The organism is Tessaracoccus rhinocerotis, assembly GCF_007197885.1.
Lineage (GTDB): Bacteria > Actinomycetota > Actinomycetes > Propionibacteriales > Propionibacteriaceae > Arachnia > Arachnia rhinocerotis.
The window spans coordinates 230023-287693 of record NZ_VKKG01000004.1; the positions used below are offsets into that span (position 1 = coordinate 230023).

48 protein-coding genes, 4 tRNA genes and 1 riboswitch (2 of these 53 only partly in view) are annotated in these 57671 nt (G+C 67.3%); of the genes, 29 read left to right on the plus strand and 23 right to left on the minus strand.

All coding sequences use genetic code 11. The features are described from left to right. The 4 genes from FOJ82_RS10975 to argG all read right to left on the minus strand — a co-directional run. A protein-coding gene (locus FOJ82_RS10975) for a glycosyltransferase family protein (RefSeq protein WP_143938528.1) crosses the window boundary here: on the minus strand, positions 1 to 1152 show its 5' portion. 564 nt of this gene lie to the left of the window's left edge; 1152 of the gene's 1716 nt are visible here — the first part of the coding sequence; its start codon is at positions 1150 to 1152; its stop codon lies off the left edge, out of view. Then, entirely contained in the window at positions 1149 to 2327 is a 1179-nt protein-coding gene (locus FOJ82_RS10980) for a glycosyltransferase family 4 protein (RefSeq protein WP_143938529.1), read from the minus strand. The genes FOJ82_RS10975 and FOJ82_RS10980 overlap by 4 nt, the downstream gene beginning before the upstream one ends. Then, positions 2327 to 2689 (minus strand): hypothetical protein, encoded by a 363-nt coding sequence (locus tag FOJ82_RS10985; protein ID WP_143938530.1) that lies wholly within the window; start codon positions 2687 to 2689, stop codon positions 2327 to 2329. The genes FOJ82_RS10980 and FOJ82_RS10985 overlap by 1 nt, the downstream gene beginning before the upstream one ends. A gap of 73 nt (positions 2690 to 2762) precedes the next feature. Next, a complete protein-coding gene (argG, locus tag FOJ82_RS10990; RefSeq protein ID WP_185975743.1) occupies positions 2763 to 4196 on the minus strand; it encodes an argininosuccinate synthase in 1434 nt (477 codons plus the stop codon). Between the two features lie 143 nt (positions 4197 to 4339). On the opposite strand from argG, the gene FOJ82_RS10995 reads away from it, so the two are divergent. The 5 genes from FOJ82_RS10995 to FOJ82_RS11015 are packed head-to-tail and all read left to right on the plus strand — an operon-like array spanning position 4340 to position 10856. Continuing rightward, a complete protein-coding gene (locus tag FOJ82_RS10995; protein WP_143938532.1) occupies positions 4340 to 6835 on the plus strand; it encodes a glycosyltransferase family 4 protein in 2496 nt (831 codons plus the stop codon). Positions 6836 to 6852: 17 nt separating this feature from the next. After that, a complete protein-coding gene (locus FOJ82_RS11000; RefSeq protein ID WP_221933130.1) occupies positions 6853 to 8028 on the plus strand; it encodes a glycosyltransferase in 1176 nt (391 codons plus the stop codon). Beyond that, positions 8025 to 8924: an ABC transporter permease gene (locus FOJ82_RS11005; protein WP_246099847.1), complete on the plus strand. Its 900-nt coding sequence runs from the start codon at positions 8025 to 8027 to the stop codon at positions 8922 to 8924. The genes FOJ82_RS11000 and FOJ82_RS11005 overlap by 4 nt, the downstream gene beginning before the upstream one ends. Next, a complete protein-coding gene (locus FOJ82_RS11010) occupies positions 8902 to 9771 on the plus strand; it encodes an ABC transporter ATP-binding protein (protein ID WP_246099848.1) in 870 nt (289 codons plus the stop codon). Before FOJ82_RS11005 ends, FOJ82_RS11010 begins: the two co-directional genes overlap by 23 nt. Before the next feature lie 35 nt (positions 9772 to 9806). Continuing rightward, the gene (locus FOJ82_RS11015) at positions 9807 to 10856 is read left to right on the plus strand and encodes a glycosyltransferase (protein WP_221933131.1); all 1050 of its coding nucleotides are present in this window, start codon (positions 9807 to 9809) and stop codon (positions 10854 to 10856) included. A gap of 34 nt (positions 10857 to 10890) precedes the next feature. On the opposite strand, the gene FOJ82_RS11020 is transcribed toward FOJ82_RS11015, so the two are convergent. Both FOJ82_RS11020 and FOJ82_RS11025 read right to left on the minus strand, forming a co-directional pair. After that, a complete protein-coding gene (locus FOJ82_RS11020) occupies positions 10891 to 12000 on the minus strand; it encodes an acyltransferase family protein (protein WP_143938534.1) in 1110 nt (369 codons plus the stop codon). Positions 12001 to 12055: 55 nt separating this feature from the next. Then, on the minus strand, positions 12056 to 14341 hold the full coding sequence (locus FOJ82_RS11025) for a D-glucuronyl C5-epimerase family protein (protein WP_185975744.1): 2286 nt from the start codon (positions 14339 to 14341) through the stop codon (positions 12056 to 12058). A 219-nt stretch (positions 14342 to 14560) separates the two neighbouring features. Between FOJ82_RS11025 and FOJ82_RS11030 the strand changes: the two genes are divergently transcribed. The 6 genes from FOJ82_RS11030 to FOJ82_RS11055 all read left to right on the plus strand — a co-directional run bounded on the left by FOJ82_RS11030 (position 14561) and on the right by FOJ82_RS11055 (position 20837). Beyond that, a complete protein-coding gene (locus FOJ82_RS11030) occupies positions 14561 to 15157 on the plus strand; it encodes an acyltransferase (RefSeq protein ID WP_143938536.1) in 597 nt (198 codons plus the stop codon). Continuing rightward, positions 15154 to 16242: a DegT/DnrJ/EryC1/StrS family aminotransferase gene (locus FOJ82_RS11035; RefSeq protein ID WP_143938537.1), complete on the plus strand. Its 1089-nt coding sequence runs from the start codon at positions 15154 to 15156 to the stop codon at positions 16240 to 16242. The genes FOJ82_RS11030 and FOJ82_RS11035 overlap by 4 nt, the downstream gene beginning before the upstream one ends. Position 16243: 1 nt before the next feature. After that, entirely contained in the window at positions 16244 to 17236 is a 993-nt protein-coding gene (locus FOJ82_RS11040) for a Gfo/Idh/MocA family protein (protein ID WP_143938538.1), read from the plus strand. A gap of 29 nt (positions 17237 to 17265) precedes the next feature. Continuing rightward, positions 17266 to 18000, plus strand: coding sequence for a DUF6270 domain-containing protein (locus tag FOJ82_RS11045; protein WP_143938539.1), 735 nt, complete (start codon positions 17266 to 17268; stop codon positions 17998 to 18000). Between the two features lie 61 nt (positions 18001 to 18061). Further along, a complete protein-coding gene (locus tag FOJ82_RS11050; RefSeq protein WP_143938540.1) occupies positions 18062 to 19366 on the plus strand; it encodes a nucleotide sugar dehydrogenase in 1305 nt (434 codons plus the stop codon). Next, positions 19359 to 20837 carry a glycosyltransferase gene (locus tag FOJ82_RS11055; RefSeq protein WP_143938541.1) on the plus strand — a complete coding sequence of 493 codons (1479 nt, stop codon included), beginning with the start codon at positions 19359 to 19361 and terminating at the stop codon, positions 20835 to 20837. The genes FOJ82_RS11050 and FOJ82_RS11055 overlap by 8 nt, the downstream gene beginning before the upstream one ends. Before the next feature lie 18 nt (positions 20838 to 20855). Here FOJ82_RS11055 and wecB read toward each other — a convergent pair whose 3' ends face one another. From wecB to FOJ82_RS11080, 5 genes are all read right to left on the minus strand, one after another. After that, on the minus strand, positions 20856 to 21920 hold the full coding sequence (gene wecB / locus FOJ82_RS11060; protein ID WP_143938542.1) for a non-hydrolyzing UDP-N-acetylglucosamine 2-epimerase: 1065 nt from the start codon (positions 21918 to 21920) through the stop codon (positions 20856 to 20858). 76 nt (positions 21921 to 21996) lie between these two features. Continuing rightward, positions 21997 to 22587: a MarC family protein gene (locus tag FOJ82_RS11065; RefSeq protein WP_143938543.1), complete on the minus strand. Its 591-nt coding sequence runs from the start codon at positions 22585 to 22587 to the stop codon at positions 21997 to 21999. Positions 22588 to 22607: 20 nt separating this feature from the next. Then, positions 22608 to 24782, minus strand: a complete 2175-nt coding sequence (locus tag FOJ82_RS11070; protein WP_143938544.1) for a M15 family metallopeptidase — start codon at positions 24780 to 24782, stop codon at positions 22608 to 22610. Further along, positions 24779 to 25753, minus strand: a complete 975-nt coding sequence (locus FOJ82_RS11075; protein WP_143938545.1) for an NAD(P)H-quinone oxidoreductase — start codon at positions 25751 to 25753, stop codon at positions 24779 to 24781. Before FOJ82_RS11075 ends, FOJ82_RS11070 begins: the two co-directional genes overlap by 4 nt. An 18-nt stretch (positions 25754 to 25771) precedes the next feature. Beyond that, positions 25772 to 26584, minus strand: coding sequence for a pseudouridine synthase (locus tag FOJ82_RS11080; RefSeq protein WP_221933139.1), 813 nt, complete (start codon positions 26582 to 26584; stop codon positions 25772 to 25774). 273 nt (positions 26585 to 26857) lie between these two features. Between FOJ82_RS11080 and FOJ82_RS11085 the strand changes: the two genes are divergently transcribed. The 3 genes from FOJ82_RS11085 to FOJ82_RS11095 all read left to right on the plus strand — a co-directional run bounded on the left by FOJ82_RS11085 (position 26858) and on the right by FOJ82_RS11095 (position 29913). Then, positions 26858 to 29236 (plus strand): sodium-translocating pyrophosphatase, encoded by a 2379-nt coding sequence (locus FOJ82_RS11085; protein ID WP_143938546.1) that lies wholly within the window; start codon positions 26858 to 26860, stop codon positions 29234 to 29236. A gap of 88 nt (positions 29237 to 29324) precedes the next feature. Further along, positions 29325 to 29409 (plus strand) — tRNA-Ser (locus tag FOJ82_RS11090). 51 nt (positions 29410 to 29460) lie between these two features. After that, complete coding sequence (locus FOJ82_RS11095; protein ID WP_143938547.1) at positions 29461 to 29913, plus strand: hypothetical protein; 453 nt, start codon at positions 29461 to 29463, stop codon at positions 29911 to 29913. 52 nt (positions 29914 to 29965) lie between these two features. Here the strand turns inward: FOJ82_RS11095 and FOJ82_RS11100 are convergent, their stop codons facing one another. Continuing rightward, on the minus strand, positions 29966 to 31711 hold the full coding sequence (locus FOJ82_RS11100; RefSeq protein WP_143938548.1) for an LCP family protein: 1746 nt from the start codon (positions 31709 to 31711) through the stop codon (positions 29966 to 29968). A 105-nt stretch (positions 31712 to 31816) separates the two neighbouring features. On the opposite strand from FOJ82_RS11100, the gene FOJ82_RS11105 reads away from it, so the two are divergent. The 6 genes from FOJ82_RS11105 (at position 31817) to FOJ82_RS11130 (ending at position 36171) form a co-directional block, all read left to right on the plus strand. Then, positions 31817 to 31905, plus strand: a tRNA-Ser gene (locus tag FOJ82_RS11105). A gap of 132 nt (positions 31906 to 32037) precedes the next feature. Next, positions 32038 to 32110 (plus strand) — tRNA-Arg (locus FOJ82_RS11110). A 209-nt stretch (positions 32111 to 32319) separates the two neighbouring features. Next, the gene (locus tag FOJ82_RS11115) at positions 32320 to 33471 is read left to right on the plus strand and encodes a tyrosine-type recombinase/integrase (protein WP_143938549.1); all 1152 of its coding nucleotides are present in this window, start codon (positions 32320 to 32322) and stop codon (positions 33469 to 33471) included. 325 nt (positions 33472 to 33796) lie between these two features. Next, complete coding sequence (locus tag FOJ82_RS11120; protein ID WP_143938550.1) at positions 33797 to 33976, plus strand: helix-turn-helix domain-containing protein; 180 nt, start codon at positions 33797 to 33799, stop codon at positions 33974 to 33976. A 78-nt stretch (positions 33977 to 34054) separates the two neighbouring features. Next, positions 34055 to 35359, plus strand: coding sequence for a hypothetical protein (locus FOJ82_RS11125; protein ID WP_143938551.1), 1305 nt, complete (start codon positions 34055 to 34057; stop codon positions 35357 to 35359). Between the two features lie 407 nt (positions 35360 to 35766). Then, on the plus strand, positions 35767 to 36171 hold the full coding sequence (locus tag FOJ82_RS11130) for a hypothetical protein (RefSeq protein ID WP_143938552.1): 405 nt from the start codon (positions 35767 to 35769) through the stop codon (positions 36169 to 36171). Between the two features lie 397 nt (positions 36172 to 36568). Here FOJ82_RS11130 and FOJ82_RS11135 read toward each other — a convergent pair whose 3' ends face one another. From FOJ82_RS11135 to FOJ82_RS11150, 4 genes are all read right to left on the minus strand, one after another. Continuing rightward, the gene (locus FOJ82_RS11135) at positions 36569 to 39919 is read right to left on the minus strand and encodes a DEAD/DEAH box helicase family protein (protein ID WP_143938553.1); all 3351 of its coding nucleotides are present in this window, start codon (positions 39917 to 39919) and stop codon (positions 36569 to 36571) included. 114 nt (positions 39920 to 40033) lie between these two features. Continuing rightward, entirely contained in the window at positions 40034 to 40945 is a 912-nt protein-coding gene (locus tag FOJ82_RS11140; protein WP_143938554.1) for a restriction endonuclease, read from the minus strand. Beyond that, on the minus strand, positions 40945 to 42075 hold the full coding sequence (locus FOJ82_RS11145; RefSeq protein ID WP_246099858.1) for a restriction endonuclease subunit S: 1131 nt from the start codon (positions 42073 to 42075) through the stop codon (positions 40945 to 40947). The genes FOJ82_RS11140 and FOJ82_RS11145 overlap by 1 nt, the downstream gene beginning before the upstream one ends. 2 nt (positions 42076 to 42077) lie before the next feature. Continuing rightward, positions 42078 to 43544 carry a type I restriction-modification system subunit M gene (locus FOJ82_RS11150; RefSeq protein ID WP_143938556.1) on the minus strand — a complete coding sequence of 489 codons (1467 nt, stop codon included), beginning with the start codon at positions 43542 to 43544 and terminating at the stop codon, positions 42078 to 42080. Between the two features lie 959 nt (positions 43545 to 44503). Between FOJ82_RS11150 and FOJ82_RS11155 the strand changes: the two genes are divergently transcribed. Both FOJ82_RS11155 and FOJ82_RS11160 read left to right on the plus strand, forming a co-directional pair. Next, complete coding sequence (locus FOJ82_RS11155) at positions 44504 to 47236, plus strand: hypothetical protein (protein ID WP_143938557.1); 2733 nt, start codon at positions 44504 to 44506, stop codon at positions 47234 to 47236. A gap of 180 nt (positions 47237 to 47416) precedes the next feature. Beyond that, positions 47417 to 47788, plus strand: coding sequence for a hypothetical protein (locus FOJ82_RS11160; protein ID WP_143938558.1), 372 nt, complete (start codon positions 47417 to 47419; stop codon positions 47786 to 47788). Between the two features lie 121 nt (positions 47789 to 47909). On the opposite strand, the gene FOJ82_RS11165 is transcribed toward FOJ82_RS11160, so the two are convergent. The 3 genes from FOJ82_RS11165 to FOJ82_RS11175 form a co-directional block, all read right to left on the minus strand. Next, complete coding sequence (locus FOJ82_RS11165) at positions 47910 to 48194, minus strand: hypothetical protein (protein WP_143938559.1); 285 nt, start codon at positions 48192 to 48194, stop codon at positions 47910 to 47912. 113 nt (positions 48195 to 48307) lie between these two features. Beyond that, positions 48308 to 48661 carry a hypothetical protein gene (locus tag FOJ82_RS11170; RefSeq protein ID WP_143938560.1) on the minus strand — a complete coding sequence of 118 codons (354 nt, stop codon included), beginning with the start codon at positions 48659 to 48661 and terminating at the stop codon, positions 48308 to 48310. Between the two features lie 201 nt (positions 48662 to 48862). Next, complete coding sequence (locus FOJ82_RS11175) at positions 48863 to 49708, minus strand: DUF3293 domain-containing protein (RefSeq protein WP_143938561.1); 846 nt, start codon at positions 49706 to 49708, stop codon at positions 48863 to 48865. 37 nt (positions 49709 to 49745) lie between these two features. Further along, positions 49746 to 49858, minus strand: a riboswitch (SAM riboswitch). A gap of 663 nt (positions 49859 to 50521) precedes the next feature. Here FOJ82_RS11175 and FOJ82_RS11180 point away from each other — a divergent pair. From FOJ82_RS11180 to FOJ82_RS11190, 3 genes are all read left to right on the plus strand, one after another. Then, positions 50522 to 51250 carry a glycerophosphodiester phosphodiesterase gene (locus FOJ82_RS11180; protein WP_143938562.1) on the plus strand — a complete coding sequence of 243 codons (729 nt, stop codon included), beginning with the start codon at positions 50522 to 50524 and terminating at the stop codon, positions 51248 to 51250. A 9-nt stretch (positions 51251 to 51259) separates the two neighbouring features. Beyond that, entirely contained in the window at positions 51260 to 52156 is an 897-nt protein-coding gene (locus tag FOJ82_RS11185) for a 1,4-dihydroxy-2-naphthoyl-CoA synthase (RefSeq protein ID WP_143938563.1), read from the plus strand. A 72-nt stretch (positions 52157 to 52228) separates the two neighbouring features. Then, complete coding sequence (locus FOJ82_RS11190) at positions 52229 to 52699, plus strand: GyrI-like domain-containing protein (RefSeq protein ID WP_143938564.1); 471 nt, start codon at positions 52229 to 52231, stop codon at positions 52697 to 52699. Between the two features lies 1 nt (position 52700). Here FOJ82_RS11190 and upp read toward each other — a convergent pair whose 3' ends face one another. Beyond that, a complete protein-coding gene (upp, locus tag FOJ82_RS11195) occupies positions 52701 to 53327 on the minus strand; it encodes a uracil phosphoribosyltransferase (protein WP_185975760.1) in 627 nt (208 codons plus the stop codon). A gap of 133 nt (positions 53328 to 53460) precedes the next feature. On the opposite strand from upp, the gene FOJ82_RS11200 reads away from it, so the two are divergent. The 3 genes from FOJ82_RS11200 (at position 53461) to FOJ82_RS11210 (ending at position 54630) form a co-directional block, all read left to right on the plus strand. Further along, positions 53461 to 54042, plus strand: coding sequence for a tRNA adenosine deaminase-associated protein (locus tag FOJ82_RS11200; protein ID WP_185975746.1), 582 nt, complete (start codon positions 53461 to 53463; stop codon positions 54040 to 54042). A 25-nt stretch (positions 54043 to 54067) separates the two neighbouring features. Beyond that, positions 54068 to 54499, plus strand: a complete 432-nt coding sequence (tadA, locus tag FOJ82_RS11205; RefSeq protein WP_143938567.1) for a tRNA adenosine(34) deaminase TadA — start codon at positions 54068 to 54070, stop codon at positions 54497 to 54499. A 43-nt stretch (positions 54500 to 54542) separates the two neighbouring features. Further along, positions 54543 to 54630, plus strand: a tRNA-Ser gene (locus FOJ82_RS11210). 251 nt (positions 54631 to 54881) lie between these two features. Here FOJ82_RS11210 and gndA read toward each other — a convergent pair. The 3 genes from gndA to FOJ82_RS11225 are packed head-to-tail and all read right to left on the minus strand — an operon-like array spanning position 54882 to position 57287. Then, a complete protein-coding gene (gndA, locus tag FOJ82_RS11215) occupies positions 54882 to 56342 on the minus strand; it encodes an NADP-dependent phosphogluconate dehydrogenase (protein ID WP_143938568.1) in 1461 nt (486 codons plus the stop codon). A gap of 54 nt (positions 56343 to 56396) precedes the next feature. Further along, positions 56397 to 56942, minus strand: coding sequence for a LytR C-terminal domain-containing protein (locus tag FOJ82_RS11220; protein ID WP_143938569.1), 546 nt, complete (start codon positions 56940 to 56942; stop codon positions 56397 to 56399). Between the two features lie 48 nt (positions 56943 to 56990). After that, on the minus strand, positions 56991 to 57287 hold the full coding sequence (locus FOJ82_RS11225; protein WP_143938570.1) for a type II toxin-antitoxin system VapB family antitoxin: 297 nt from the start codon (positions 57285 to 57287) through the stop codon (positions 56991 to 56993). A 68-nt stretch (positions 57288 to 57355) separates the two neighbouring features. On the opposite strand from FOJ82_RS11225, the gene FOJ82_RS11230 reads away from it, so the two are divergent. Beyond that, positions 57356 to 57671 carry the 5' portion of a helicase HerA-like domain-containing protein gene (locus FOJ82_RS11230; protein WP_246099849.1) on the plus strand. Its footprint extends 1277 nt past the window's final position, so the window shows 316 of its 1593 coding nt (coding positions 1-316); its start codon is at positions 57356 to 57358; its stop codon lies beyond the right edge, outside the window.

The following is a 57671-nucleotide window of genomic DNA, read 5'->3' on the forward strand; positions in this document are numbered from 1 at the left end:
GCGCTCGTCGAACCCGTTCGGGATCACCACGACGTTGGGGTCCTGCTCGCCCGGGACCGCCAGCGCGACGCAGGCATCGTTCACGACGGTGACCACGTCGGCGGACATGTTCCAGCCCGCCTCGATGTAGGTGGCGCCGGCTCGGGACTCAGGTGTGAAGGCCACCCGCGGGGACATCGCGAACGGGTCGCGGTAGTCGAGAATCGTGCGCGCGTACCAGTGCCGCGTGGCGAAGTGCGCGAACTCGAACGGCGGGAACGGGTTGCCCGTGATGATCACGACGTCGTACTCGTCCTCGCGATTCCGGAAGTAGTCGATGAGGCGCCAGTGCCAGGTGCCGGCCACCTGCCGGCTTGCCGGGTAGCTCTGGGAGGCGGCCTCGTCCATTACCCCGCGTGCGAAGTAGGCCAGACCACCTGTGCTGCCCACGAGGTTGGCGGGTCCCAGGTCACGGACTTGGTGCACCCGCGCAGGCGCTTCCGGCCACGGGGTGGCCAGTGCCACGTCCGCGGTGACGCGGCCGTTCGAGAGTGTCTCGAGTTGTTCGAACCAGTAGTTGATGCGCTGCGAACCAACCGTGGGGGACGGTCCGCCGTAGTATCCGACGAGCAGCACACGGGTGGTGCCCGGGGTGCGACGGGTGGCGGGGACGGGCGGGATCGGTTCGTTCGGAACCAGTGGCTGGTCCGGGAGCAACCGCACGAGCGCTGGCCAGGCAGCCGTGAACTTGGCTGACAGGTTCTCGTCCGGGATGAAGAAGCCGTCGGCTGCGGTGAACAGGGCGACTGCCTGCTGGGTGTTGGCTGGGATGCGTCCGGCGACGAGGGCGCCCATCGGCCAGTCCCGGGTCCTCGAGGCCCACAGTGCCAGTTCGGTAGCGTAGCTGTTGGCCTCTACCACCGGCATCGGCTTGTGTACGAACCGGGCGAGCCAGTTCAGGACGTAGGTCCACACTGGCAGCGACGCCTCCCCCAGGGAGTCGTCCGTGATGGACATGGCGGCCTGCGGCATGGAGCAGAGGGTGTCCACGCCGGGCAGCCGCAGGACCTGTGGGTTATCCGGGTGGCGCTCCACGTAGCGCCAGTGCCGCGAGCGGGCCATGGCCTGGATCTCGGGGTCGTCGGTGAACACGACGGGCGTGTGCAGGCTCATGCGGCAAGACTCCTGATGATGGTGATCTCGCGATCCACTGTGGCAGCCCGTCCGCACTGCTCCTCGACGCGGGCGGCGGCATTGCGGGACATCACGGGCATCAGTTCGGGGTGGGTGAAGATGTGCCAGATGGCCTCGGCGAACGCCAGCGGGTCGTCGCCGCGGGGCAAGAGGCTGCAGGTTTCGTCAGTGAACTCCGGGATGGCGGCGACGGGGTTGGTGATGCCCACCATGCCGGAGGCCATGGCCTCGCCCAGCATCACGCCCTGCGTGTCGAACCGGGTGGGGCACAGGAACACGCCGTGGTCGTAGTGCAGCATCGCCATCTCGACGGGGCTGGAGTAGCCCTCCTGGACGCGGACATTGCGCAGCGCCCGCACGCCGGTCACCTCGCGCTGGAAGTGCAGCCCGAAGCCGCGGACCGTGATCTCCAACTGGTCGAACCCGCGCCGGGGGGCGAGGATCTCGAGTGCGCGCAGGGCGATGTCGTTGGCGTAGTTGCGGGTGGCGAAGCTGCGCAGCAGCAGGATCCTGCGGGCCTCCTCGGGCGCCCGCTCGCGGGCCCGGTAGAGGTCGGTGTCGATGTGGTTCGGGATGACGTGGACATTCTCAGCAGTGGCGCCGACGTCGAACTCCGAGTAGCCGCGCTGGAACTGGGAGACGAACACCTTCGTGATCGCGGGGTCCTCGAAGATCGGGCGGGCCGCAGCGAAGCGGTCCCTGTTCATCTGGTCCAGGCCCGGGCGGCTGCCGGCGATCTTGGTGGGGGAGAAGTTGCACATCAGGCGCCGGTAGTCTCGCACCTCGTAGCCGTGGTACCAGACGGCCACTCGGGAGCCGCACAGCTCGGTGCGGAGCAGTTCGGCCATGCGCGGCGTCGGGGAGTGCGCCAGCACCGGCACACCCAGTTCCCTCAAGGTGGGTGCGAGGGCCTCGATGCCGTCGGCTGAGGTGACGGTGATCGGCGTGCTGCCGTCGTGAAGAGTGAACGGGGCGGCGTCGGAGGGGGCGCGGTACTCGTAGACGTGACCGCTCAGCCCCGCGGCGACGTAGGCCTGCACCCGGGTCCGGATGAACTCCCCACCCGTGCTGGTGCCCCGCGGGTAGCCGGGGGCGAGCACGATGAAGTCCGGGGACTCGGCCCGCAGTTCCGCCGCCAGATTCCCAGAGGTCACTACTTGCTTTCCCTGCCCAGGGCCTTGCGCGCGGCCCGCCTCAGCGGCTTGGGGACCACACGCGTCCAGCGCCGGACGGCCTTCAGTTGCTCGAGCTCGGCACGGGCTGCGCCCAGTTCGCGGCGCGCTGCGGAGGCTTCCGCCTTGGTCTCGGCAAGGTCGGCGTCCCTCCCGGCGATTTCAACGCCCAGGGCGATGTTGCGCTCCTCCTGCTCGGAGAGGCGCTGCGCCAGTGAGTTGAGGTCCAGATGCAGTTCGACGCGCTCGGCCTGCGCCCGGCCCAGCTCCTCGCGCATCGACGCCAGCTCGGCTGCCGCGAGCCGCCGCAACCGTTCGTTGTCCTCTGCCCGTTGCTGATCCACTGCTAGCCCCTCCGCTGCGAGTCGTTGGAGGACAGCTTAGCCACAAGCCCGGGCGCAATCGCGCAGGCAGGGGTCAGTCCGTTCCCGAATCCATCGCGGAGCGCAGCGTGGCGGCCTCGACGTCGTCGTCCACGTCGGCGGAGCCGAGTTCGACGATGGCCTGCGCGCGCCCGGGCTCGATCTTGCCGATCAGTGCGGCGTGGCCGGCCAGCAGGGTGCCCTGCTGCGCGTAGAGCTCCAACTTCTCGCGGGAGTCGGCGATGTCCAGGTTGCGCATGGTCAGCTGGCCGATGCGGTCGGTGGGGCTGAACGCCTGGTCCTCGACGCGCTCCATGGACAGCTTCTCCGCCTGGTAGCTCAGGTTGGGGCCACGGGTGTCGAGGATGGTGTAGTCGTCACCGCGACGCAGCCGCAGTGTCACGTCGCCGGTCACGGCGGAGGCCACCCAGCGCTGCAGCGACTCGCGCAGCATCAGCGACTGCGGGTCGAGCCAGCGGCCCTCGTACAGCAGCCGGCCGAGCCGCAGTCCCTCGGAGCGGTAGTTGGCGAGGGTGTCCTCGTTGTGGATTGCCGACAGCAGCCGCTCGTAGGCGATCCACAGCAGTGCCATGCCCGGCGCCTCGTAGATGCCGCGGGACTTGGCCTCGATGATGCGGTTCTCGATCTGGTCGCTCATGCCCAAGCCGTGGCGACCGCCGATGGCGTTGGCCTCCAGCACCAGTTCGACGGCGGACTCGAAGCGTCGGCCGTTGATGGCGACGGGACGGCCCTGCTCGAAGGACACCGTGATGTCCTCGGTCTCGATCGTGACCGAGGGGTCCCAGTACTTCACGCCCATGATCGGCTCCACGGTCTCGAGGGAGACGTCCAGGCCCTCCAGCGTCTTCGCCTCGTGGGTGGCGCCCCAGATGTTGGCGTCGGTGGAGTAGGCCTTCTCCTTGGAGTCCCGGTAGGGCAGGTCGCGCTCGGCGAGCCACTGGCTCATCTCGTCGCGTCCGCCGAGCTGGGTCACGAAGTCGTTGTCCAGCCAGGGCTTGTAGATGCGCAGGTCCGGGTTGGCCATCAGGCCGTAGCGGTAGAACCGCTCGATGTCGTTGCCCTTGTAGGTGGAGCCGTCGCCCCAGATGGCGACGTCATCCTCCGCCATGGCGCGCACCAGCATCGTTCCGGTGACGGCGCGCCCGATCGGGGTGGTGTTGAAGTACGCGCGGCCGGCGGAGCGGATGTGGAACGCGCCGCAGGCGAGCGCGGACAGCCCCTCCTCCACGAGCGCGACGCGGCAGTCCACCAGGCGGGACAGCTCGGCGCCGTAGACCAGCGCGCGCTCCGGCACGGAGTCGATGTCGGGCTCGTCGTACTGGCCGATGTCTGCGGTGTAGGTGCACGGGACGGCGCCGGCCTCGCGCATCCAGGCCACGGCCACCGAGGTGTCGAGGCCGCCGGAGAAGGCGATGCCGACGCGCTCGCCGACGGGGAGTGAAGTCAGAACTTTGGACACGGGTGACACTGTAGTGGACTCGCACCGCCTGCGGACCATGGGTCCCGTCCGCCTGCGCCGCCCTCCCGGCCGTCGGCGGCGAGGGTTGCGGCCACTGCCGGTACGATGTGCAACTGATCGTGCCAGCAACACATCGTGGATCGAGGAGAGACATGCAGCAGCCGCATGCAGTGATCGCCCTGCCCAACAACGTCGAGATCGATGCCCGGGCGCACCGCAACGGGCTGGCACTCGTCGCTGCCGGGTACCGCGTCACGATGGTCGGCTACGGCACCGGGATCCCGCCGACAGGTGAGATCAGCGGGATGCCCTACCTCCTCACCTTCCACCCGCCGAAGGTGAAGAACCTCAGCCTGGTGTATCGGGTTGTCCGCAAGGGTTTCCACGTCGCGGCCAAGCGCCGTCCCCCGGGCAACGTGCTCAAGGTGGTGGCGAAGGTGGACTCGGTCACCGACGGCGTCAAGGGTGCGTTCCGGTCCCTGAGGAAGAAAGTGCTGCCGACGCCGGCAGGAGCAGCGCCCGAACCCACCACCTGGGAGGGGATGCTGCCCCACATCGCTGCGATGGAGGCGGCGATGCAGCCGACGCTGGTGCAGCTCAAGCCGGACCTGATCATGTGTGACGTCCACCTCCTGCCAGTGGCCAACCGGGTGGCGGACCATTACCGCACCCAGGGCCACAAGGTGGCTGTCGTCTACGATGCGCGCGAGTACGTATATGGACTCGCCAGCGAAAACCCCCACGTGCTGAAGGGGTTTCCGCTGCTCGAGTCGGAATACATCGGCCGGTGCGACGCCGTGGTCACGGTGTGCGACCCCATCGCCGACTTCCTGCAGGACAAGTACCACCTGGCCGTCAGGCCCCAGCTGGTGCCGAACGCCCCCATCCGGGAGCTGCCCCCCTCCGGCAAGCCCCTCACCATCCGCGAATTCCTCGACGTCGGCGACGCGCCACTCCTGGCCTACGCCGGTGGCCTCTCCGAGCACCGTGGCGTCCACCACGTCATCGAGGCGCTGCCCGAGATGGCGGAGGTGCACCTCGCCATCGGGGCACGCCGCCCGAGCTCCTACACCCTCGAACTCGAGAACCTGGCGGACCGGCTCGGGGTGAGGGACAGGGTGCACTTCGTCCCGTTCGCCCCCGCCCACGAAGTGGCTGACTACCTCTCCTCCGCCACCGCGGCCATCTTCCCGTTCCTGCCCGTGGGAAACCATGTGTGGGCGGCGCCCAACAAGTACTTCGAGTCGGTCCAGGCGGGACTGCCCGTCCTCACCTCCAACATGGAGTGGCTGGAGGCCCAGGTGACGCGCCTCGGGATCGGTGAGGTCTTCGAGCACTCGAACCCGGCTTCCATCGTCACCGCCACCAGGACCCTCCTCGCGGACCTGGACAAGTACCGCGCCAACATCACCGACAACGTGATTACGGAGCACTCCTTCGAGCACTTCGTGCCGACCGTGCAGGAGGTCTGCCTCGGCGTGACTTCCGAGCGGGTCCGCCGTGGGCTGAAGCCCTCGTCGCTCGCGAGCAACCTGACCGCGCTGCGCAAGGACATGCTTGGGCTGCGGGTGCCGTTGGCGGACTCGGAGCTTTTCGAACCCCGCCCGTGGTTGCGCATCGGAACCTCGAACAGCGCCGGACTGCCCCGGGTGTGGGGGCAGGCGCTGATGCGGGAACACCCCAGGGTCATCGCCGAGTCGGTGTGGATGCAGCGCAGCGGCGGCCTGACTTTCCCGGTGGACGAGACCTTCACCCACCAGCAGGCCGTGACCCCGGCCTACCAGAGGGCCCTCAAGAGCAAGTACGAGGACCGCGTCACCCACGTCCTCAGTGAGTCCGGCCGGCCGATGGTGGGCCTGGCGTTCGGGTCCTACTTCTGGCAGGAGGCTGAGTGGTTCTCCCGGCACGGGATCCGACAGGGCCTCATCTTCCACGGCTCGGACATCCGCAATCCCCGCCGGCACGCCGAGCTCGAGCCCGACTCCCCGTTCGCGAACCCGCAGGACGAACAGCTCGCGGAGCTCACGGCGGCGCTGCAGTCGCAGGTGGAGACGCTCGTGCCACACGTGAAGGCCTTCGACGGTCCCGTCCACGTCACCACCATGGACCTGATGGACCACGTCCCGGACGCCATCTGGCTGCCACTCGCGGTGGATGCCGTCGAGTGGGACTCGCCGATGGTCCCCCTGGCCACTGACGACCCGCCCGTGGTGCTCCACATCCCCAGCAAGGCCGGCCTGAAGGGCTCCGAGGTGATCGACGAGGTGTGCCAGCGGCTGCAGGCCGAAGGCCGGATCCGCTACGTCCGCCGCGACGGGCTCACCCGCGAGCAGGTGCGAGATCTCGTCCTGCGCGCCGACGTCGTGGTCGACCAGTTGCGGATCGGTGACTACGGCGTGACCGCCGTCGAGGCGATGAGTGCAGGCAAGGTGGTCATCAGCCACATTGCCGACCGCGTCCTGGGGCGCTATCCCGAGGAACCGCCGATCCTGCGCGCCACCTGCGTCACCCTCGCCGACGTGCTCGAGGACCTCATGGAGCATCCCGAGCGGGGTGCCGGGATCGGCTCGGCCTCGCGCGCCTACGCCCGGCGCTGGCACCACGGCTCCGAGTCGGCGCGGGTCCTCGCCGAGTTCATGGAACTCTGAGGGGAACGGACGCTTCGATGGCGCTGGACGTCCTGATGCTCGTGGCCACCTCGGTGGCCACGGACAGCCGTGTGCTGCGGGAGGCCGCGACCCTGGTCGGCGCCGGCCACCGTGTCCACATAATCGGCCGTTCCGTCCCCGACGACTTCGAACCCGCAGTGGGCGTCACCGTCTCCAGCGTCGGTACCTCCTCGGTGTTCCGCGCCGAGGGTCGGCCCACGCTGCAGGGACGCAGGCTCCAGGCGCCCGTGCGGTTCGCACGCTGGTTCCTGCTGCCGCAGCACCGGCGCTCGTCGTTCGGACGGTGGGCCGACGGTGCACTCGCCGACGCCCGGAACCGCCAGTTCGACGTGGTTCACGCGCACGACTTCACCGCGCTGGCCGCCGGTGACGAGCTGGCGCGCGAGCGAGGGGTCCCGCTGGTCTACGACTCCCACGAGCTCTGGTCGGGGATGCCCCGCCAGCACCGCCCCACACCCCTGGCGGACCTGCGGGACCGGCGCGCAGAGGCCGAACTCGGAGGGCGGGCGACGGCGGTCATCACCGTTGGTCGGGGGGTTGCGGAGGCGTTGGAGCGCCGGTACCGCTGGGACAACGTATCCGTCGTACGCAACACCTTCCCGCTCCGTGACGAGTTGCCGGAGCCGCTGGCGGCGCCGACGGGCCTCGTCTACGCCGGCCGGGTGAGCGCCTACCGGGAACTCGAGACGATCGCTGCTGCCAGTCCCGCCCTCGGACTGCCTGTTACGGCATGCGGACCCGCAGACGAGACCTGGCTCACCGCCTTCGAACCGGGAACCGTGGAGGTCCTGCCGGCCCTGTCGCTGGAAGGCGCCTCGAATCTGATACGGGAGGCAGGCGCCGCGCTGGTGACCCATTCGAACCGCTGGGAGAACCACCGGCTTGCGCTGCCCAACAAGCTCTTCCACGCCGTGAGCCTGGGAGTCCCGGTGGTGGCCACCGACGTCGGTGAGCTGGCCCGAACCGTGCGGGAACACAACCTCGGCACGCTCTACACCCCGTCGGACCCCGCCTCGTTGCAGGATGCCGTCGAACGGCTGTGCAGGGAGTACCCTCAGTTGGTCGCATCCGTGCGAGCGGCTCGGCAGGAGCTCTCCTGGGATGTCGACGCACAACGGCTCGTCGGACTTTATGCGAAGCTGGGCCGTGAGGAGAGAGAAGGACAAGAGTGACAACCTCATCGCATGGCCGGGGCGGGGAGCTCGTGGGTGAAACTGATCCCGTCCCCAAGCAGGAACGCCGGGTCTACAAGCCGCACAAGGCGGGACTGCCGAACCTCCCCAGCTACTTCGCCGAACTCTGGCAGCGCCGGGACTTCGCCATGGAGCTCGCCCGCACCAACCTGCGCGCTTCCAACACCAACACCGCGCTGGGCCAGCTCTGGCTGGTGGTGAACCCGCTGCTCCTGGCGGGGGTGTACTTCCTGCTGGTCTCGGTGCTGCGCGGCGGCACCGGCGGCGACGATGTCTTCCCCAAGATCGCGGCGGGGCTCTTCCTGTTCTTCTACGCCTCGGGAACCATCCAGTCCTGCGCCACCTCTGTGACCAACGCGGGCAGCCTGATCCTGAACATGAACTTCCCGAAGATGCTGCTCATCTTCTCCAACGTCTACCTGAACTTCCGACGCTTCATCCCGACGCTGGGCGTCTACCTCGTGATACACATCATCTGGCAGCTGCCGTGGACCTGGCACATGCTGCTGCTCCCCGTCGCGATCCTCCTGGCGACGCTCGTGTCCATCGGCCTGGGGGCGATAATGGCCACCTCCCAAGTGTACTTCCGTGACACCGCGCAGTTCCTGCCCTACTTCATCCGCATCTGGCTGTACCTGTCCCCAGTGCTCTACACGGCGGAGGAGTTCCTTGCCGGCCCGATCGGTGCCCGCGTCGGGGAGCTGATCCAGGTAAACCCGATGTTCGCGGTCCTCGGAATCTGGGCCGACGCACTGCACGGCATCCTCAGCCCTTGGCACTACTTCGCGATCGCCGTGGTCTGGGGCTTGGGCCTGGCCATCGGTGGTGTCCTGTTCTTCATCTCAAGGGAGCGTGAGTTCGCTGTCCGCCTCTGAACAACCCCTGGAACGTGACCCGGGAGCCCCCGAACCCGTCGCCGACGCGACGGTCTCCGGAGACCTGACCCGCGGCGAGGACTCGGCGGTCATCGTCGACGACCTCCACATCACCTACAAGGTGAGCCTGGAGCGCAAGACCTCCCTGAAGAACGCACTCGTGCGTCGCACCCGCAAGCAGGAGGTGCGCTACCGCGAGGTGAACGCGCTCAAGGGCGTCTCCTTCGAGGTGCCGCAGGGCAGGTGCACCGGCTTCATCGGGGCCAACGGTGCAGGCAAGTCCACCCTGATGCGTGCGGTGGCCGGCATCCTCCCGCCCACCGGCGGCCAGATCGAGGTCAACGGCAAGGTCAGCACCCTGCTGGCGCTCGGCGTCGGCTTCAACTCCGCCCTCACCGGCAGGGAGAACGTTATCCTCGGCGGTATGGCCGCCGGCCTGAGCCGTGGGGAGGTGCACGACAAGTTCCAGGAGATCGCGGACTTCGCGGACCTCGGCGACTTCATCGACATGCCGATGCGGACCTACTCGTCGGGCATGTTCTCCCGCCTCGCGTTCTCCGTGGCCGTCAACATGCACCCTGACATCCTGATCATCGACGAGGCGCTGAGTGCCGGTGACGCCAAGTTCAAGGAGAAAGCCAACCAGAAAATGTCCGAGCTGATGGGCACGGCCGGCACCATGCTGCTCGTCTCGCACGCGCTGGCCACCATCCAGGAGCTCTCGGATGAGGTCATCTGGCTCCACAAGGGCAGGCTGATCCACCGGGGGGACCCGAAGGAGACCTGCGAGCGCTACCTCGACTTCCTCAAAGTTGGTGACGAGGCGATCGTCATGGAGGACTTCTGAGCGCCAAGGTCTCGATCGTCACCACCGGCCACGACGTGGCGGACGCGCGCCTGCACCGGAGCGCCGCCGCGCTGCGCCGCGCCGGTGCCGTCGTCGAGGTGCACGGCTTGGGGGATGGCACCCAGGGACCCCCCGGCTGCCGGGTCACCACCGCCCCGCACACCGGGAAGGTCGGACGACTGCTGCGGGCGCTCACGTGGCCGTTCCGGGCCGAGGGCGACGTCCTGGTCACCATTGATCCCGACACCTCTCCGGCGGCGCTGCTGGCCGCTCGACTGCGTCGTCGCCGCTGGGTGGCCGACGTGCACGAGGACTACGCAGCCCTCCTCGAGGACCGGGCCTGGGTGCCACGGCCCCTGCTGAAGGTCCTGCAGGTGGCAGTGGGTGCGATGAACGCGCTGATCGGGTGCGCCGACCTGGTGCTGGTGGCCGACGAGCACGTCCCGCCGCGCCAGGCGCGCAACCGACAGGTGATGCGCAACGAGCCGGACTTCTCACTTCTGCCGTCGCTGGTGCAGGCGGTGGACGGCTCGCCGTGGCGGGCCGTCTACATCGGGGACAACCGCACCTCGCGCGGGTTGCGCACCATGCTGGAGGCCGTCGCGGCCACGGCGGGGGACCCCGAGCCGTGGCAGCTGGACCTGGTCGGGCCGGTTTCGGAGTCGGACCGGGAGTGGTTCGAACGGAGATTGGCCGAGCCGGACTGCGCACTCGTCACCGCACATGGGCGCCGGGACCCGCAGACATCGTGGGAGATCGCAGCGGGCGCGGACGTGGGGTTGTGCCTGTTGGAGAACACGCCGGCCTTCGCCGAGGCGATGCCGTCAAAGGTTTACGAGTACCTTGCCTGCGGGATGCCGACGGTGGCCACCCCGCTGCCCCGGGTCGTGGAGTTGTTGCACCGCACCGGTGCCGGGGTCGTCGTCGATTCGGCCGCCGAGACTACCGCGACGCTGCGCAGGTTCACCACGGATGCGCCGTGGCGCGCGGACCTGCGCGAGGCCGCCCGGGAGGCGGGTGAAGTGGCCCGGACCCGCCGCAACACCTACGACGAGGCTGCGAAGCGCATCCTCGCGCTCCGGTAGGAGCGGCGTTCGCCCGCAACGGTGTGGATCTCCGTCATCGGACAGGAGGCCCGGGCGGCCGGGACGACCCCGTCGACGTCGTCCGCCAGTCCTCCCGAATCAGGTCCTCAACCTCGGCGGCTGTGCTCTCACGGGGAGCACCCGGCGTCCGGTACAGCCACGGCAGCCGATGGCGGGTGCGGTCGTAGAGCCAGATGGAAAGGGCCACCAGCGCGATCACGAGCAGCGGCACGAGGAACAGTGTGTGACGGGTGCGCAGGGCGGGGAGCGCCGGGAGCGCCAGGGTGACCAGTGTCAGCGCGAAGGGGTGCACCAGGTAGATGGGCAGCGTACGTTCGGCGAGGTGGCGCCCAAGCCGGCGGACCCGGTCCCACCGGGAGACGAACTGGCTCAGGCCGAGGACTGCTGTGCAGCCCATGACGGTCAGCAGCGGGGTCAGGTCCACGCCGTCGGGTGAGTAGGTGAAGCGTGCGATCGGGACGTAGGCGACCACGAGGACGGCCACCACGGCGAGGTGGGTCCGGGCTGCCAGCACCACCAGGGGACGGACGAAGGCCCCGAGCGCGAAGAACACCAGGAACTGGCAGTACCGGATCAGGGTGAGCAGGGCGTCGTCGGACAGCGCGCCGGCGTCGAGGGAGCGCGGCAGATCGGACGCGATGACGTAGAGCACCACGCCGATCCCCACCACCAGCCAAGGCGCGCGACGCAGCAGCTTGGCGGTGACGAAGAAGGCCATCAGCAGGGGCAGGTACCAGTAGAACCCGCCGAAGGTGAGGGTCCAGCTCAGCGCGCGCATCATGAACTCGCCGAAGACCTGCGGAGCGTAGGCCAGTGCGTAGAACACTGCTATCGCGGTGGTCCACAGGCCGAAGGTCCACAAGTTGTCCAGCAACCGCGGCCGCAGCACCCGCGGCCAGGGACGACGCAGCGCCCGCACCGCGAGCACCCCCGAGACCAGGAAGAACAGCGGCATCCGCACCGGCAGGAGCCACGTGCTCAGCACGCCCCAGAACTGCTCGCTGTACGGGGCGCCGGGGGCGAAGTTCTTCAGCGCGGTGAGCGCCACGTGGTAGACCACCACGAGGACGACGGCCACAGCCTTGGCCGTGTCCGCCCAGTGCAACCGCTCCCCGTTCGACACCGCGTCAGGCTATCAGCCCGACCGTCGGGAACCGCCACGGGGGAGCGGTCAGGGGTTACTCCTCGTAGAACTTCTGGAACGGGTCGAACAGCGGCAGTTCGTAGCTGTCCAGTTCCGAGGTCTGTGCGGTTCGCATGCGAGCGTTGTCGGCGGACTGGTCGCGCGGGATCTTGCCGTGTTGCGACGGCGCCATTGCCTCCCAACGAACCGCGTAGTCCCTGAGGAACTTCGCCTGATCCGCGGTGAACCCGGCGGCGATCGCGCGGGTGTAGAGGCTGCTCAGTTCGGCCACGTGCGTCTCGTGGTACCCGTAGTGGATGTTCCTGTCGGTGTAGATGGGCGGGACCTCCACCGCTGTGGAGGTGCTGCCGAGGCTCACCGACTGGATGTTGTGCCACATCCCGTCCATGTAGGCCTGGACGCGGATGCTGCCGCTGCCAGAGACTGTGATGGCGTTGTCGGGGGTGTCGTGGACGTAGAGGCCGTAGCTGGGGTCGTGGTGTGACCCGAGCTCCTGCGCCTCACCCAGAGAGATGTTGCGGTACTCCACCGTCGTGCCTTCGAGGCCGTAGCTGCCGGTGAGCAGCTGGACGAGCAGGCCGCAGCCGGGATCGACGTCGGCGGTGAAGCTCGTGGTGTAGGTGGCCCACGTCTGACCCCGGTTCTTCTGGGTCTCGTGGACCAGACGAGTGGCCTTGCCTTGGCAGTGCTCGTAGACGGCAATCCGGCCGGAGAGCCCGGCGACGCCGTCGGTCAGGGTGAGGCGGGAGTCCATCTGTAGCGTGAGGTCCGTCCCGGGAGTCACCCTCGAGGCGGGGACCAACTGCTGGATCCCCTGCCAGTTCTCCTTGTCACTGCGGATCTTGACCGTCAACCCGGAGGAGGAGACCGTGGACTTCGACTGGGGTGCGATCGAGGCCCACTTGTTGACGTGCTGTCCCGACTCGTACACGGCCATGAAAGGCTCGAGCATGCGGCCGGTCCAGCTGGTCCGGTCCACAAATGGGATGTCAACCTTCTCGCCGTTCAGCCGGTAGCCGGTGATGTTGGCGCTGCTGCCCGGCTCCCTGGTGAATCGCAGCGGTGCGGGATGGTCCATCCGCACCAGGTCGTAGCTGGTGAGGATGCCGCCCTGGACCGGTACCTCCATCTCCGGGAGCACGTCCTCAAGGCCGGTCAGGGCCTCGTTGAACAGTTCGCGGGTGAACTCGTCACCGGTGTGCCGCGCCCAGATGTCCAGGCCGATGATGGCCTCCAGGTGGCCGTTGAGCACGGTGGTGGGTGGGTTCGAGGGGTACTCCTCGAACCAGAGGAAACCGTGGTCCCGGTGGGTGAAGCCACCCTCGGAGAAGGGCACGCGGAAGCTGGCGAGGATCTCCTCCCCGCGGACCTGCCACTGCTCGTCGCCCGTGACGGTGTGGAGTTCGGCCATGAGCCCGAGGGCCGCGCCCTGGGCCAGCCCTGAGATCCAGCCCGGTTCCAGGGGCTGGATGACTTCCGCCCCCTCGCTGGGGTCGAAGGGGAACATGTAGGGGAACCAGCGTACCGTCTCGCCCTCATGGGCCTGCGTGGTGGAGCCGTCCAGCAGGGTGTCGGTCCCGATCTTCAGCAGGCACTCCCACTGTGTGCGGTTGCTCTCCCGGAGGCTGGAGTTGCGCAGTATGTGGCGCGTGAAGTTCGAGATCGACGTGGGGTTGTACAGGGTGTTCGGCTCGTACGGGGTCTTGACCGCGTGCGGGACGAGCTTGCCGTCCACCTTCGTGATGGCGAAACCGCTGGGGATCCAGGCGTCGTTGCACGGACCGGGGGGCGGCGTCGTCGGGGTGGGGGCCGGAGCCGGCTTGAACCGGACCATGCTGTTGAAGATCCAGTCGCTGACCCAACCGTAGGTGGTGGGGTCCTGTGAGACGACGCCGATGGCCTGCCCGTAGATGTAGCTGCGGCAGCCGCCGCGGCCGGTGGCCGCGGTGTCGCACTCCGTGTACCACTGGCGACCGTCGGCGGCCGTCCAGGAGCCGTTGGCCCCGAGCGGGTTGCCGACCCATTGGGCACGCGTCAGGCCGGACAAGTAGGTCAGGTTGTTGAACACCCATCCCTCGGACTGCACGTAGGCGCCGTTCTCGTAGCGGACCTGGGTGGCGAGGATGTTGGTGTGGCACCGCTCGGTCTGCGAGTACGGCTCGCACCACGTGTGCCACTGGCGGCCGTTGATGGTGTGGTAGCCGGGCGTCGAGTAGACGTCGAACTCGGCCGCCGCATCAGTGCGGGGAAGCGCGACCACTGCTGCGACGGCGAGCAGCGCTACCGCCAGCAGAATCCTGAAGTGCCTTGTGATGGACATGTGGAGCTCCTGGTGATACCGGAGGAAGAGGCATACCCGGGAAACGGTACCCCCACGGGGCCGCATCTCGTGCATTGGCCCCTTGTGGGGCGGCATTGTCGCTTGGCACAGTGGCGAGGGGCACCACTCGGGGGGAGCCATCGCGTCCCGCGGGGGTGGTGGGGACCGGGACGTCCGTACGTTGTATGCTCACCCGTAGCAACTTGAAGGGACCAACACATGGTGCGAATCCAGGACAGCGCCGACGTCTCACCCGAGGCAGTCATCGGCGAGGGCTCCTCCGTCTGGCACCTCGCCCAGGTGCGCGAGGGCGCAGTGCTCGGAGAGAACTGCATCGTCGGGCGCGGCGCCTACGTCGGCACCGGAGTCCGGATGGGCAAGAACTGCAAGCTGCAGAACTACGCCCTCGTCTACGAGCCGGCGGTGCTCGAGGACGGCGTCTTCGTCGGTCCCGCCGTCGTGTTCACCAACGACTACTTCCCGCGCTCTGTGGACCCCGAAGGCAACCTGAAGCGCGGCGACGACTGGGAGCCGGTAGGCGTCACTTGCCGCGAGGGTTCCTCCATCGGCGCGCGGGCGGTCTGCATCGCCCCCGTGACCATTGGCCGGTGGGCCATGGTCGCTGCCGGTGCCGTCGTCACGAAGGACGTTCAAGATTTCGCGCTTGTGGCTGGTGTTCCGGCCAGGCGCATCCGCTGGGTGGGGCGCGCCGGTGTCCCACTCGAGGCCGGTGAGAACCCGGGAGAATGGGTCTGCCCCCAGACCGGCGCCAAGTACACCGAGGCAAACGACACACTTTCGGAGGTCCAGCAGTGACTGATTTCATCCCCCCGGCCAAGCCGATCATCGGTGACGAGGAGCGGGAGGCCGTTGATCGCGTCATGCGCTCAGGCATGCTCGCCCAAGGCCCCGAGGTCAAGGCGTTCGAGGAGGAGTTCTCCGCCCACTTCGGCCTCGGCCGTGCGTGCGTGGCCGTGAACTCCGGCACCTCGGGTCTGCACCTGGGGCTGCTGGCCAACGGGATCGGCGCCGGTGACGAGGTCATCGTGCCGTCGTTCACGTTCGCTGCGACGGCCAACTCGGTGGCGCTGACCGGCGCCACGCCGGTGTTCGCCGACATCGCCGCCGATGACTTCACCCTGGACCCGGCCTCGGTGGAGGCCTCCATCACCGAGCGCACCAAGGCGATCATGCCGGTGCACCTCTACGGGCACCCGGCCAAGATGGCCCAGCTGCGCGCCATCGCCGACAAGCACGGGTTGAAGTTGTTCGAGGACGCCGCCCAGGCGCACGGAGCTTCGCTGGACGGCACCCCCGTGGGCGCCTTCGGTGAGTTCGCGATGTTCTCTCTGTACCCGACCAAGAACATGACCTCGGGTGAGGGCGGCATGGTCTCGGCCGCCGATGACGTGATCGAACGGAACCTGCGGCTGTACCGCAACCAGGGGATGCTGCAGCAGTACCACAACGAGGTCGTCGGCCTGAACAACCGCATGACCGACATCCACGCCGCGATCGGCCGCGTCCAGCTGACGAAGGTGGACGCCTGGACCAAGCAGCGCCAGGACAACGCCGCGTTCCTGTCCGCCAACCTCGTCGGTGTCGCGTCGCCGCCGGTGGCCGAGGGTGCGGTGCACGTCTACCACCAGTACACCGTGCGGGTTCCGGAGGACCGCGACGGTCTGGCCGCGGCCCTGAAGGAGCAGTACAACGTCGGCTCCGGCATGTTCTACCCGGTGCCCAACCACCGCCTGAAGCCGTTCCAGGCCGAGGTCGACCTGCCCGAGACCGAGCGCGCCGCGAAGGAGTGCCTGTCGCTGCCGGTGCACCCGTCGGTGTCCCGGACTGATCTGGAACGCATCGTCGAGGCCGTGAACACGCTGGCGAAGGCAGGTGCGTGAGATGGCGAACCTTCGTGCCGGTCTGATCGGTCTGGGAATGATGGGGCGTCACCACGCCCGCAACCTGCGTGCCATCGATGGTGTCGACTTGGTGGCCGTGGCCGACCCCGGTGGGGACCCGCATGGTGTGGCCGGGAGCCTGGAGGTGAAGTCCTCGGTGGAGGAGCTGATTGCCGAGGGCGTGGAATACGTGGTGGTCGCCACCCCTACCGCGACCCACGAGGAGGTCGGCACCAAGCTCGCCGAGGCCGGTGTGCATGCTCTTATCGAGAAGCCCCTGGCGAAGGAGACCAGCTCCGCGAAGCATCTTGCGGAGCTCTTCGCCGCGAAGGGGCTGGTTGGTGCGGTCGGTCACATCGAGCGCTACAACCCGGCGCTGCAGGAACTGCGCAAACGCCTCGAGCACGGTGACCTGGGTGACCTGTACCAGGTCCAGACCCGCCGGCAGGGCCCGTTCCCGGCCCGGATCGCGGACGTTGGTGTGGTCAAGGACCTCGCCTCCCACGACATCGACCTGACGGCGTGGGTGACGCAGCGCAAGTTCGAGCTGGTCGCTGCCCGCACGATGAGCAAGGCCGGTCGCGAGTACGAGGACATGGTCTCTGCCACCTGCCAGCTCTCCGGTGGGCTGATGAGTAGTCACCTGGTGAACTGGCTGACCCCCACCAAGGAACGGATCACCATCGTCACCGGTGAGAAGGGCATGTTCGTTGCCGACACGTTGACAGCGGACCTGACGTTCTACGCCAACGGCAACGTACAGACCACTTGGGCAGACATCGCCCAGTTCCGGGGCGTGTCCGAGGGCGACGTGACCCGCTTCGCGATCGCCAAGCCAGAGCCGCTGCGTACCGAGCACGAGCAGTTCCGCGACGCAGTCCTGGGCCGGGACGCAGACATCGTCACGATGGAGCAGGGCGCTCGTGTCGTCGAGGTCTGCGAAGCCATGATCGAATCCAGCCGCACCGGGCAGTTCGTCGAGCTCTCGAATTGACCTGCTAGGACCCCAAGGTTGGAGGAGCCGTGGCGGGAATCTTCGTCTCGGGCGGGTGCGTCACGCGAGACACCTACGAGCAGATCAAGTCTGAGCACGTCCTGACGGGATACAGCGCCCGACAGTCGCTGATCAGCGCCAACTCGAGGCCCACCACCCTGGAGGTCGACCCCCGGGGAACTGGCTTCGAGGTGCGAGCAGTGATGGACGACCTCAACTCTACGCTGTTCGGGAAGATCACGGAGCAGGCCGGCAGCACCGACCTGTTCGTCATCGACCTCCTGGTGGAGCGGCTCGGGGTGCTGGCCCTGCCCGACGGCAGTTACGTCACCCGGACCCCCAGCCTCCACAAGAGCGGCGCGATCGGGGACTTGTTCCTGGGGGCACCCTGGATCAAGTTCAACACCCCGGAGCACCGCCGACTCTGGACCGTGGCCGCGAACAACCTCGTTGACCGCCTCCGTGAGCTCGGCATGGTGTCCCGGACGCTCTTGGTGGAGACACCCTGGGCCTCCACGTCCCTGACCGGCACGCCGGTCAAGCCATTCCTCGGGTGGCCGACGGAGGAGGTGGACAGGTGGTACGAGCCGTACTACGAGGTCCTGAGGGGTCTGGGAATCCGGTCCATCCGGATTCCCGAGGAGCTCGTCCTCTCCGACGACGAGCACAAGTGGGGCGCGTCCCCGTTCCACTACGCGCCCGCCGCCCACGAGTGGCTCGTGGGCCAGTTCAGGTCTGCGCTGGCTGCGTCCGGGAGCAGGTAGGCACTAGTCTTTGTTCGGCGTCGCGCCCAAAGCGCGAGCCTCGTACCGGTAGGAGTTGCTTGTGAAGATCACCGTTGTTGCGTTGGGGAAGATCGGTCTGCCGCTGGCGGTGCAGTTCGCTGCTTCCGGGCACGAGGTCATCGGTGCAGACGTGAACCCGCAGACCGTGGAGCTCGTCAACGCCGGGACCGAACCGTTCCCCGGCGAGGCGCATCTGGCGGACAAGCTCAAGGCAGCCGTCGACGCGGGACGGCTGCGCGCCACCACCGACACCACCGCGGCCGTGGCCGAGTCCGAGGCGGTGGTCGTAGTGGTCCCGCTGTTCGTGGATGCCGACAGCCTGCCGGACTTCGGGTGGATGGACGACGCCACCCGCGCGATCGCGGTCGGACTCAAGCCGGGCACGCTGGTCAGCTACGAGACGACGCTGCCGGTGGGCACCACCCGCAACCGTTGGAAGCCGATGCTGGAGGAGGGCTCCGGCCTAAGCGAGGGCACCGACTTCCACCTGGTGTTCTCCCCGGAGCGGGTCCTGACCGGCCGGGTGTTCGCAGACCTGCGCAAGTACCCCAAGCTGATCGGAGCCCTCTCGCCGGCCGGTGCCGAACGGGCACGCGAGTTCTACGAGGCGGTGCTGCAGTTCGACGAGCGCCCGGACCTGGAGCGCGGCAACGGGGTGTGGGACCTCGGCTCGGCGGAGGCCTCCGAGATGGCCAAACTGGCAGAGACCACCTACCGCGACGTGAACATCGGGCTGGCCAACCAGTTCGCCCGCTACGCCGACACCGCAGGCATCGACGTCTACCAGGTGATCGAGGCCTCGAACTCCCAGCCCTACAGCCACATCCACCGCCCCGGGATCGCCGTGGGCGGGCACTGCATCCCCGTCTACCCGCGCCTGTACCTGTGGACCGACCCCGACGCGTCGGTCGTGGATACCGCCCGCAAGGCCAACGCCGCCATGCCCGCCTACGCAGTCCAGCTCGCCGCCGACGCGGCCGGCTCCCTGGAGGGCAAGCGCGTCGCCGTGCTGGGTGCCTCCTACCGGGGCGGGGTGAAGGAGACCGCGTTCTCCGGCGTGTTCCCCGTGGTGACTGCCCTGACGGAGCAGGGCGCCCACGTCGCGGTCCACGACGAGATGTTCGACGACGAGGAGCTGACCAAGCTCGGCTTCACCCCCTACCACCTGGGCCAGGACGCCGACGTCGCCATCGTTCAGACCGACCACGCCTCCTACCGTGACCTCACCGCCGCCGACCTCCCCGGCGTAGGCACGATCGTCGACGGCCGCCGCATCCTCGACCCGGCCGCGTTCCCCGACACCAGGATCCTCGTCATCGGCCAGGGGGAGCCACAGCGTGACTGATACTCCACGCGTCGTCCTGTTCCGGCACGCCCCGGTGGATATCGACTCCAGGGTCAAGAAGTTCGCCATCACGCTGCAACGCGCCGGCTACGAGCCCGTCGTGATCTCGGTGGAACCCCTCGGCGGGACCGCCGGGGAGTTCGTGCTCGGCGACGGGATCCGCGTGATCCGCGTCCCGCTGCAGAACGCCCCCCAGAAGACGGTTCGACTGAGGCGGGACAACCTGGAGGCCAGACGGGCGCTCCACCGTCGGCGCGCGGCGTACCGGGAGCGCGTCAGGGGCGCGGACGCCGCATCGGCGAAGGCCGGTGCCAAATGGGCCCTGACCACGGCGAAGGTGGCTGCGCTCAAGGCTGCCAGCGTTGCCTCCGAGGCGTCGTTCCGGATCCAGCGTGCCGTGGCGCACCGTGCCAGCCTGCGGGACCCGTTCGTCGCGGCTGCAGTGGAACGCAACCTGCCCGTGGTCTCCGACGTGACCCACACCCTGACCGACCTGCTGGTGGAACTGAAGCCTGACGTGCTCCATGCCCACCACCCACAGGTGCTGCTGGCCACGCGCGAGGCGCTGAAGCAGTTGCGTGCCCAAGGTGTCGACGTGAAGTTCTACTACGACGCACGCGAGAACTTCGCCGGGATTCCTGCCAAGGAGCAGGGCAACCAAGCCGCCCACCAGGCACTGCTGGCCTGCGAGGCCGCCATGATCGGTGAGGCGGACGCAGTCTCGACCGTCTCCGAGCCCATCGCCGAGGTGCTGCAGAAGAACAACCACCTGGGGGACAAGCCGTCGGTGTTCCTGAACATGCCGCCGCTGGGCGAGCTCACAGGACCCACCACCGTCCGCGAGGCCGCCGGACTGGGTGACGACGTTCCCCTGGTGGTCTACTCCGGCACCATGAGCTGGGCCCGTGGCATCGAGGCGATGGTAGAGGGCATCAAGCACATGCCCGAGGACGCGCACCTCGTGGTGGTGTCCGTGCCGCTGCCGCACCCCATGATCCCCAAGCTGGAACTGCTTGCGCAGCAGCACGGCGTGGCGGAGCGGCTCCACTTCGTGGGGCCGGTCAGCCAGAACGAGTTGCTGCACTACCTGTCCGGTGCAGACGTGGCCATCCACCCGTTGCCCGGCGGATCACCCAACCATGACGCGGCGATGCCGAACAAGCTCTTCGAGTACCTGCACGCCGGACTGCCGCTCGTGGTCTCGGACGCCAAGCTGATGGCCAAGTTCGTGAGCCAGCAGGGAGTCGGGCGGGTGTTCACATCCGAGGACCCCGAGTCCTTGGGCAAAGCGGTCACCTCAGCACTCGCCGAGCCTCCGTCGCAACGGGTGGCCGAGGTGGCAGCGGCCTACTCGTGGCAGGGTCAGGAGGGTCGGATCGTGGAGCTGTACAACTCGATCACAGGGTACGACGGGCGTACCCCACGAGTGGACGAGCCGTTCGGCTCACTCGAGGTCCGCCCGGCGCCCTGAGGCATTCTTGGCAACCGATCAGGCGTGGTCGATGAGGGCCTGCACCGCCCGTTCGGAGGCGTGACCGTCGCCGTACGGCTCGCCCCGCTGAGCACCGGGGATCGGGCGAACCATGACGTCGGCGAGCTGCGTGAGTTCCGGGTCCAGGATGTTCCAGCCGTTCTCAAGGGTTTCCACCCACTCGGTTTCCGTCCGGATGGTGGTGGTTGGGGTGTCCAGCAGGAAGGCCTCCTTCTGCAGGCCGCCGGAGTCGGTGACGACGCCGGCGGAGGCCATGATGGCGCGCACCATCTGGGGATAGGCGAGAGGTTCGGAGGCGACGAGGCTGCCCTCGCCCAGATTCAGCCCGTGCTTCGTTGCCAGCGCCACGAGGCGGGGGTGGGCGAGTAGTACCACCGGCACCGGGGCCGCCTTCATGGCCCCGAGGATGGCGGCCAGGCGAGCCGGGTCATCGGTGTTGTCCGCTCGATGAATTGTGGCCAGCACGAAGGGCTGGGCCGGATCCACACCAGAGGGTAACTGGACGGGGTCATCGGCGACCGCGTCGCGGGTGGCCAGGCACACGTCGGTCATCACGTCACCGATCATCAGTGCCCGCTCGCCGAGCCCCTCAATGGTCAGGTTCTGCACTGCGACGTCGGTTGGTGCCAGAAGCAGGTCCGAGAGATGATCGGTGACGATCCGGTTGTGCTCCTCTGGCATGCGTCGGTTGAACGAGCGGAGGCCCGACTCCAAATGGGCCAGCTTGATGTGCATCTTGACCGCGGCGAGCGCAGCCGCCGCGGTTGAGTTGGTGTCTCCGTAGGCGAGTACCCAATCGGGCTGGTGCTTCTCCAGCACCTCGTCCATGTGGGCGAGCATCGCGCCGGTCTGGCGTCCGTGGGTGCCGGAACCGACACCCAAGTGGTCGTCAGGGGTCGGGATGCCAAGATCGCGGAAAAACACGTCCGACAGGAGCGGATCGTAGTGCTGGCCGGTGTGCACGATGACGTGCTCCACATCCGAGTGGTTGGCCGCGGCCCTTGCGATCGGACCGAGCTTCACGAACTGGGGACGTGCTCCTACGACGCTCATGATCTTCATGGATACGATTCAACCACAGGCAGGACCCGAGTCGCGTCCTGGTCGTGGACGGCCAGACCACCCGAAAGCCCCAGGATCAGAGGAAGAACTCCTTGATACCTGCGAATGTCATCTGCACGCCCAGAATCACCAGGATCATCCCCATCAGGCGCTCGACGGCTTCGAGGGCGCGTCGCCCGAGGACGCGTTGCAGGAAACCCGAGAAGTACAGGACCACCGTGGTGATGACCCAAGCGGCCACCAGTCCCCCGAGGAACAACGGCCAGTCGTCAGGTGTTTGGCTGACCAGCACGACGATCACAGCCAAGAGTGAGGGTCCCGCCACGTAAGGCACAGCCAATGGAACTATGAAAGGCTCGTCATGGGTGGCCTCCACCTTGATGGTCCGCTCCGGCGTAGGAAACACCATGCGGATGGCGATCAGGAGGAGGATCACCCCACCGGCGGCCTTCAGGGCGGCGTCCTCAATGCCGAGGAGAGTGAGCAGCGTTCGACCCGCGAAGAGGAAGCTCACCATCAGGGCGAGGGCGATCAGGCACTCCCTCAAGATCACCCACTGCACGCGCCCGGGTGCGGTACGGCGGAGTGCCGACAGGAACAGGGGAACGTTGCCGAGCGGGTCCATGACGATGACGAACGTGAACGCTGACGAGATCAGCACCTCCATGCGTGGCCCCCGCCTCTGTCTCAACCATTGACCATGGTGATGTGTACCACATGGCCTTCGAGCCATGCGGTCTCGGTCCATAGCCCGTCGGGCAGTGCCCGCTCCGCCTCCCAGGAGCCGGCCTCGTCGGAGGCCACCGTCACGTCGTCGCAGCCGCGGTTGGCAGCCTGCCACGTCTCCAGCCAGATGGCGGCCGCCTCGTCGGAGGCGAACTCCATGGCCAGCGTCACCCCGGGTCTGCCGTCGGAGCCCAGGGTCCCCTCGAGGACCGCGGTCGGGGCCTGCAGTTCCGGCTGCGGCAGGCAGCCGAGCGCGAACAGGTCGACGGACTTGCGCTCGGGGTCCACCTCGTGGGCGAAGGTGCCGTTGCCGGTCCAGCCCTCGTCCACGGAGCCCTCGGCCACGACGCCGTCCCAGCCGGAGGGCTGCGCCAGGTCGTCGGAGGTGAGCGTCCCCGCGGTCCGGGCCGACGGCTCGAGTCCGACGCCCATCGGGCTCAGCTCCGACGTCGACGTCGCGGTGGCGGTCTTGCGAGGCCCGCGGTACTCGAAGTGGTGCCAGTCCCAGCCGCTGAACCAGGACCAGCCGAGCGACTTGAACACCACCACCGGCGCCGACGACGACGTCAGCTGCCCGGGCACAACCGGAGTGCGGTCCACGTGCGCGGTCGAGGGCCACCACCGTCCGGTGGGGTCACGGTAGGGGTTCTGCCACGGGTTGATGTCGACGGCGAATCCGTAGGAGTGCGGTGACCGTGCGCTGGGGTTTCCGACCACGGCGCGGCAGTTGAACGCCGACGAGTTGTTGGCGGCCATCATGGCCTTGTCGTCGCCCTTCCAGTGGTTCGGGTTCACCATCTGGCCGATGGGGAAGCGCTTGGCCAGGGACTGCTCCAGCATCTTCGCCACGTCTGCCGCCAGGTCCTTGCGGACGATGATCTCGCCGCGGTGGACGAGCCCGTCGAGTCCGTAGTGGTTGGCGCGGATGGTGCTGAGCCCGGGGGCGCCGACGGGGCAGCCGACGCGGTAGGTGTGGTTGATCTCCGCGGGGGTCGTGGCCGTGATCGACGTGTTGGCCCATGCCATCCGGGTGACGGTCACGGAATCGGAGGAGCGCCAGAGTCCGCCCGCCGCGGTGGCGGCCTGGGCTCGGACACTGATGGCCCCGAGCTTGCCGACGTTGAAGTCGTAGGTGGCCGAGAAGCGCCCGCTCGAGTCAGTGCGGACGGGGCCGATGCCCGTCCAGGTGCCGTTGGCCCAGACCTGGGGCGTGACGACGATGTTGGCCACTGCCGGCACCACCGACCCGGTCACCTGGGGCGTGGCGAGCGGGTCGATCTGGCCCGGACCGGAGATGGTCACGCTGGGTACGGCGATGGTGGCCTCGATGGAGTGGTGGCTCCCGTTGTCGAGGGTGGCCCTGATCTCGGCGTAGCCTGCGAACTCGGCGCCGAGCTCGGCGCTGAACGCCCCGTCGGAACCGGTCTTCGCGTAGCCGGTGTCCCAAACCTTGCCGGTGTGGTCGCGCAGTTGCACCGTCACCACCGCACCTGCGTGGGCGCCGGAGACGCCGCCGCTGACCGCGATCGGCGCCACCTGGCGGTAGAGCGCGGCGCTGGGATGCCCGGGATGGGCGGCGGCGCCCACCTGCACGGTGGCCCCGGCGGGGACGGCGGGACCGGACGGCTTCTTCGGCTCGGCGGGGCGGCTGAAGTCCACCATGTTGTTGAACACCCACTTGTGGACCATGCGGTAGCCGGAGCCGTGGTGCTCGGGCGTCTTCGCCCAGATCAGCGAGCGGCAGCCGCCGTACCCGGTCCAGGCGGTGTCACACTCGGTCTTCCAGCGGCGGCCGTCGATCATGTGCTCACCGGAGGTGGCCAACGGGTTGCCCACCCAGTTGGCCCGCGGGCTCGGCTTGTAGGTCAGGTTGTTGAAGGCCCAGCCGTTGCTGTTGACGAAGGCGCGGCCGTTCCACGTCGTCGTGGTGGCCCAGATCTCAGTCCGGCAGCGCTCCACGGTGGTCGAGTACTGCATGCACTCGGTCTTCCAGCGGCGGCCGTTGACCAGGTGTTCGCCGTCGGTGGTATACACGTCCACCTCGGCGGCCGCGGGGGCGGGTGGGCCCAGCACCACGGCCAGGGTGGCGATCATGGCCGTGGCGAGCGCCACGGCGAACCTGCGGGCTGTCCTCATGGGTGCACCAGCACAATCTTGCCGACGTTCTCCCCGCCGTCGAGCAGTTCGTGGGCCCTTCGGGCCTCGTCGAATGGGATCCGCGTCTCGGGCGAGGTGCGGATTCGGCCCTCCTCGATGAGGGGCCAGACGGTCTCTGCCACCATGCGGCAGATCTGCGCCTTCTCGGCCGCCGGACGGAAGCGCAACGAGGTGGCGTGCACGGAGCCGGACTTCGCGAGCAGCATCCCCAGGTTGAGCGTTCCCTTCACGCCGCCCTGCAGTCCGATGACCACCAGACGCCCCCCGCGGGCGAGGGCGGAGACGTTGGCCTCCAGGTACTTGGCGCCCATGATGTCCAGCAACACGTCGGCGCCGTGGCCGTCGGTGGCCTGCTTCAGGGCGTCCACCCAGTCGGTGTGGTAGTCGATGGCGATGTCGGCGCCGTGGCGACGGCAGTGCTCGAGCTTGTGCTCGCTCCCGGCGGTGGTGGCCACGGTGCAGCCCATGGCCTTGCCGTACTGGATGGCGAACGTGCCGATGCCGCCGGCGCCGCCGTGCACGAGCAGCGTCTCCCCGGCGGTGAGGCCGGCGACGTCCATGTTCGAGACCACCGTCGCGGCCACCTCGAGCAGGCCACCGGCCGTGACCAGGTCGACCCCGTGGGGTGGGGGGACCAGCTGCCCCTCAGGCGCCACGAAGTACTCGGCGTAGCCGCCGCCGGCGAGCAGGGCGACCACCTCGTCGCCGGGCCGCCACCGCTGCACCGCGGACCCGACGGCCTCCACCACGCCGGAGGCCTCCAGCCCGAGGGTCTCGGAGGTGCCCCTCGGGGGCGGGTAGTGGCCGCGCCGCTGCAGGATGTCGGCGCGGTTCACGCCCGAGGCGACGGTCCGGACCAGCACCTCGTCCTCGCGCGGCTCCGGGCAGGGTGCCTGCCCCACCTCGAGGACTTCAGGCCCGCCGGGCTCGGCAACGATGACAGCGCGCATGCCCGTCACTCTGCCACATCACCATGTCAGCTCCCGGGCCGACCTGAAGTGGCGCTTCAGGCCGTCCACCGGATCGACGAACTCCAGCGAGTGGGCCAGCAGTCGCAGCGGTGTCGTGAAGTCATCGATGGCGACGTCGGAGACCTCCGGGTAGAGGGGGTCGCCCAGCAGCGGGATGCCCAACGAGTTGAAATGCATCCGGATCTGGTGGGTCTTGCCCGTGTGCGGCCGCACCTCGTAGAGCGCGTGGTCGCCCCTGACCTCCAGGAGGTCGATGTCCGTGCGGGCGTTGGGCGGCCTGTCCAGCGTCTCGGCCTGCATCGTTCCGACCCGCTTCACGAGGTGGGACTCGACGGTCGTGGGGAACTCCAGCTCCGGCCGGTGGCCTGCGACGGCGTGGTACACCTTCACGGCCTCCCTCCGCCGGAACACGTCCTGGTAGCGGGAGCGCCACCGCTGTTCGGTGGTCAGCAGCAGCACGCCCGCCGTGCCGCGGTCCAGCCGGTGGGCGGGCGACAGTTCCGGAAGGTCCAGCGCGATGCGCGCCTTCACGACGACGCTCTGGGTCACGTGCCGGCCCCGGGGGATGGTGGAGAGGAAGTGGGGCTTGTCCACCACCACGATCCGCTCGTCGCGGTGGATCACCCGGATCTCCCCGGGCACCTCCGCCTCGTCGCGCAGTTCGCGGTGGAACCAGACGAAGGTGTGCGGCCGGTAGACCTCGCGCCCGGTCCACGGGTTGCCCCTGTCGTCGACGAACGCGCCGCGCTCGAGCATGCCGTCGACGTCGTCGCGTGCGGGTCCCAGCTTGTCCCGCAGGAAGTCCCGCATCGTCGGCCAGGGCAGGGCGTTGCCCGGGTCCCGGTCCGGGGTGCGCACCCACGCGGCCTGCAGGCCGTGGCGCGGGGGGAGCGGTGACTTCGGGGGCACCCAGCAATTGAAGCCCACAATCGTCCCGCGGCCAACAGGAGGGCAGGCGCGCGTCACTTTCGCTTCACGGCTTGCGGTTTCGACCTCCTGCTGCTGTTAGGCTCACACCTTCCGGACGACGCCGTCCGGCCCGCCCGCGCGCGGTTGGCACTTCACCACTGGAGGTTTGCGCCCATGACCCACGGTCCCGTCCTGCTGGAAGTCGGACTCAGTGCCGGCAACCTGACCATCGTGGTCGTGATCGCGGCCCTGGCCGCCGTGGCGATCGGAATGTCGCTGCGCTTTCGCGCCGAGGTGCTCAGGGCCGACGAGGGCACCGTCGGGATGCAGGCGATAGCCAGGGCCGTGCAGGAGGGGGCGTCCGCGTTCCTGGGGCGCCAGTTCCGCACCCTGGGCTGGTTCGCCGGGCTCGCCTTCCTCGTGTTGCTGGTACTGCCGACCCACGGCGACGGCAACCCGTGGGTGCTTCGGGTCGCGCGTTCGCTCGCCTTCGTCGTCGGCGCCGGGTTCTCCGCCCTGATCGGCTTCCTCGGCATGTGGCTGGCCGTGCGCGCCAACGTGCGGGTCGCCGCCGCAGCCCGTACCGAGGGCCGCGACCCGGCCATGAGGATTGCCTTCCGCACCGGCGCCGCCGTCGGCATGGCCACCATCGGCTTCGGTCTGCTGGGCGCGGCAGTTGTGGTGCTGGTGTTCCGCGGGGACGCCCCGACGATCCTCGAGGGCTTCGGTTTCGGAGCGGCGATGCTGGCCATGTTCATGCGCGTCGGCGGCGGCATCTTCACCAAGGCCGCCGACGTCGGCGCCGACCTGGTGGGCAAGGTCGAGCAGAACATTCCGGAGGACGACCCACGCAACGCCGCCACCATCGCCGACAACGTGGGTGACAACGTCGGCGACTGCGCGGGCATGGCGGCCGACCTGTTCGAGTCCTACGCGGTCACCATCGTCGCCTCCCTGATCCTGGGACGTGCTGCCTTCGGTGAGTACGGCCTGGTTTTCCCGCTGATCATCCCCTCCATCGGCGTGATCACCGCGATCCTCGGGGTCTACCTGACCCGTCCGAAGCCGGGGGAGAACGGGCTGCGGACCATCAACCGCTCCTTCTACCAGTCGGCGGGCATCTCCCTGGTGCTGTCGGCCGTGGCCTCCTTCTGGTACCTGCCCTCGAACTTCGCGGCCATGGGCGTCGAGCACACGGGCGTCATCGGCGACCCGCGAATCATCGCGCTCGGGTCGGTGGCCATCGGCATCGCCCTGGCGGCGGTCATCCTGGCGCTGACCGGCTTCTACACCGGCACCGAGGACAAGCCGGTCCAGGACGTCGGCAACACCTCCGTGACCGGCGCTGCGACCGTCATCCTGTCCGGCATCGCGCTCGGCCTGGAGTCCAGCGTGTTCACCGCCGTGATCATCGCGTTCTCCGTGCTGGGGGCGTTCATGCTGGGCGGTGGCGGCGTGGTGGGCCTGTTCGCGATCGCCCTCGCCGGCTGCGGCCTGCTCACCACCGTGGGCGTGATCGTGGCCATGGACACCTTCGGTCCCGTCAGCGACAACGCCCAGGGCATCGCCGAGATGTCAGGCGACGTCGACGGGGAGGGTGCCCAGATCCTGACCGAGCTGGACGCCGTCGGCAACACCACCAAGGCGATCACCAAGGGCATCGCGATCGCGACGGCCGTGCTGGCCGCCACTGCGCTGTTCGGGGCGTTCACCGACGCCATCGCCAACGCCCTGACCGAGGCCGCGGCCTTCCGCGAGTTCGAGCTGCAGTCGGTCGTGTTCTCCCCGGCGGTGCTGGTGGGCCTCATCATCGGCTCCTCTGTGATCTTCCTGTTCTCGGGGCTCACCATCCAGGCGGTCGGTCGGGCCGCGGGCGCCGTCGTGTTCGAGGTGCGCCGCCAGTTCCGCGAGATCCCCGGGATCATGGACGGAACCGGCCGGCCCGAGTACGGCAAGGTCGTCGACATCTGCACGCGCGACTCCCTGCGGGAGCTCGTCACCCCGGGCCTGTTGGCGATCACTGCGCCGGTCGCCGTCGGCTTCGGTCTCGGCGCCCCCGCCCTCGCTGGCTACCTGGCGGGCGCCATCGCCTGCGGCACGCTGATGGCAGTCTTCCTCGCCAACTCCGGCGGGGCCTGGGACAACGCGAAGAAGCTCGTCGAGGACGGCCACCACGGCGGCAAGGGCTCCGACGCCCACGCCGCCACCGTGATCGGAGACACCGTCGGCGACCCGTTCAAGGACACCGCCGGCCCCGCCATCAACCCGTTGATCAAGGTCATGAACCTGGTCGCGCTGCTGATCGCGCCAGCAGCGGTGGCGATGTCCGAGCTCAATGACACCCCCAGCGCCTGGCGCTACGTGATCGCGCTCGTCGCGGCCGTGATCGGCATCGGGGCCGTGGTGATCGCGTCCAAGCGCGGCACCGCGATGAAGGGCACCGAGGAGCCCAACCCGGGGCTGGACGGCCTGCCCGGGAACGCCGGCTGGGAGGAACGGCACCAGGTCCCGCGCCCGACGGGGATCACCGAGATGGTGAACCGCACCGACTGAGGCGCGCCCGCGCGGCCCTTGCGGCTAGCGCGGACGTGGGCTGAACCCGGCCCCACCCGCTACGATGGGGTGGCTGCCCCAGGGCAGTGGCGAGGTCGCATAGTGGACTAGTGCAGCCGCCTTGAAAGCGGCCGAGTGGCAACGCTCCGTGGGTTCGAATCCCACCCTCGCCGCAAGGGCGAGCCGTCTGGGTTCGCAGCAGTCGAAATCGGTAGTGTGTCGCCATGGACGACACCCACTACGTCATCAAGCCGCGGCCCCCGTTCAGGGCGTTCTTCATCGCTGCGGTAGCCACGATCCTCGGCGCAGCGCTCGTGGTGCTGACGCTCGTCAACGCATGGCACTGGGTGGTGCTGGCGCTGGGCATCATCGTCCTGGTGGCGGGCCTCGTCCTGTTCCTCGCAGGCCTCGCCGCGACCGGCCGCGGCCGGGTGGCGATCACCTTCACCGATGACGGCTACTCCCTCGACGGCAGCGCGGGCAGCGAGGGTGGCCGGTGGGAGACCGTGACGAGGGTGACGCAGTCCGACGACGGCCGCCACGTCACCGTCCACAACGGCTCCGACGAGCGCCACCACCTGGTGTTCGCGCCCGGTAACTCGGGCCAGGTCGCAGAGCTCCTCGAGGACATGACCAAGCGGCTCGACGCCGCCAAGGGCTACACCAACTTCGGCTGAGCCCATCCGGTGCGGGCCGGGCCAGGCTGGGCGGTGCGACCTCGACCCCGGGTTACTTCGGGTTGTAGGCGCAGGCGTCGCTGACCGACTGGCTGCCGTCCACGAACGTGGGCTGCGCCGTCGGCGACTCCGACTGCCCGGGCTCCTCCGACTGGGTCGGCTCGTCGCTGGGGGAGGCCTCGGCGGTGCTGGCCGGCGTGCTGGGTGCCTGGCTGGGCTCATCGTCGGAGATCGCCTCTTCGACGGACTCGCGCATCGTCTCGAAGTCCGGGTTCGCGTAGTCGTAGCCGTTCTTCCCGGGGGCGAACACCAGGCGCTCGATCTCGGCGTCCTTGACCACGAGCGACAGCTCGACGAGCGGCTGCAGCACCTGCTGCGGGATGTCGGTCATGACCATGTCCGCGCCGGCTGCGGCGATGGCCTCGTAGGAGGTGAGCATCGTGGCGGGGTTCGCCTGCTTGATGATCGCGTTCACGAGGCACGACTGGCGGGCCATGCGGTCGTAGTCGCTCGACTCCAGGCGGCTGCGGGCGTACCACATGGCCTCGTAGCCGTTGAGGTGCTGGTCCGGGCCGGGCTCGAGGTAACCCGTGGGCCTGCGACCCGACGAGTCGCCGCCGATGGGGAGCCGGTCGTTGATGTTGACCGTCACCCCTCCCATGGCGTTGATCAGGCGCTGGACGCCGTCGATGTCGAGCAGGACGAAGTAGTCGACCTTGAGTCCCGTGATTCCCTCGACGCCCTGCTTCAGCGCTTCTGCACCGCGGTAGGTCTGGCCCTGCAGGACCTCGGAGTACCACGGGCTGTCCTCGACGGTGTGCCACAGCGCGTTGATGAACCACTCCGCGGGATCACCCTCGCCGCGGAAGCCGTCCGGGAACAGCTCCGCGAGCTCCGAGCCCTCGGGGAACGGCGCGTACTGCAGGTTGCGCGGGATCTGGACGATGTCGGTGGCGCCGGTGCTGGTGTTGATCGAGGCCACCATGATCGTGTCCGTGCGGATGCCGTTCTCGTCGCTGCGGGCCTTGGCTCCGTCGGCGCCCAGCAGCAGGATGTTCAGCCGGGGATGGCCCTCCCACGGGTTGTCCTCCTCCACGGCGATGGTGGGGCGGCTGGAACTGGTGACCTCCGCCTCGTCGGCGAAGACGGTCTCCACAAGCTTCTGCTGGTCGAACGAGTAGCGGGCGGCCACGGCCACGGGTGCCGAGATCACCAGGCTGAGCACGGTGACGGCGACGGCGCCGGTGGTGCGCTTGGACGGGCCGAGCCCCTTGGGGCGGGTGAGGAGGTGGGTGCCGGCGATCAGGGCTACCCAGACGAGCCCGATGGCCACGAGCACCAACGAGATGCGCCGAAGCTGTGCCGGGTCGACGGCGAACCCGGCGAAGTTGCCGAGGTTGCTGAACGCGGACCAGCCGATGGCAGCGATGGTTCCGAGGAACGCCAGCGGCACGACGGCGCCGACGACCTTGGCGGTGCCTGACCTGGCACCGAGCAGGCCTGCGCCCGGCAGGACGGTGCTGAGGGCGGTCAGGGCGATGCTGCGACGCAGCGACGGCTCCTTCGCCGGGTGGGGGGCGCGCACCACGGTGGGGGCGTCGTCGACGCGAGGCGTGGGCTTGGGAGTGGGCCTGGGCTCGGGCTCGGGCTCGGGGGCGGAACGTTGCGCCCGCGGCGGCTGTGGGCTCGCGGCGGGCCGGAAGACGGGGCCGTAGAGGTCGCCGACGCCGGAGCTCAGGGCCTCGTCGCTCGGCGGCAGTGCCCGGCGCGGGCGCGACGGCTTCGGTTCATCGTTCATCTGTGGGTGGCCCCCCTTCCGCTGCACAAGTGTAGATCGTGGGCGCAGGGGGTCCCAACCGCGTTTGGCGCGGGACTCCGCGCTCGGCTAACCTTGTGCGGACGTGGAGGTGTCGCCTAGTCAGGTCTATGGCGCCCGCCTGCTAAGCGGGTTTGGGGTAAAACCCATCGCGGGTTCAAATCCCGCCACCTCCGCCGATCGATGTTTTTGCAAGCATCTGGGCGGCCCGGGATCGCATCGCGGATCCGGGCCGTCACCCTTGCGGGGCAGTCGTTTTGCCTCACTGGGGGAGAGGCCGTATAGTTGGCAATCGCCTGCACGGCACTGCGCTCGTGGCTCAACGGATAGAGCATCTGACTACGGATCAGAAGGTTGGGGGTTCGAGTCCCTCCGAGCGCGCAAGCGTCGCCGCAAGCCACAGGCTTGTAGGTGACGGGAGGGGCTCCTTCGGGAGCCCCTTTTCGCGTTCATGGGGGCAACCATGGGGGCAACCAGCCTTGTGGGAACCGGATCGGATCCACACAGGTTTACCCAGACACCGCGGAGCATGTTCGGCATCGTCCCAAGGAGCACGGCCAACCGAGGCCGTCCGGACGTGGGAGCACTACATGGCAGGCAAGCGCGGCAACGGCGAGGACTCAATCTACAAAGGCAAGACGGACGGACGCTGGTACGTCCAGGGCTTCATCGACGAAGGGCATGGCCGGGTCCGCAGGAAGGTCAGCGCCAAGACCCGCTCCGAGGCGATCAAGAAGTGGGAGCAGCGCAAAGCGGAGGCCGTGAAGGGTGCCCGGAGGTTCGGGCAGCCCAAGACCGTGGCCGAGCTGCTCGAACACTGGCTCAAGGTCAGGTCCCCAGAGCTCAAGTACAAGACCCTCGTCGGTTACCAGGGCGCGATCAACCGACACCTCCTGCCGTACTTCGGATCGCGGAAACCTGCGGCGCTCTCCGTCGCCGACATCGAGCGGTGGCAGCACGAGCTCGGCAGCAGCCAAGGGCTCTCGCGCTCATCCATTCACCAGGCCAAGACAATCTTGAGCCAAGCGCTCGACGAGGCGATCCGGCATGGCGACGTGACCTCGAACCCCGTGAGGCTTGCTCGCTCCATGAAGAAGGACCCAACCCGCATCGAAGCGCTCACGCCGGACCAAGCGCGGCAGCTCGTCCGCTCGCTCTCCCCTGAAGACCACCAGTCGCGCGCTCGCGTCCTCCTTGCGCTCACCCTAGGACTCCGTCAAGGAGAACTCCTGGCGCTCAAGTGGGATGACGTCGACTTGACCTCGCCAAGTCCCATCCTGGTGGTCAGAGCAAGCCTCCAACGGCAGACGGGCCGGGGACTGGTCCGGGTCACGCCTAAGACCGCCAAGTCTCACCGACGCATCGGCTTGTCGGCCCAACTGGTGGAGGCGCTGCGCGCACTGGCGCTGCAGCAGAAGGTCATGACTCTTCAGTCGGGAGGAACGTACAACGCCGAGGGCTACGTGCTGGTGAGCTCCTCGGGAACCCCCATCGATCCAGCGAACGATCGCAAGGACTGGCACCGACTCCTTGCGGCTGCCGGTCTGCCACCGTTCCGGGTGCATGCCGCGCGTCACACCGCCGCCACGCTGATGCTCCAGGAGGTGAGCATGCACGTGGCGCAGCAGGTCTTGGGGCACACCAGCATCCGCACCACAGTAGACATCTACGGTCATCTGACTGCCGAGGACGGCGCTGAGGCGATCTCCCGGGTCTCTCTGAAGCTCACTGGCACGGACTGATTCGGCTGCACCTTCTAACTCGCGTTCCTTCCCGCAGAACTCCAGCCCCCCCACCCTTAAGTGGAGTCCGAGGAGGCCTGCTCCACGTGACAGCGCCGGGTGGCCCAGTGCACTCGAGGCAGTGGCCCTACCTCCCTTCCCGACCAGCGGTCATGCTCGTCGACCGAAGCACCAGGGCCGTCCTTCGCTGCCCCGATCTGGACTGCTCCACGCCATCGAGGCTCGGAAGGAGCCGGAAAAAACTCGCGTGAGTTCACTGGGACACGGACAGGTCCCCTGGAGTCTCATGGTTACAGGCAACCCGGCCTCTACCCCAAGGAGTCCCATGACACCCCGACTGCTGTACACCCCCGAGCAGGCCAGCGAGCAGCTATCCATCGGCAGAACCAAGATCTTCGAGCTGATCAGACAGAACAAGATCGAGAGCATCCAGATCGGAAGCCTGCGGCGCATCCCACACAGCGCCCTTGAAGCCTTCATCGACAACCGCCGCGACCACCACTGAATCCCACCCCCCGCGCACACGGAGCACGCCACCCAGGTGGCACAAGGACTACGCGCCAATCACACGATTGGACCACACATGAGCACTCTCACCCACCCCGCCCCGGCAGCCGTCGCGCCCGAGGGCGATCGCACACCCGCGAACGTCACCCCGTTCGCCGTCGGCCGGATGGACCAAAAGTCACCAACTTCCCTAACTAACAGAAGCACGAATGATGATGAGGAAGCCAAGGAGCCGTCCGCCATCACCGAGCCTGTGGAGGAGGGTCCAGGCCCCCGGACCGACTGGGGCATCGACACTGTCAAGCTCTCCTTCGAGGTAGATCCCAACCAGTCCTTGACCCACTCCCCGTTCTGGACATCGGTGAGTAGCCGAATGCTCCCAGGTTCCAGGGGCGAGGACGAGGTCCATCAGGGCAAGATCTCCTTCCTCACGGCCGATGTCCGCGTCACGCTGTATGCGCAGAGTCGTCGGTGCCACCTCGAGTTCAACGCCGCCCGACTCACCCACGGCAAGTCGCCCCTCTTGTGGGCGCCAGATGGACTCGTTGTGCTGGTGGAGAGGATCTTGCAGGAGGTGAGCCCCCACGCTTGCCCAACGTTCATCGGCTACGACTCCAACGGTGTGGAGACCTGGGCTGAGGACTGGGCCAGCCAAGTGGGCATCAAACGGCTCGACATCGCCCGAAACCTCATCATCGAGGACCCAGCCCTGATCAAGGCGGCCCTGCCCTCCATCGAATGCCGATACGGAAAGAGCAAGGCCCAGTACGCAAGTGGCAAGAACGGGTGGACGCTGGTCAACTCCACCAGCAAGAGCGGCGTGGACCGCCTCTACGACAAGGAAGCCGAGCTCGCTACCCACGACATCGAGTGTTCGCTCTCCGAGTCCAGCGGCAGGCTCTTCAGGTTCGAGGCCCAGATACAAGGGGATCGCCTCAAGAAGCATGGGTTGACCAGGCTGGCTGATGTGACCGATGACCGGGCCTGGAAGGCTCTGGAAGCGCGTTGGAGCGCCACCGGCTGGGGCTCACCCTTGCCCTCCTCCTCGGGCCTCCTAGAGGCTCTGAGCGGCCTCTCGGGTGTCAAGACGGAGCGCCTCATCGGCTTCCTCCACCTCGATGCCACGGGCCAAGCTGCATCCGTGCTGCAGCCTTCCCACATTCGGAGTCAACGCAAACTGGCGCGAGAGCTCGGCCTCACGCCTGGCATGCCCGTGGAGCTGCTGGGGCAAGCCAGGCAACACATAGATCTCGGGGCGGGTCAGCTAATGCCTCTCGCCGCCGTGGAGCCTCAGCCGGGAGTCCTGGCCTCTGAAAACCGGCCAACGCGAGTGGCTCGCCCAGTCTTGGACTCGGAAGCGAGCCATTCGCTGGCCAGTTGATCGAGCGTGGCGTTCGAGCACAGGAACCGCTGCGTGCCTTGTCGTGGTTGTTCGACATCGCATTGAGAGCCTGAGGGCGACCGATATGGTCGAGACAGGCTCGACCGATGGGGAAGAGAGTGCGCGCGAAGTACATGGGATTTGCGGTCGTCGGAGCGTTCCTCCTGGCGAGCTGCACGATCCAGCTTTCAGGCGGTCCGTTGCCCACCGGGCCCAATCCATCGCTTGTCTCGACCTCATCCGACGCTGAGGATCCGCCCTTGGGATCTGCCAGCCCAACCGAGTCCACCCAAAGCCCCGTGCCCACCACACTCGCGGCTGAGCCATCGCCATCGCCGGACCCGGGTGATGTCCCGATTTCTGCGAAGCCCCGGGAATGCCCACCAGACGTAACACTCCCAGCAGGCATGGACCTTCGCTACTGCGGAGGAATTCCTGACGATGCCTACAGCGGTGGTCGCGGGGAGCGGTTCATCACCCCATCACGGAACATCGCTTGCCTCATGAAGGAAGCATCGGTGACTTGCGAGGCAATAGAGACCGCCATGATCCCGGATTTCCAGGATCCTGAAGGCGACGGTCAGTGCAACGGATTCAGGCTCGACAACGCTGCCTCCGTGCTGTGCCACAGCGAACCGATCCTGTGGGATGGCTGGGACCACGACCCTGGGGAGTGGCCAGAGATGCCCTACGGCGACACCGTATTTGGGTACGAGCACGTGTGTGAGGTTGAGCAATCCGGGGTCAGCTGCTGGAACTTCGAAACCGGCCACGGATTCTTCCTCTCCCGCGCTCGATATGCCCATTGGTGACCATGGCCAGCGCAGCGCTTTTGGTTAGGCAGCGAGGTGCCGGTGATGGGAAAGGCCTAGCGGGTGAGCTCGACAAGCACCTTCTTCACAGTCGGTGGGGTGCTCGCGACGCTCCACGTCCACTCGGTACGGATGGCGGTCATGCACCTCCCGCCACCCGGCTTGAGGCTCGCGCGGAGTCTCCGCTCCGCTGTTGGACTGGTAGGGATGTCCAAGTCCCGTCCTCTTTGAGCGGAACTGTCCAATCCGTGGCGCCTGCACTCGTCGCCCTCGGTGATCTCGCGGATGAGGTTGTCTGGGGGGCGTGTGAAACCCTTCGAGGCTGCGGAGCCAGACGGCCTGCAGGCCAGCTAGGAAGCGGCTCCCGTAGTAGGAGAAGCGGACCGGCGAACCACCGCTAGACGGCCCTGCGGGGGTAGGCGTTGGCCTTCACGTTACGGAGGATCTCGACGATGACGTCGACCTGGGCTTCCGGGAACACGTGGTCGGGTCCTGTGGGCGCATTCTCGGTATAGGGGGACTCGTAGAGCCTGGTCGGTTCCATGAGGCCGTTTTGGGTGAGTTCGTCGACGATGAGGTTCACGAACCGGATCTGCTCGACGGTGGCGGTGCCGTGGTCGAGGAACTGGGAGAAAGCTTCGGTGGCTGCGGTCTTGTCAAGCCCCACGAGGCTGCGGATGAAGAGTCCGAGTCCGCCGGATTGCTCGGCTGCCCACACGATGTCGGTTCTCTGTCCGGCCCCACTGGCAGCCAGCATGTCCTCGAGGGCTGCGAGGTCTTCCGTGGTGAGTTGCTTGTTGCGGCGCAAGCGCTGGAGGGCGACGTGGTCCTGGTGCTGTTTCAGGTAGGCAGCGGCCTTGGCGCGGAAACGGGTGAGGTCAGTGCCGGGAGTGATGCCAGGCAGCTGGACAGCCCTGTGGCTTCCCAGCGTGTCTTCGAAATCGGTGTACAGGGGCGTGCGGGTGGTGCGCTCGACCAGGCGCACGAGGCCGCGCAGACGCAGCCTCGCGAGCTCGAGCATCTCGAGGCTGACATCGACCCACCACTCGTCGCTCGCGACCTCTTCCAGCAGGACCGCCTGCTGCTGAATCGAGGGGATGGCGGTCTTGGTCAGCAGCGAGGAGGCGATGTTCTGGACCGATTCCCGGATCTGCTCGGCGGTGACGGCGTCGCCTTGGAGTTGAGAGAGTTGTCGTCGGAGGATGAGCAGGTCGAAGCGCTTTGCTGCCTCGTCGGGGTCCGTGGCGGCGGATGGGAGGCCTCCGAGGGGGAGGGCGGCCTCAGCGTCCTCTGGGGTGAGGGCTGTCCAGGAGTCGCGGTCGGTGAACCGCTCGACGGCTTTCCGGTGGGGGCGGACCAGGACGTTGTCCAGCGTCATCCCGGTCACGAATCCGTGTAGCGAGTCAGCGGTGGTGGCGCGGAGTTCGGAGTCGTCCAGGGCGGTAACGAGGCCGAGGCGTGCTTCGAAGATCCGCTGGGTGAGGGACCTCTGGGTGGATCCCTCCACTGTTGGGAGATCCTGGCTGAAGAACTCCAGGTTGCCGCAGAAGTCGAAGACGAGGAAATCCTGTTTGTCGTTTCCGGGGCCGTAGAGGTCGGGGCGGAGGCGGGTGCCGCGGCCGATCATCTGCCAGAACTTGGTCTTGGAGCGGACCATCTTGAAGAAGACGAGGTTGGCGACCTCGGGGACGTCGATGCCGGTGTCGAGCATGTCGACGCTGATCGCGATGTGCGGCGCTTTGTCTGGGGTCGAGAAGTCGTCGATCAGCGATTGGGCGTAGGGGCTGCCGTGGGTGATAGTCCGGGCGAAGTGGCCCGCGTGTTCTGGCCAGCTGAGGTCGAAGCGCTGCTGGATGAACTCGGCGTGGCGCTGATTCCTGGCGAAGATGATCGTCTTTGCGAGCCGGTCGGCTCCGGCGACCTTGTGTCCGTGGTCCATGAGCGTCGCAAGGACCTTGTCGACGGTGTCCTCATTGAAAAGGGACTGGTTGAGTTCCTCCGCCCCGACCTCGACAGGTGTGTCGTCCTCGCCCCAGTCGAGGGTGTCCCATTGGTCCTTCTCTTCTTCGGAAAGGTCGGCGTATCGGATGCCCCGTCGCAGGAATATCGTTTCGACGTCGATGCCGCGTGGGGGTACGAGGTAGCCGTCGGCGACGGCCTCGTCGAGGCTATAGGCGTCGGTGGGGACGCCGTCCTCTAGATGGAAGAGGCGGTAGGTGTTGTGGTCGACCTCGTCCTTCGGGGTGGCGGTCAACCCGACCAGCAGCGAGTCGAAGTAGTCGAAAATCGCTCCGTACTTGGCGTAGACGGACCGGTGTGCCTCATCAATGATGACCAGATCGAAGAAGCCCGGGCCGAAGCGGCGTACGCCGTCGTCGGCCTGGTTGATCACGTTCAGCATCGTGGGATACGTCGACACGTACACCCGACCGTCGGTGGACTTCTCTGTGACCAGGTTGACCGTGGCCACGCTGGGCAGCTGGGTCTTGAACACGCCGACGGCCTGGTTCACCAGAGCGGTACGGTCCGCCAGGAACAGGACCCGCTTCACCCACCCTGCCTTCATCAGCTGGTCCACCAGCGCAATCACCGTGCGGGTCTTCCCCGACCCGGTGGCCATGACCAGCAGCGCGTCGCGCTGCTTCTGGCCGAACGCATGACCGACCGCCTTGATCGCCCTCACCTGATACGGCCGCCCAGCGATCGACGTATCCACCGCCGCCGTCGACAGCACCTGCCGGGCCGTGCGGCGTTGGATCATCAACTCCAACTCGTCAGCGGTGAAGAACCCCTGGACCTCCCGAGGCGGGTACCCGGCCGCGTCGTCCCAGAGCCAGTGCTCGTATCCGTTGGTGAAGAACACGACGGGGCGGCGCCCGTAGGTTGCCTCCAGGCAGTCGGCGTACAGCTTGGCCTGCTGCTGGCCGACCTGTGGGGACTTGGTGGTGCGCTTGGCCTCGACCACCGCCAGAGGTAGCCCGTCGGCTCCCCACAGCACGTAGTCCACGAACCCGCGACCCTGGGCGTTCGGCATCCCTGTGACCTCGAACTCGCGATCACGAGCTTCGACCAGCGGCCACCCCGCCTCCCGCAGCAGCAGGTCGATGAACAGATCGCGGGTCTCCGCCTCCGAGTAGTCATGTTCATCGGCCACCACGACAGCCGCCTGTGCGGCTTCGACCTCAGCCCGCAGCCTGGCGATCTCCGCATCCTTGGTGGCCGCGACCTCGTCGCGTTCCGCCTGGACCCTCGCCAGGGCCTCGTCCTGGGCCTGCAGACGCGCTGCCAGCCTGGTCAGCTCATCGCGGCTCAGCGGGGCCGAGTGGGCCGCCAGCGAGGCGTCGAACCGGGCGGTCATTGGCACCGCCTCCGGCGCCGGGGAGTGATGGAACGCCGCCCAGATCAGGACGTGGTGCAGCTCCCGCAGGACCGCCAGCGACAGATCCTGCCCAACCACCCGCGTTTCATGCACAGCGCTGTTCCCTGCCCTGCGGATCAGGTTCAGCTTGTGAGAGATCGTCCGCCCGGTCAGCTGCTGGAAGGCCGGAGCGTTGGTCCGTGCCGCCAGATCGCTCTGGTAGGGCTCAGGGAGCCCCCTGAGGGCGTAGAGGTGGTCTACAAGGCTCTCGACCGTCCGACGGGCGTAGAAGCACGCAGAGCGCGGATCAGAGGCCAGGTAGGACTCGGCCCGGGCAGCATCAGCGTGCAGGGTGGAAATGGTGGCACGCAGGAACGCGAAGTTACTCATCGGCACTGCCCGGACTGTCGGCAACTCTCTACGACCCCCACATGCGTAGGCTAGGGGGTTTACGCTGCGCTCGCCGGTGTGACAGGCGGATACGGCCTTGAGGCATATTGGCAGCTACTCGAAGAAGTCCTCGTCGACCTCGACGATGTGCAGGGTCTGCTTCACCTGCACTCCAACGCCGTAGCGGATCATCAGCGACGCCAGCCGCGCCCCGTCGATGAGGATGATCCGCGAGTGAGCGGTGCGGGCGTAGTCCTGGGCACCGGACGAGAAGCGCGCGGTGGTGATGAACACCCCTCCGTCCGCGCGCCCGCTCAACGCTCCGACGAACGCCTGCACCTCGGGCCTCCCGACGGAACTGTCGAGCGCGTACCGCTTAGCCTGAACGTAGACGCGGTTGAGGCCGAGCGCGTCCTGGTCGATCACGCCGTCGATGCCGCCATCGTTCGACGCCTGCGTGACGGTCTCACGGCCTCCGGCGCCGCCGTAGCCCATCGCGACGAGGAGGTCGACGACGACCTTCTCGAAGAACGTGGGAGCCTGAGCGTGCAGACGGGCCAGCAGGTCGGCGGCAACATCGGCCTGGATGCGCGCAATGCCCTCTGACACCTGCTCCACCGGGTCGAGTTCTGTCTCTACCGGCGCGAGGTCGACGTGGACCTCAGGAGTGGCCGCGCGCCTGGGCTGCCGCCACTCCAGAACCCCGCCGGGCGTCAGCTCACCGAGGTGCCGCTCCTCGATCCCCGCGGGATGCCGAGCCAATAAGGCGCGCCCCTCTTCTGTGATCCGGTAGGTGGCCCTCTCCGGCCGCTGGAGCGCCCCTACGCGATTAAGGTATGACGTTGCCCAGCCGATCCGGTTCTCGAACTTCACTTGCCCTGACGCCAACACTTCTGCTCGCTGCTCGTCAGTGATGCCGACGTCTGCCGCCACCACCTCGTACAACTCGCGGCGCTTGACCGGCCGCCCGTCCAGCAGAGCCCGAAGCACCGGCGCCATGAACTGCTGCCACGTGGGCATCGACATCAGAGTTCCCCCTTGAACGCGCGCGACTGAAGCGAGGCGTGCAGGTCCGCTTCCTGTGCCTCCGCGAGCAGCATGGACTGGCGCATCGTGAGCACCTCTTCCACCAGCCGGTGGAACGTGTTCAAATCACGTCCTGACGGGCGAGGGACCAGTGTGTCACGGAGGATTCTCAGGTTGATGTTCCGTTGGGCCGATTGGGGGGCCACGCGTTCCATTTCACGTTGCATGAGCCCTAGCCACGCCTGGACGTAGGTAGTGACCTCCGGGGATGCGGTGAACGCTACGACACTGTCGGGGAAGCAGGCATCGAACCCGAGCCTCGCGGTGTCTGCGATGTTGGCGGCGATAGTTATGCACAGCGTTCCCGCGGGCCACATCCGGCTTTGGCGCAGCCCCGCCTCGGAGTACGTGGAGGAGAAGTCCGTGATGACCCATCGTGAGCGCGCCACGTCGCCGGTCTGAATCAACGGATATGGCCCGCCGAGAAGAAGTGGGTCATTCCGAGGACGGTGTCGGGACACGCCTCGCTCCAGGACTCCCAACTCCTTGAGGCTGATGAGATCGGACTGTCGAGAGTTGGTGCGGGGGTCGCCGAACATGTCGTGGAAGATCGACTGGATGAGGGCGTCGAGGTGGGCGAGGACCTGGCGGCGCTTGGCGCGGATGGCGTCGGCCTTGTCGAGGATCGCCGCGATCCTCCTTTGCTCCTCGATGTTGGGCAGAGGCACTTCAAACGTTGCCAGGACCCGCGGACTCAAGCGAGGCAGGTTCGCGCCGGAGGTCCTCGACGCCGCGAACGCCACCATGGGCGGCTGCGACAGGTAGTGCGCCAGGTACCCCCGGTCTAGATGCTTGGAGGGAGTTATGGGCAGGATGTCCGTGCTGCACACGCCAGCTCGATCCGGGCGGGCAATCTTGCCAAGGTTCGGTCGCAGTTTGCCGAATAGAACCTGCCGCTCATTGAAGCGGAACTTGGTGCTGGTCAGTTCAGCTCTGCCAATCGAGCTGTACTCGCGGATCGGTCCGCCCGACTCGATGTGTTCGAGGCCGAGGTATGGCGTGTCCCGATCGAGCACGGTTGGGTCCACCCCCGTTCGCTCGATCGTCGCGACCTCGCCCAGCGGAACCATCCTCACGAGAGCATCGCCTTCAACTCCGCGATCCCAGCCGCGATCTCCCGCTCCATGTCCTCGATGTCCGCGATGATCTCCAACGGGGGGTGGTGCTCCTCCGCGTCGTGAACGATCTCCTTGTATCGGTTGATGCTGAGGTCGTAACCCTGGGCGACGATGTCTGCCCTGGGAACCAGGAATGAACGCTCGGTGCGCGCCCTCCCTCGCTCGGGGCTGTCCGGGCGGGACAAGCTGCGCCAGCGCTCCAGCACTTCCGGGAGGTCGTTGGCCTTCACGGGGTTGCGCTTGTCGTCGAGGGAGAACCCGTCGGCTTGGACGTCGTAGAACCACACGTCGTCGGTGCCGCCGCTGTCGGTCTTCGTGAAGAACAGGATGGCCGTCGATACCCCTGCGTATGGACGGAACACGCCTGAGGGGAGCTTGACGACTGCGTTGAGCTTCTGGTCCTCGACGAGCGCCCGGCGGAGGTCTATGTGGGCCTTCGAGGAGCCGAAGAGGACGCCGTCGGGCACGATGACCGCTGCCCGGCCGCCGGGCTTGAGCAGCTTGAGGAACAGCGCGAGGAAGAGCAGTTCGGTCTTCTTCGTCTTGACGACGCGTTGCAGGTCCTTGGCTGTGGACTCGTAGTCGAGCGACCCGGAGAACGGCGGGTTGGCCAGGATCAGGCTGTACCGCTGGGTGTCGCCTGCCGCGCCCTGGGAGAGGGAGTCGCGGTAGCGGATGTCGGGGGACTCGATGCCGTGGAGCAGCATGTTCATGCTGCCGATGCGGAGCATGGTGTGGTCGAAGTCGTAGCCGTGGAACATCGAGTGGTGGAAGTGCTGTCGCTGGGTGGCGTCGAGGAGCGCCTCGCGGTGCCGGTGGCGGATGTATTCGCTCGCGGCGATGAGGAAGCCCGCGGTGCCGCAGGCGGGATCGCAGATTTCGTCGTCGGGGCGGGGCTCGGTCATGTCGACCATGAGCTGGATGATGTGGCGCGGAGTGCGGAACTGGCCGTTGCGCCCGGCGCTGGCGATCTTGGACAGCAGGTACTCGTACAGGTCGCCATTGGTATCCCTATCGTCCATGCGGATGCCGTCAAGCATGTCGACGACCCGGCTCAGAAGGGCGGGTGTGGGGATGGTGAATCTGGCATCGCGCATGTGTTCCGAGTACGTCGAACCGTCGCCGCCCAGGTCACGGAGGAATGGGAAAACCTCGTCCGCGACCGTCGCATGCATCTGGGTCGACTCTAGACTCTTCAGGTTTCTCCAGCGCAGGTGCTGCTGCGACTCGTTGAAGACGGCACCCTCGAGGCTTCCGGTGATACGGGCGCGCTTCTCGGCGAGGGTGTGCAGATCGTCGAGGCGGCGGACGAAGAGGAGATAGGTGATCTGCTCGATAACCTCAAGAGGATTGCTGATGCCCCCCGACCAGAAGGCGTCCCATACTCGGTCGATCTTGCTCTTGAGCTCTCCTGTGATCACCCAGAGAAGCCTAGTAGGTTTCACCACCAGTGTTGCGGAAGGGTGTCTTCGGCACGTCCCGGATCGCTCTGGCAGTTTCCCGGCCGAACCGGCCCACCGTCTCAGCAAGATCCAGTGTCATCCTCGGATGGAACGTCGTGAAGGGGCCCGCAGCTGTGACTCTCGAGGAGCCACCGAGGTCGTGTGGGACAGCCCCGGGTAAACGTCACACAATCGAACGGTGGCGCTGCGTCGCGATGGTGATAGCACCATGCGTCGAGAGCGCCGGAAGTGCACGCCGTCCAGCGGAAGGAAGCCCCAATCTATGACTCACTAGCCGTGTCGCCGGATCGCGGTGAGACTCACGACAGGGACTGACTGACGGGGCGCGATGGATGCGGCAGTCGACCACGTCACCGCGCCGGGGCGGTGACGCGTTGGACGCGTCAACCGCGAGCCGCGCTTGCATCCGAGCTGATAGCCGTCACCCACCATCCGGTGTGCGCAGAACACGCCCCCTCATCGCACGCGGGAGATCCCGTTGCCAGGCTTGTCTTGGTGACGTCGGTGGGATGCAGCCCGATCACGGCATTGGTGGTCCGACGTTGTGGGTCTCCTACCGGGAGTCGATATCGACACTCCAGGTCATCTATACGATCTCGAAAGGGGCTGGCCAGAAGCGACGGCGCGATCTCGATCGCTGACCGGGCTGTCAATCAGCGGAAGTAGGTTTACGGGCGAGTCTGGAGATCGGCCCCTGTTGTTACAGGGTTCCCATCAGCGGCCAGCCCGCCCTCGAACTGGCACATCACTTTACGGCAGCTTGGCTGTGACAGCTACGCGGCAGCCCCAATCTGGATTTCCTTTTGCCCTCGCACCCTGGATCTCACCGATCTATCCCAGCGGACCCTTAAAGGGCCCTAGGCTTGGGGCGGCTTTCGGGATGAGCAGTTCTTACAGGCTACAAGCAGGAGATGATGATGACGGATGACTCGATGCGCGCTGCAGTCGACTACTTCTCTGACTCCTTCCTGGCGCCGGACGATGGCTGGATAGACGTCCACGAAGACCGCTTCAGCTATTGGCCCGGTCGCGTCGCCCAACACTTCCTGGTGACCGAGGCTGAGCCCGGTGTCTACCAGTGGCAGATGTACATGCCCCTCGTTTCACAGGTGCGCGATCCAAACCTCGCATCGTGGTTGTGTTTGCGGCTTAATAGATTCGCGGCGGGATGGAGCTTCGCGTTCGACCGGGACTCAGCGACGCTGACGGCGTTGGCGGCCGTCTCGGCTCCGATAACGTTCGATCGGTTCCTCCTCCGTTTCGCGACGGCAGTGACTCACGCTGGATGGTTCTGCGAACTGATCCTTGACGACTTGGCGGAAGCGGTGGGAGGGGTGGCGATCCTTAGCAGCCCCTCTTGGCAGGCCGAACCGCGCAAGGTTCCCGATGCCTCGATGTATCTCCCAACGGCTTACCGCGAACGCCCTGAGTGGATCCGCGATTTGGTCGCGGAGGACTTCCCCCCAATGGAGGAGACCGGAACGTACTTCTACTCGAGGATGAGGCAAGTCGGACTTCCGATCGCCCGTGCGGTGGCGACACCCTTCCTAATCGACTCGGGGAACGAGGTCTCTATTGAGATCCCACCGGGCGAGGGCCTGAACAATGCCGCTGCGTTGAAGGCTTCGTTCGACAACCACCCGCTCCTCGGTACCGCCTGGCGAGTAGACGTCGCTGCTCCATGGGTGCCTCAAACTGGTTGGGCTGAGATGGCCTCGCTCTCCACTCTCATGCTGTTCGAAGGACAGGCGACGAATCTCACAGGAGCCTGGACGGTGGTAGATGGGCAGTTGTCGTTTCGGACCTGGGTTACCTCCCACGAGCTCCGCCGGAATGAAGCCCTGGCTTCATTCGATGGGCAGGGGGCCCATGTCCTATGGGGACCTGCCTCACCGTCACTTGAGGCGCTCCAGGCGCTGGAGGAATCGGCTCCCGCAGCACGAGGCAGGGTGCAACGACCCTCAGAGGAGCAGCTGGCGGAGCTCGAGCAGTCCGTGCTCGCCGGAGTCCATGCGGGTGGACGGCTGCTTGAGGAAGTATGGCCTCCGGCCACAGACGGTGCCGACCGTCGCCACCTCTGGTGGCCTGAAGTGGACGTCATGCTGGTGCTCGGTTGGTTCAACCCGATGGGGCCAACGGTGCACTCCGTCGAACGGCGACGGAATCCCTCTACGGGGAAGACGCACATCTTGACAATCATGCGACACCCCATGCATCCCAGGATCGTGGATCATGGGGAATGGAGTCAGAGCAGCCAAGTACTCCAGGCGGTGGCTGACGAGTTGTGTCAAGGAAGCTTGCCGACGTTCGTTGAACTTCGGGCGACTGGTGAGGACGGTGAGCGCCTCATGGGTCGTGTCGGAGATGGCTGGACGCGACTCTTGCAGGAGCAGGCGAGTGAGAGCTTCGCGGCAGCTGCACATCAGATTTGGGCCTGCCTTGGTGAACCGTGGGCGTACGCTGGCGACCCGCTCCGGGGCGACTATCTCGCCGAGCGTGACAGACGTGGGGAACCCGGGGACCGAGCGACTTTCGAGGAGTGGTGGGCGCTGGCCAGCGACCCGCTGAATGTCTGGGCGAACTATCGACAGCTGCGGCGTGCCTGGGACGGGAGCCTGAACTTCCAGGCAACCCACGGCAACACCAGCCGGGGCCTGTTCGACATCGGCCCCTTTCTACTCACCTATGACACCGACGGGTCGCTTCACCCCAGCCTGCACGTCACCCACTACGACTCTGGCGCTGCACCATCGGCCTCCTTCACCTGGCGCAGTCCAGAGCTCGTCACCGTCCGCGATGCTTCTGGCGTCCGCAACGCTTGGGGGGATGTGCTGACAGTCGCACTCGAGACGCCGGAGCTGTTCCGCATAGGTGACGGCGTGCTCGACCTCAACGTCCAGGGGTTACCGCTTCCGGCGGTGCTGCGACATCTGAAGTTCTCATCCCGGGAGAGCAAGCAAGACGATTGGGACGACTGGGAGGACCGGGACGGTTGGATTGGCAGCGACCTCGACTCCTTGCTCGAAGATGGATACCGAGTTGGTCGATGGCGCGTCTCGGCGGGTCCTCAGCCTGTGCGGGTCATCACCAACGGTAGGACATCGGTCGCAGTGGCCTGGCGCTGGGACGAAGAGATTCTGGAGCCGATCTGGGAGGAACAGCTCTTCTTATGGCGGTATTCCAACGATGCTCCCATCGGCTTCGAGGGAGCAGGCAGTGTCGGGTGGATAGCCCCGGGCGTAGTGCTAGAGCATGTCGCGGGGGATTGGAACCCGGGCATTCGGGTCCAGGCGGACGTGGACGATCCTGTCCCCGAGATCGGAGCCAAGATCCTCGACGGAAACTGGGCAGTGCCAGTCTTGCGCAGTACCGTTGGGCTTCATGGCGTCGCCTCTGAGAAGATGGAGACTCTGTACGGGTTGGGGCGAGAAGGTGGCCACGCACGGCTTCTTGGGGAGCCGGAGTTCTCGACAGCGGTGATTGACTGGTTAGTGGCTCGTGAGCCCAGGTTGACTCGGGTCATCCAGGCACTAACAGACCCCTCCTCGATGCGGGGAAGAGAAGCTCGAGAGGTCCTTGAAGCGATGGAGCGAGACCCTCGGGTTACGTGGTACGACGTCGATGACGCCTTGCGTGGCCCGCTGAGCTGATGCGGAAACAGGAGACTGTACTCCGAGTCCAGTGTGGGTCTCGCCGTTGGGCTCGTGGCGGGCGGTCTTCCGGGAGACGACCGGGGTTCAGCCGTTCGAAATGTGCAATTACGCGGTGCTTGCCTTATGGCTAGTTCGGGTTTCATCACAAGTTGTCAAGGCGTCGTTAAGGGGTCCAGCGTGGCCCCCGTCCGCGTGGCCGGAATCGGCAGCCAGGGCGAAGCCATCCGCTGCATTTCGGGTGGATTCTCGGAAGAGCGGGCCTCGCGGCTTGTCGACAACATCCTCGGCTACATCTCTGCCTACGACGACCTCGAGCGCGACATGGACGACGTGATGTGCAGGCTCGACGCCGTGCAGACCGACCTCCATCGCCTGCTCCTTGAGAACGGGATCACGCCGCCTGTTGATCGGTTTTTCTGGGAGGAGAACCCGTACCTCAACCCTGTCGGGCCAGTTGGGCCGTCCCGGTCTGCCTATAACCCGCGTTTGACCAGGCAAAGTCCGCAGATGGCATTCATCTCGCGATCCCCCCTACGGGTTAGTGGCTAGCGGGGTATTCCTGACTCGCCCCCGCACCAGAGCTGCGATAGTTCCTCACCGGAGGCAGCGGACTTCCCCCGGCGAGTATGCACCTTCTCTACTGATCCGAGATGTATGAGCGGGTTCGGGTCTAGCTGTTCCAGATCGTGCCGCAGAACGTCTCCTTGTCGAGCATGACCATGCACTCGTCGTAGCCGTACTCGGGGGTGTCGTCGGTGGCGAGGAGCGAGTAGCCCCATGACAACACGAGTGCGACAAGGCACACCCCCATGATGAGGGGCAGAACCCTCTCCCAGAAGCCTCGGGTGCGCCCGTCGGCGGTGGCTGCCTGATCGGCGATGTGGCCAGCGGCCATGCCGATGGCGAAGTTGGCCCCGAAGGACTTGAGTGCTGCGTGGTTGTTGTCGTCTCCCATGTCTGGGATCTCCTCTCGAATTTGCCGGGCTACTTCTACGGATGGTGGTGTGGGGGCTGGGCACAGGAGGTCGGGGTTGGGGTGTCGTGATCCCGTTGCTGTGACCGACGGGTTCAGCGGAAGTTCGAGTACGCCAGCGAGGCGCACGCCCCGAGGTCGTCGTAGCCCCACACCTCGGCAGCGGCGAGCAGCTCCTGCCGGAACCTCTTCGCCTCGGAGGTGCTGATGAAGGCGTCGTTGCCGCTCGCGTTGGTCCGGAAGAACCGCAGGTAGTCGCCCGCCGCCACCACCTGCTGGGTCTCCGTCATCCCCATGTAGCCTAGGCCGTTCGTGTCGTAGGGGCCCAGCTCGTCGTAGGCGCGCGCGGTCTGGGCCTTGCCGTTGTAGCCCGCGAGCGTGGGGACGTCGGGCATGGTCAGCTTCGGGATCACGAACGCGGCCAGCACGATGGTGATCCCGACGGTCACCGCAGCGAGGCCCTAGATCCTCTCCTCGCGGTCCTCGTCGACCGGCAGCTCGTAGGTGTAGTAGTCGCTCATCTCAGTAGTCCTCCCATGTTGTGAGTTGATCCTGCGGCGGTATTGCGTTGATTGGTAAGGCCTCGCTTCCGCGGAACTTGCAGCTGCCATGTCTACGACGAACTTTTGGCGTCGTGGCTGAGTCGCGGGCTAGGCATCGTCGTCCGCGGCTACTGCGGTGCGGGGGGTTCCCCATTGCCAGCCGCCGGTGCGGGAGGGTGTGAACAGGTCGACGGCGCCGCGGGCTCCGCGTCCTCCATCGGCGTGACAGACGTCGCAACCGAAGGCATCGATGAGCATCGCCCGGTGGTGCTGCCACACCAGCGCCGCTTCTCGGGAGGAGCTCGTCCAGGGACCGCCGTAGACCTTGCAGACGCCGTCGGCGCCGCGACGCAGGGGGCAGCCGGTCAGGGCCGGGCGGAGGCGTACCGGGACAGGGGTGGGGTCGCCGACATCGACGCCCGGGAGGACCGGGACCGGTGCCATGCCGTGCTCGTCCCAGCGCAGCACCACGGGTTGGCCGTGGAGTTGGGCGAGGTAGCGGACTTCTTCGGCTGTGCCATCGAGGAGGATCGCGCCGCCCTCCACCCAGGCTCTTTCTGGTGAGGTGGCGACGGTGGGGCGCCAGTCCCAGCCGTGGAAGTCGAGCCGCCACCTGAGTCGCAGCAGCGTGTCGGCGTCCTCCATGCGGGTGGTCAGCCGATCGAAGGCCTTCACCCCCGAGATGACGTAGACACGATCGACCTCGGGGCCGAACAACTCGGTGGGGGACTGACTCTCCTCCCCCGGGGCCGGGGCGAGGTCAATGGCCGGTTTCTCAATGCCGAGGGGCCAGATCCGGATGATCGTCTGCCGGTAGGACTCTGTCACCGGCACAGATGAGTCGCGGCGGTAGATGCCGGTTTGCCCGGTCTGGAATCTGCTGGGTGGGACGGGGATGGAGATCTGGTCGTCCGGAAACTTGCCTTCTCCTGGACGGATGGGTTGTGGGGACATTGATGCTGCTCCTCGTCGACCGAGCCTCGTGTCGGGACGAGGCCGCTTGACCTCCGCCTGTTGGGGAGGCCAGGTCTTCCTCGGGAAGCACCGGAGCGGCTCCGGTTGCTGCGCGACCACCCCGAGGAGTTCCGGCCGCGGCTCTTGACCTGCATCCACTATGACACGGACATCTGACAATTGCTGGAGATCTCTCTCAGTACCGGTGGGGGCCGAGAGCACGCATGTGATCTCCGGCCGCCCTCCGCAGACTTAGCTACTAACAGCGTCTGAGTGCCACTCACCGAAACGCGGAACATCACCCCTCCTGGTAACTATCGCTAGGACTGAGCGAGGCTCGGATGAACCGCCCTGATCCTTCCGGGCCTCGCCGCGGATGGAACGGTTGAGAAGGGGGCCTGAGGGCTGGCCAGTCACGCGCGTCGATGGCCCATCACCCGCAGTGGCCATGGGGGCAACCATGGGGGCAACCAGTATGAACCGACCTGAACTGACTCGGACGAATGACCCGCATCGCGAGTAGTCGGAGGGCTATCATCGAACTCAAGCGGACGCTGCCGAACAGCGAACGCGGTGACTACGGATCAGAAGGTTGGGGGTTCGAGTCCCTCCGAGCGCGCAGAGGCCCCCGGTCCACCAGGACCGGGGGCGATTTTGTTGTGTCGTCCCGCTCGGTGGAGCGGACGGCCCCGTCTCCGGTGCCAAGCGCTCGTCCCGCGAGGCGCCGGCACTTGGGCCGAGCGGACGGCTCCGTCTGCGGTGCTGAACGCTCCACGCGCACAGCGACTAGGATTCTCCGCGAAAGGGAGTGCGATGACTGAGATCTGGGGCCACAGGGGCGCACCGGCCTACGCGCCGGAGAACACGCTGCCGTCCTTCGAACTGGCGCTGGAGCACGGCGTCGACGGCGTCGAGTTCGACGTCCAGCGCTCCGCCGACGGTGTGCTGGTGGTGGTGCACGACGAGTCCATCAGCCGCACCTCCAACGGCGTCGGCCGCGTGCCCGACCTGACGTACGAGGAACTGCGCCGCTGCGACTTCTCCAACGGCTTCGTCGGCTTCCGCAACACCCGCATCCCAACCCTCCGGGAGACCCTGGAGCTGCTCGGGTCGGCCGGCGTGCGCATCAACATCGAGTTGAAGAACGGTGTCCAGCCCTACCCCGGCATGGAGCTGGAGGTCCTCGAGCTCGTGCAGGAGATGGAGCTGCTGGACCGGGTGGTCATCAGCTCCTTCAACCACGTCAGCCTCGCAGCCCTGCGGACACTGGTGCCGCCGGAGAACCTCGGCCTGCTCTACACCGCCCAGGTCTTCGACCCGTGGCGCTACGCCCAGTACTTCGGCGCGGGCGCCATCCACCCCTACCACCTGGTGCTCGACCAGCCCGACTTCATGTGGCTGTGCCACGAGGCCGGGATCCGCGTGCACACCTGGACGGCGGACGAGGACAAGGACGTCGAGCACCTCACCCGCATCGGCGTCGACGCGATCATCACCAACCTTCCGGACCGCGCACGCCGCGTCAGCCGCAGGACTCGATAGCCTGCGGGTATGACCAACCCCTTCCGCCCCGAGCTGTGGGACGCCGTCGACGGCTTCGACTTCACCGACATCACCTACCACCGCGCCAAGCACGTGCCCGCGGTCCGGATCGCCTTCGACCGTCCCGAGGTGCGCAACGCGTTCCGCCCCCACACCGTCGACGAGTTCTGCCAGGCGCTGGAGCACGCCCGCACCTCCTCCGACGTCGGCTGCGTCCTGATCACCGGCAACGGGCCGTCCGAGAAGGACGGCGGCTGGGCCTTCTGCTCCGGCGGCGACCAGCGCATCCGCGGCCGCGCCGGCTACCAGTACGCGGAGGGGGAGTCCGCGGAGACCGTCGACAAGGCCAGGCTCGGCCGCCTGCACATCCTCGAGGCGCAGCGCATCATCCGGTTCATGCCGAAGGTGGTCATCTCGCTCGTCAACGGCTGGGCGGCCGGTGGGGGACACTCCCTCCACGTCGTCTCCGACCTCACCATCGCCTCCGCGGAGCACGCGAGGTTCAAGCAGACCGACGCCGACGTCGGCTCCTTCGACGGCGGCTTCGGCTCCGCCTACCTGGCCCGGCAGGTGGGCCAGAAGTTCGCGCGCGAGATCTTCTTCCTCGGCGACGTCCACGACGCCGAGGACGCCCACCGGATGGGCATGGTCAACAAGGTGGTCCCGCACGCCGAGCTCGAGGACGTCGGCCTGGAGTGGGCCGCGAAGATCTGCGGCAAGTCGCCCACTGCGCAGCGGATGCTGAAGTACTCGTTCAACCTGATCGACGACGGGCTGGTCGGCCAGCAGGTGTTCGCCGGCGAGACCACCCGGCTGGCCTACATGGGCGACGAGGCCGTCGAGGGCAGGGACTCGTTCCTCGAGAAGCGCCGGCCGGACTGGTCGAGTTTCCCGTACTACTACTGAGGCCGGTTGCACGCATCGGGCAGTAGCGTGGTCCCGGGCGGCCCGGTGGGTCGTCCCGGACGAGGAGGACCGATGACGGACACCACTGACCCCACCACCCCACAGGTCGTCAACCGCGACCCGGCGACCACCGCCGCCGTGCGCGCACACGAGCGCATGGACAACCTCGCACAGCTCTACGACCGCGCCTTCCCCGCCCTCGCGGAGGTGCTCGGCCAGCAGGGCCTGGAGCACGGGGCACCCTTCGGGATGTACGGGCCCGTCGACGAGGGCGTCGTCGACATCGAGATCGGTTTCACCACGAGCGCGCCTGTGGAGCCCAGCGGCGACGTCGTGCCCGGGCAGCTTCCCGGCGGCGAGTACGCGACGATGACCCACGTCGGCCCCTACGACGGCCTGGGGGCCTCCTGGGAGGCGCTGGGCCAGTGGATCAAGGAGCAGGGGCGCACGTCCGGCCAGACGGTCTTCGAGGTCTACACCGACGATCCCGTCGGGTCGGACCCCGCGGCGCTGCGCACCGACCTGTTCTGGTCGCTGGTGTGAGTCAGTCGGCCAGGCCGTAGAGGCGGTCTCCGGCGTCGCCGAGGCCGGGGACGATGTAGCCCTGGCCGTCCAGCTTCTCGTCGACGGCGGCGACCACCAGCGTGCACGGCACGTCCAGGTGCGCCAGCAGGTTCTTGAAGTTCTCGATGCCCTCGGGTGCCGCCAGCAGGCAGATGCAGGTGATGTCGTCCGCGCCGCGTCCCACGAGGAACTTGACGGCCTCGCCGAGTGAGCCGCCTGTGGCGAGCATCGGGTCCAGGACGTAGCACTGGCGCCCGGAGAGGTCCTGCGGGAGGCGTTCGGCGTAGGTGGCCGGCTGGAGCGTCTCCTCGTCGCGGATCATGCCGAGGAAGCCCACCTCGGCGGTGGGGACGAGCCGCAGCATGCCGTCGAGCATGCCCAGCCCGGCGCGCAGGATGGGAACCACGAGCGGCGCCGGGTCCATCAGGCGCGTGCCCACGGTGGGGGCCACGGGAGTCTCGATGCCGACGTCCTCGACGCGCACCCCGCGGGTGGCCTCGTAGGCGAGCAGGGTGACGAGCTCCTCCACGAGTCGACGGAAGGTGGGCTGTTCGGTGGTCCTGTCACGCAGCTTCGTGAGCTTGTGATCGACCAGGGGGTGCTTGATGACGCGAATCTCCACGACCCCACTTTGGCACATCACCGGATGGCGCGTTGACCGGGTTGGGCATCCCGGGGCTGACTTGTTGGGTGTTGTCTGGAATCATGGGGGTGCACCGCCAGGAACAAGGGAGAACGACGTGGACGTGTTCGACGAAGACGCAGAGCCGTTCGACCTCAAGGACGACGAGGAGTCGGACGAGGAGGATTCGGACGACTTCGAGGACGATGACCTCGAGGACGCCTCCGAGGAGGACGTCGACCTCGTCGTGGCCGCCTACCGTGAGGACGGCGAGCCGCAGGTGGTTCCGCTGGACTTCGAGCTGGCCAACGACCTCGACGAACTGATCCGCGAGCTCACGCGCCTCCCCGGCGACTCCGGGGCCGACGGCTTCGTGTCCGTGGCCGGCGAGTTCTTCGTGATCTGCCGCGTCCGGGGCCGCTCCGTGGAGGTGCTCCTCAGCGACGCCTCCGCCGGCAACGACTGGCCGATCGCCCGCGACGTCCTCGACTACCTCGGCGAGGACCTCCCGGACGAGGACGACGACTCCGCGCCCGTCGGTGACCTGGAGATGTTCTCCGCCAGCGGCCTGGGGGCCTTCGAGCTCGAGGCGATCGCCACCGACTACGACGAGGACTCCGATGAGCTGTTGGCGCAGATCGCGCACAAGCTGAAGATCTCCGAACAGTTCAACCGCGCCGTCGAGGCCTTCGACGCCTGAGGTGGCCACTCGCTGGGCGGCCCCTATGCGGCTCGCGATCGAACAGGCCAACCTGGCTCGTGGGCACGGCGACGTCCCCATCGGGGCGGTCGTGCTCGACGCCGACGGCTCGCTCCTGGCCGCCGCGGGCAACGAGCGCGAACTGACCGGAGATCCCACCGCGCACGCCGAGGTGGTGGCCATCCGACGCGCCGCCCAGGCGCTGGGGGAGTGGCGACTCGAGGACTGCACGCTCGTGGTCACCCTCGAGCCGTGCACCATGTGCGCAGGTGCAGTGGTCGCCTCCCGGGTCGGGCACCTGGTCTTCGGGGCCTTCGACGAGAAGGCCGGAGCGGTCTCCTCACTGTGGGACGTCGTGCGCGATCCCCGGCTCAACCACCGCCCGAAGGTCACCAGCGGGGTCCTCGCCGACGAGTGCGCCGCCCTGCTGCTGGACTTCTTCGGCGACCGCCGCTGACCCAAGTTGGAGCCACGCGCCGCCATTCGTTAAAGTGGTCCACGGTGACGTGTCTGAGCGGCCGAAAGTGCTCGCCTCGAAAGCGAGTGTGGGGCAACCCACCGAGGGTTCAAATCCCTCCGTCACCGCCAACCGGACTCCCGGCCCACCAGGGCCGGGAGTCCTTTTGCATCTGGTCGCCGCGCCGGGCCCAATCGTTGGTCGAGTAGGGCGCCCGGCGCCCGTGTCGAGACCTGTGCCGGGTGTGGTCTCGACACGCGCTGCTCGTTCCTCGCAGCGCTACTCGACCGGCGGGAACCCTCGTTGGTCGAGTAGGGCGCCCTGCGCCCGTGTCGAGACCTCGCCGGGTGTGGTCTCGACACGCGTTGCCCGACCGGCGGAGTCAGTCCCACTGCTCCTCGACGCGGGGGTCCAGCTCCCAGCGGGTGTGGAACCGACCGGGCTTGTCGACGCGGCCGTAGGTGTGGGAGCCGAAGTAGTCGCGCTGGGACTGGACCAGCGCCGTGGGCAGCCGCTCGGAGCGCAGGCCGTCGTACCAGGCCAGGGAGGACCCGAACGCGGGCGCGGGGATCCCGGAGGTGGCCGACAGCGCCACGACGCCGCGCCAGGCCGGCAGGCAGCGGGCGATGCGCTCGCTGAACCAGCTGTCGCCCAGCAGGGACGGCAGGTCGGGGTGGGCGATGTAGGCGTCGGAGATGTAGTTCAGGAACCCGGCGCGGATGATGCAGCCGCCACGCCAGATGCGCGCCAGGGCGGCGTTGTCGATGTGCCACTGCTCGTCGATGCTGGCCTGCTGGATCTCGTCGAAGCCCTGCGCGTAGGCGGAGATCTTGGATGCCAGCAGTGCGTCCCGGATGGCGTCGACCAGCTCTGCCCGGTCGCCGGTGATGGGCTCCACGTGGGGGTCGACGTCGAGTTGGCTGATGACGCCGCGCTCGGCCTCGGCCCCGGACAGCGAGCGGGCGAACGTGGCCTCCGCGATCGCCGGGACGGGGATGCCGACGTCGAGTGCCGCCTTCACGGTCCAGGCGCCGGTGCCCTTCTGGGCGGCCCTGTCGGAGATGATGTCGACGAACGGGCGACCGGTCTCGGCGTCGGTGTGGCCCAGGATGTCGGTGGTGATGTCGATCAGGTAGGAGTCCAGTTCGGTCTCCTTCCACGAGGCGAACACGTCGCGGATCTCCAGCACCTCCATGCCGAGCCCGCGGCGCATCAGGTCGTAGGCCTCGGCGATCAGCTGCATGTCGGCGTACTCGATGCCGTTGTGGACGGTCTTGACGAAGTGCCCGGCACCGTCGGGGCCGATGTGGGTGCAGCACGGCTCGCCGTCCACCTGCGCGGCGATGGACTCCAGCATGGGGCCGATCCGCTCGTAGGACTCCCGGCTGCCGCCGGGCATCATCGACGGCCCGGTCAGTGCACCCTCCTCGCCGCCCGAGATGCCCATGCCGACGAAGTGGATGCCGGTCTCGGCGAGGGCGGCGGCGCGCTCCTGGGTGTCGGTGAACAGGGTGTTTCCGCTGTCGATGATGATGTCGCCGGGCTCCATCGCCTCCTCGAGGCTCGCCACCGTCGAGTCGGTCGGGTTGCCGGCGGGCACGAGGATGATGGCCACGCGCGGGGACCTGAGTGCCGCCACGAACTCGGGCAGCGTCGCAGTGGGGACGAAGGTGCCCTCGTGGCCGTAGTTGGTGACCAGCTTGGCGACGTGCTCGTCGGAGAGGTCGTACGCCGCGACGGCGTGGCCGTGGCGTGCGAGGTTCCTCGCCAGCGAGGTGCCCATCACCCCGATCCCCACGATGCCGATGTCCGCGCTTGCTGGTTCCGGTGTCTGGAAGGTCATGCCCCCATTGTTGCGCGGCAACCCGGCGCGTGGGCCCGGGGAGAACACACTGGCTCAGGACTCCGTCGTCGCGGTGGCCGAGGGGGAGGGGGAGTCCGTCGGCTCGGGGCTGGGCGGCAGGCACACGGATCCACCCGAGGACACCTGGTAGATCTGCTCCGTCTCCGGGTCGGTCTCACCGCCGAAGTCGGAACCAAGGAGCACGTCCACGGTGCCATCGACTCTGTCGTCGTTCTCGAACGTCGCTCCCGTGAAGGAGGACATCACCAGGCGCTTGGCCGGGACGTTGACCTCGTTGCCCCGGATCACCGTTCCGGAGACCCGCTCGTCGGTGTTGCCCACCCGGATGACATTGAAGCCGAGGTCCTCGAGCCGCGACGCCTGACGCCGCGCCAGCCCGCTGGTGAAGCCGCCGTTGTAGACGCGCACTGACACGTCGGCGACGGTGACTGTGTCGGTGGTGACAGTCACGCACGGCGTCGGCTCAGGGGTGGGCAGCGGTGCGGTCAGGTTGCGCCAGCCCCAGAACGCGCCCCAGACGAGGAACGCGAGCAGCCCGAGCAGCAGCACGGGGGTGGCGATAAGTCGGAAAATGCGCACGTCTTCGGGCTCAGTTCTGCTCGTCGTTTGTCATGGTCGCGCCCGAACCTACCGACCCAGCTCCAGCACGCGGGCATGGAGGGTCTGCCGCTGCTGCAGCGCGGCCCTCAGCGCACGGTGCAGTCCGTCCTCGAGGTACAACTCGCCCTCGAAGGCGACGACGTGGGCGAACAGGTCACCGTAGAAGGTGGAGTCCTCCTCGAGGAGGGTCTCCAGGTCCAGGGTGCGCTTGGTGGTGGTCAGTTCATCGAGCCGGACCTGGTGCGGGGCGATGGCGGCCCACTGCTTCTGGCTGTAGCCGTGGTCCTGGTACGGGCGCCCCTCGCCCACTCGTTTGAAGATCACCTCCCACACTTTAGCCGTGATCCCGCTTTGCCGGGGCTGCGACGCGGGCTTGTGGCAGGCTTTGGGGGGTGACAGAGCCCACAGCACACGAAGAAGTGATCAGCGCCGTCAAGGAGGGATACGCCTTCGAGGACGAGGCGGTCCAGCTCGGCGTCCTCGAGGCGGACGGTCCCGTGGTCGACGCCCCGGTCCGGATCCCGGTGTCCATGTTCAACCGGCACGGCCTCGTCGCCGGCGCCACCGGCACCGGCAAGACCGTCACCCTGCAGGTGATGGCCGAGGCGCTCAGCAACGCCGGTGTGCCGGTGTTCCTGGCCGACATCAAGGGCGACCTGTCCGGCATGGCAACCCCCGGTGCGGGCGGGGAGAAACTACTGGCCCGCA

What these genes read in the sequence shown, in the direction of transcription:
- FOJ82_RS11165 (WP_143938559.1), bottom strand. Translation starts at nt 48,194, where the DNA reads ATGGGAGACGACAACAACCACGCAGCACTCAAGTCCTTCGGGGCCAAC.
- FOJ82_RS11000 (WP_221933130.1), top strand. Translation starts at nt 6,853, where the DNA reads ATGGCGCTGGACGTCCTGATGCTCGTGGCCACCTCGGTGGCCACGGAC.
- tadA (WP_143938567.1), top strand. Translation starts at nt 54,068, where the DNA reads ATGCGGCTCGCGATCGAACAGGCCAACCTGGCTCGTGGGCACGGCGAC.
- FOJ82_RS11100 (WP_143938548.1), bottom strand. Translation starts at nt 31,711, where the DNA reads ATGAACGATGAACCGAAGCCGTCGCGCCCGCGCCGGGCACTGCCGCCG.
- FOJ82_RS11080 (WP_221933139.1), bottom strand. Translation starts at nt 26,584, where the DNA reads ATGCGGGACTTCCTGCGGGACAAGCTGGGACCCGCACGCGACGACGTC.
- FOJ82_RS11180 (WP_143938562.1), top strand. Translation starts at nt 50,522, where the DNA reads ATGACTGAGATCTGGGGCCACAGGGGCGCACCGGCCTACGCGCCGGAG.
- wecB (WP_143938542.1), bottom strand. Translation starts at nt 21,920, where the DNA reads ATGAAGATCATGAGCGTCGTAGGAGCACGTCCCCAGTTCGTGAAGCTC.
- FOJ82_RS11145 (WP_246099858.1), bottom strand. Translation starts at nt 42,075, where the DNA reads ATGGTTCCGCTGGGCGAGGTCGCGACGATCGAGCGAACGGGGGTGGAC.
- FOJ82_RS11075 (WP_143938545.1), bottom strand. Translation starts at nt 25,753, where the DNA reads ATGCGCGCTGTCATCGTTGCCGAGCCCGGCGGGCCTGAAGTCCTCGAG.
- FOJ82_RS11025 (WP_185975744.1), bottom strand. Translation starts at nt 14,341, where the DNA reads ATGTCCATCACAAGGCACTTCAGGATTCTGCTGGCGGTAGCGCTGCTC.
- FOJ82_RS11040 (WP_143938538.1), top strand. Translation starts at nt 16,244, where the DNA reads ATGGCGAACCTTCGTGCCGGTCTGATCGGTCTGGGAATGATGGGGCGT.
- FOJ82_RS11095 (WP_143938547.1), top strand. Translation starts at nt 29,461, where the DNA reads ATGGACGACACCCACTACGTCATCAAGCCGCGGCCCCCGTTCAGGGCG.
- FOJ82_RS11155 (WP_143938557.1), top strand. Translation starts at nt 44,504, where the DNA reads ATGACGGATGACTCGATGCGCGCTGCAGTCGACTACTTCTCTGACTCC.
- FOJ82_RS11070 (WP_143938544.1), bottom strand. Translation starts at nt 24,782, where the DNA reads ATGAGGACAGCCCGCAGGTTCGCCGTGGCGCTCGCCACGGCCATGATC.
- FOJ82_RS11085 (WP_143938546.1), top strand. Translation starts at nt 26,858, where the DNA reads ATGACCCACGGTCCCGTCCTGCTGGAAGTCGGACTCAGTGCCGGCAAC.
- FOJ82_RS11030 (WP_143938536.1), top strand. Translation starts at nt 14,561, where the DNA reads ATGGTGCGAATCCAGGACAGCGCCGACGTCTCACCCGAGGCAGTCATC.
- gndA (WP_143938568.1), bottom strand. Translation starts at nt 56,342, where the DNA reads ATGACCTTCCAGACACCGGAACCAGCAAGCGCGGACATCGGCATCGTG.
- FOJ82_RS11135 (WP_143938553.1), bottom strand. Translation starts at nt 39,919, where the DNA reads ATGAGTAACTTCGCGTTCCTGCGTGCCACCATTTCCACCCTGCACGCT.
- FOJ82_RS11125 (WP_143938551.1), top strand. Translation starts at nt 34,055, where the DNA reads ATGAGCACTCTCACCCACCCCGCCCCGGCAGCCGTCGCGCCCGAGGGC.
- FOJ82_RS11115 (WP_143938549.1), top strand. Translation starts at nt 32,320, where the DNA reads ATGGCAGGCAAGCGCGGCAACGGCGAGGACTCAATCTACAAAGGCAAG.
- FOJ82_RS11130 (WP_143938552.1), top strand. Translation starts at nt 35,767, where the DNA reads ATGGACCTTCGCTACTGCGGAGGAATTCCTGACGATGCCTACAGCGGT.
- FOJ82_RS11140 (WP_143938554.1), bottom strand. Translation starts at nt 40,945, where the DNA reads ATGTCGATGCCCACGTGGCAGCAGTTCATGGCGCCGGTGCTTCGGGCT.
- FOJ82_RS11120 (WP_143938550.1), top strand. Translation starts at nt 33,797, where the DNA reads ATGACACCCCGACTGCTGTACACCCCCGAGCAGGCCAGCGAGCAGCTA.
- FOJ82_RS11190 (WP_143938564.1), top strand. Translation starts at nt 52,229, where the DNA reads ATGACGGACACCACTGACCCCACCACCCCACAGGTCGTCAACCGCGAC.
- FOJ82_RS11065 (WP_143938543.1), bottom strand. Translation starts at nt 22,587, where the DNA reads ATGGAGGTGCTGATCTCGTCAGCGTTCACGTTCGTCATCGTCATGGAC.
- FOJ82_RS11175 (WP_143938561.1), bottom strand. Translation starts at nt 49,708, where the DNA reads ATGTCCCCACAACCCATCCGTCCAGGAGAAGGCAAGTTTCCGGACGAC.
- FOJ82_RS10995 (WP_143938532.1), top strand. Translation starts at nt 4,340, where the DNA reads ATGCAGCAGCCGCATGCAGTGATCGCCCTGCCCAACAACGTCGAGATC.
- FOJ82_RS11185 (WP_143938563.1), top strand. Translation starts at nt 51,260, where the DNA reads ATGACCAACCCCTTCCGCCCCGAGCTGTGGGACGCCGTCGACGGCTTC.